The following is a 56739-nucleotide window of genomic DNA, read 5'->3' as shown; positions in this document are numbered from 1 at the left end:
ATCCACCGATAATTCCATTTTCTAATAAACGAGCATTCACTTCTTTAACTGATTTACCTACTTTTACAACAAATTCATTGAAGAATGGCCCTTCAAATGAAATTTCAAAACCATTTGCTGCAAATTGTTGTTTAGCATAATAGGCTTTTTGAATGTTCTGTGTTGAAATCTCTTTTACACCTTTTTTACCTAGTGCTGTCATCGCAACCGATGCTGCTAATGCATTAAGCGCTTGGTTCGAACAAATATTTGAAGTAGCTTTGTCACGACGAATATGTTGTTCACGTGCTTGAAGTGTTAAAACAAAACCACGTTTTCCTTGTTCGTCTACTGTTTGACCAACTAAACGGCCAGGTACTTTACGCATAAGTTTTGATGTTACTGCAAAGTATCCACAGTGTGGTCCACCAAATGCTGCTGGGATACCAAATGGCTGTGCATCCCCGACCACGATATCAGCTCCAAGCTTACCAGGAGGTGTTAAAGCCCCAAGTGCTAATGGGTTGCTTGATACAACGAACATGCTTTTACCTGTATGAGCAACAGCTTCAATTTCTTTTAATGGTTCAATTTGACCAAAGAAATTTGGATATTGAACAACAACACAAGCGACATCGTTATCCATTAGAGAGTTTAATGCTTCAACGTCAGTAACACCGTTCTTTGTTGGAACTTCAACAACCTCAATGTATTGACCCTTAGCATATGTTTCAAGAACTAGTCTTGATTCTGGGTGTACTCCCTGTGAAACCAATACTTTTTTATTTCTTGTACTACCAGAAGCTAGCATCGCTGCTTCTGCAAGTGAAGTACCTCCGTCATACATAGAAGAGTTTGCTACGTCCATTCCAGTAAGCTCGCAGATCATTGTTTGGAATTCAAAAATCGCTTGTAGCTCACCTTGAGAAATCTCTGGTTGGTATGGTGTATAAGCTGTATAAAATTCTGAACGAGAAAGAACATGATCAACAATGACTGGCATGTAGTGATCGTACACACCAGCTCCTAAGAAGGAAGCATTGTGGCGTAAATCAGCATTTTTTGCTGCAAGTACTGAAAGTTCTTTCATTAAACTAGACTCTGATTTTGCCTTCTTAATGTTGTATTCGCCTTTAAATCGAACACTTTCTGGAATATCATTAAAAAGCTCATCGACTGTAGATACGCCGATTGACTGAAGCATTTCGTTTTTATCTTGTTCCGTCATTGGTAAATAACGATGTTTCATTGATGTACCCCTTTCCCAATTATCCATTTATTTTTTTGGTCGCTTATAGAATGGTGTTGCAACTATAACTGCTTTAAGGCGTTTTTTACGAACTTGAACTTCAACTTCTTTTCCTAATTCGGCATGTTCTGATTTAATAAGAACTAAACCGATATTTTTTTGAAGAGTTGGCGATTGGGTTCCAGTTGTAACTTCACCCACTTGCTCGTCTCCATCAAAAACTTCATATCCATGACGAGGAATTCCTTTATCAATCATTTCAATTCCTACGATTTTACGAGGAGCACCTTCTGCCTTTTGCTGTTTTAACACTTCTTTCCCAATAAAGTCAGCCTCTTTATTCGGCTTAACCGCAAAACCGATACCTGCTTCGATTGGAGTGATATCCTTTGAAAGTTCTTGTCCATAAAGCGCAAGATTTGCTTCAAATCGCAATGTATCACGTGCACCTAGTCCGCATGGTAAAACACCTTCAGGTTCTCCAGCTTCTAAAATAGCATTCCATAGGGCAGCTGTGTCTTCTGCTTGGCAATAGACTTCAAAACCATCTTCGCCTGTGTAACCTGTTCTGGACACAAGTGTTTTCTTTCCAGCGATTTCGACATCGTCTTGGAATTTAAAAAACTTAATTTCACTTAAGTCTGTATTTGATATCTTTTGTAAAACTTCTTCAGCTAACGGCCCTTGAAGTGCTATTTGGCCGATTTCATTTGAGATGTTTACGACTTCTACATCACCAAAGACATGCTGTTTTAACCAGTCAAAATCTTTGTCAGTATTTGATGCATTTACAACGAGTAAGTAGTGGTCATCCGATTTTTTATAGATTAGTAGGTCATCAACCGTTCCACCGTTTTCATAGCACATTGCTGTATATTGTGTTGCGCCCTCTTTTAAAAGTGAAACATCATTTGTCATCATTTTTTGGAGAAAAGCTAAGCTGTCCTTTCCTTTCACATCAATTTCACCCATGTGTGAAACATCAAAAAGACCTGCTTTTGTACGAACCGCTTCATGTTCCTCTTTAATACTTGAAAATTGGACTGGAAGATCCCATCCACCAAAATCAATTGTTTTGGCGCCATGCTTTTGATATTCATCAAATAATGGTGTTCGTTTTAATTCAGACAACCGAATTCCTCCTCAACATTCATCGTTTTGAAAGCTACTTGGGTTTCGCACCACCATAACCGAAAGATTCTGAAAATGCAAAAAAGGACAGATAAACTCCACAGCAGTGTGAAGTCTCTGTCCTTGCACCTGAAAGTTTACCTAATTGATTTTCAAAAAGGTTTGCCCCTTTGGTGGCCATTCAGGTCATTATAAGCGGCGAATCTCTTCGTCAGTTCGTTTTTCCGGTCCTCACGTATTATTTAATACGCTCCGGTCCTCAAAACTTCACTTCCTCTACCTTCTTGCTTTTAATGCCCTGAAATTATCGGCTCTCTCCAGAGTTGCGTCAAACAAGAGTCTTTTTGCCTGAGAGATTCACAATCGGCTTGCTTGCTCCTTCGGCGCTACAAAAATGTAGTCTCTCCCCTTGTTCTCATTCGCGGTCTTCATATTTTTCATTTTTTTGGTAATACTAACGAAACGACTATGGAAATTTTATCATGTCCAAGCCCAAAAGCTCTTATTTTATCATTTAATTTAAATTGCTAATCCCTACTGAATAGCGTAGAGAAGCGTTTTCTAACTACCTTCATCCTACCATCATCTAGCGATTTGGGCAATAACTTATTTTCTTAACATTAATTTATTTTTTTAGAAAAACGTTCGGGTTTTAGAAAAAACCTTACTTTCTTCTATATAATATATCTACTAAGAAAGGACTGTAATTTTATGAATGTCGATTTTGAATTTGATCAGTCGTGGCAAGGTGACTTTCTGCAACGAATTGACGATGACGGTCCTTGGGCGAACTGGGAGTTATATAAACTTGCATATGAAGTAGAAAAACACCAGTCGATACCTGAATTCGAAGGACTTCAGGCTCCTAAGCATTTACCACAGTTAACACCACTACCACATCAGCTTGAAGTTGCAAAGCAAGTGGTAGAAAAAATGAACGGAAAAGCCATTTTAGCAGATGAGGTTGGGCTCGGGAAAACGATAGAGGCTGGCCTCATTTTGAAAGAATATATGATTCGTGGACTGGTGAAGAAGGTATTGATCCTTGTGCCGGCATCCCTTGTGTCACAATGGGCTTCGGAATTAAATCAGAAGTTTTATATTCCAGCGGTTCAGCAAAAAAAGAGCTATATGTGGGAGCAATATGATGTAATTGTTTCGTCAATTGATACGGCAAAAAGAAGTCCACATCGTGAAATCGTGTATGAACAGGATTATGATTTAATCATTATCGATGAGGCTCACAAGCTAAAAAACAACAAAACAAAAAACTATGAATTTGTTCAAAACCTGAAAAAGAAGTTTTGTTTACTATTAACGGCTACTCCGATTCAAAACCGGATCGATGAAATTTTTAATCTTGTGTCATTGCTGAAGCCTGGGCACCTAGGTAATCAGGAGAACTTTGAGGAATCATTCGGAAAGAGAAGTCGTTCAATCGATGACCATGAGCATTTGAAAGAATTAGTGAATAAGGTGATGATTCGTAATCGCCGTGATGATACAGGAATTGAATGGACAAAACGTAAGGTGGAAACAGTACCCATTGAATTTTCTGAGACCGAACAGGAACTTTATGATGCGATTTCTGCCTATCGGTCTAGCTTTTCAGGTTTTGCATCCAGTATGTTCTCGATCTTAACCTTACAAAGAGAGGCTTGTAGTAGTCGAGAAGCTGTCTACTTTACGTTAAAAAAAATGCTTGAGAAAAAGAATGAAGACGGAAGTAATGCGGTTCCTGAGGATATGGTGATGGGGCTTATGAAAAAGGTTGAACAGGTTACTCAAAATTCTAAGGCGGAAAAAGCGGTTGAATTAATCAAGCAAATCGATGATAAAGTCATCATTTTCACCGAATACCGTGCAACCCAAATGTATTTACAATGGTTCCTGCAGCAAAATGGAATTTCATCTGTTCCTTTTAGAGGTGGATTTAAACGCGGGAAAAAGGATTGGATGAGAGAATTGTTTAAAGGAAAGTTCCAGGTCTTGATTGCAACGGAAGCTGGTGGTGAAGGAATTAACCTACAATTCTGTAACCACATTATCAATTATGATCTCCCTTGGAATCCAATGAGACTTGAGCAACGGATTGGGCGTATTCATCGCCTCGGTCAGGAAAAGGATGTTCATATTTATAATTTTGCAACAAAGAATACGGTTGAAGAGCATATTTTAAAGCTATTATATGAAAAAATTAATCTGTTTGAACGTGTCATTGGACAATTGGATGATATCTTAACAAGATTGGATCTCGGAAACATTGAAGACCATATTCAGGACATCATGCTTCGTTCTCGCAGTGAGGGTGAAATGAAAATTAAGATGGAAAATTTAACTTCTATCATTAGCTTTGAAGAACAAAATGGTGGTGAGCAGCATGCAGCAACAGGAAATAGTTAACTTTCTAGAGAATTATTTTGTTTCAAACCATTGTGAAATTCTTGAAAGTCATCTCGGGTATATGACCGTACAATTAACGGTTGATTTAGATAAGCAACTAATGAACCGGCCTTTTTATTGGACATATGTTGAAAAAACTGGCGGTGAACCGAATCCAATGAAGCTGACGTTAATTACGGATCGGGAACAAACACCTGACAATGTGAAGGGCGACTTTATTCATTTTGGCGCCCCCCGTTTACATCAAATTTTTGAATCAACAAAAAAGCTTGCAAGCTATATACGCTTGTATCAACAATCACCACCCGGTGCACAAGGGAACACCCCTCTTTATCCGTGGATTGGGTTGAATGTAAAAATATCATATAAAAGTGACCGCAAGCGTGATGTGTTGATGTCACTCGGTTTACAGCTTATAAATGGAATCATTGTTGAAGATTTCCAAGAAAAAGTTGAAAAGTTGCCGCTTACTCCGAAAATACCTGATCACACCTATACAATGTCACCTCTTGTTAAGCCACAAAGTGGCATTAACCGTCTCCAGCAATATGTGCGGGGATATGTTGAAACACAGGATCACTCTTGGGCAGACGAAGCAAGACAACGATGGGACGAAGATTTAGCTTTGTTAGATTCCTTTTATGAGGGAATTGACGAAAAGCCAGAAAGCTATGGGATTGAAAAAGAAGCACTCAAAGATCAATACGAACCGAAAGTTCTTGTCGAAATTATCAATGGCGGTTTGTTTTATCTTTGTCAAAACACGATGTAAAATTGGCCTATCCTCACTTCCGAGGGTAGGTTATCTTTTTGTGAGGGTATTTTAAAAGAAATCGTTCGACAAATACCTTACATTTTTATGGTGATTTTACAAAAAATACATTAGAAAACTACTATGTATTAACCATTCGCTTCATCAAGTTTACATTTCATAGGTCTAAATCCCTATCCTTCGAGTTCATTCTACACAAATAGTAAGAAACAGCCAAAATTCGATTGGACGGACGAACTATTGTTTATCTTTTGTAAATATTTTGACATCGACAGATTTTTACAGAAAGTTTGAATTTCATGTTTTATACTTCTAAATGTAATACAAAGGTTCTATACATAAGGGACTATCGTTTTAGGTAGACGGCTTAGGTTCGAACAGACAAAGGCAAACCTATTGAAAAATAGGGACGCAAAGTCACAGGTCTAAGATTGGACGTAACAATTATGACGGCTGGACTGCCTGGAATACTACTTGTATTTTGGGAGGAAACGAAATGTTAAATGAAGTTCAAAACAAAGATGAACAATTGGATCAAGATTGGATCGACCTTATTTTAGAAGCAGTGGAGATGGGAATGAGCGTCCAGGATATTCAAGCTTTCCTCCAAAGTAAATCAGCATAACGGACCTTATCTATACAAATAATACCTTATTGAAGCTACGGATCGGATACATAAGGATGCGAGGGACTCGGTACAAACGGGTTCTTTTATTTTTCAGTTTTTTGTGTTCTTATTATAAAACATTTTCTTCGTTATATGCTATAATAGGTATATGAAGGAAGGTGAGAAAGAATGATTGGCCAACGTATTAAAACATTTCGTTTGCAAAAACAATTATCTCTATCTGAACTAGCAGATCGCGCTGGAGTTGCCAAATCATACTTGAGCTCTATCGAACGGAATCTCCAATCAAACCCTTCTATCCAATTTCTTGAAAAAATATCTACAGTATTAGGAGTAACAGTCAATGAATTACTCCATGAACAATCAGAACCTGAAAGTGTAGAACTTGATTCAGAATGGACTAGACTTGTACGCGAGGCAATGAAATCAGGAGTTTCCAAAGAGGAATTTCGATCATTCTTAGAATTTAATAAGTGGAAAATGGATAATAAATAAAAAATGCTTCGGCACATTGGTTGCCTAAGCATTTTTTATTTTTATATGTATGTATCGAAAGTGGAAATACTGTGGGATTCAGGTTGTTGGGGAGTTGAGTATTTTTTCTGTAATGATGAAGGATATGCTTCACCAGCATCGCGGGCACGAAATGTTGTGAGATTGTGGTTACAAACTGGGCAGTTCCATTCACCTTGCTTACTGCTGCTAAAGGACGGCCGATAACATCTTGGACAGGTTTTTGTATACATAGGGACTCCTCCATTTAGAAAACTTGTGAAATCCAATAGCCATGAAGGAAAAAAACATATGCGTATAAAGCAGTGGCTACATAGGATAAAGAGCGAATAAACTTATTCACAGGAATGCGAATGATAAAATAAAGTGAAATTAAACATAAAGAAAGCATTGCTTTTATAAGTAAAAATAAGACCGGATGGATTTCGTATACGGTGTACATTAACGGGTTGGCTTCCGATATATGGCCACCTAGGATTCCGAAATGAGTGATAAATGCATCTAAAAGATTTAGGGTTGCTAGAAAAATGAATAGGTGTTTCATAGTGAACCTCGCTTGATTGTTTTTATGAAATGAAACCGTTGTTCTTAATAGTGAACAAACAATATACAAAATAGACCTTGATTTTCATCTTTTTATCCAATCAAGGTCATTTTAAGGACGTTTTGTATCTAGTTTTTTTCTTTTCAAATAAGTAAATATGATAAAACCAGCTAAAAATAAAGCCGCACCAGTTACTAAAAGGTTAAACATTTCTGATCCTGTTGTTGGGAGTTTGTTGTCAACTGGGATAACTCCACCCATTGTTCCTTCAACGTAAATCTTTAATTGAAAATCAGAACTTAAATTTTGAAATTCATTTCCTAATTCAATAGGAATTTGTACAAACAACTTTAGTGCTTCAGATTGTTTACTCCCAAGAAATCTCGGTGCCAATTCCTCGAATTTTTGAAGCTTACCATGATAGAGCATTTCATTATCGTTTTCAATGATCAAATCCAATTGATTATAGAATACTCTATCTCCTGAAGTAAATTTATTTGATAATATATACTTAAAGTCTTGTTTTCCATTATTAGAAATTAATAGATTTCTTGAAATTGAGTCACCAGGTTTCATATTACTTAGATCAAAAAGTACTTTTCCTGGATTTGTAGATAAATCAATTGCCTGATGTTTAATACTATCCTCGGCCAAAACAATTATTGGATTTAACAATAATAAAAAAAGTATTAATAAAATTTTCCGCATATTAGTAACTCCTTAGATATATGTATCAATTGCGAAATTAAATAATTCAGAAAAGGTGGGAAACCCACCTTTTCATAAATATTTAGTTTTTTTTAATAATTAGTCGTTCACAGGATCTGTAATTGTAGGAGTACCAGTTGTTCTATCGTTTGGTTGTGTAGTTGGATTTTTTGTATCATCAGCAGAACCTTGAACACCGTTATTTACTGCACCATTAGCATCGTCAGCTTCTACCTCTACTCCTGCCCATTGAGTTGCTTCTAGATTAAATTGTACACTTACAGAATTACCCATGAATTTATTTTGTACAAATTCAGAATAGTCGCCACCCACTCTTTGATTATCTTTAACAAATGTGATTTTAATATAAACATCATCAGTATCTTGTGGATCTACAGGTAGACCTCTTGTAGCAAATGTAGTTCCACCAAGCGGGTCTACTAACGGAACCAAATTAATTCGCTTGGATTTATCAGTAGGCTCATAATTATCTACAATCTGACCTAAACCGAAATCTTGATTAACAAATTCTTTTAAAGTAAGAGGTCCATTTGAAGTCCATACTGAGACCATGTTCCCATTATCTCTTTGAACTTTAAATAATTCAATTTCGAATTGGTCAAGAAACGCGTCTCGACTTTTGTTTGTTCCAACACCAGATGTAAAACCACTAGCTGTAGCACTTAGTAACACTTCTTTAATTGCCAATGAACCCTTATTTCCTAATCTAAACTTTCTCTCTACGCTATCGCCTGGTTTCATATTCGTAAGGTCAAAGTTAATAGGATTACTATCAATATCTTGAATATCTAAATCTAAAGTTCCTGCCGCAAAATGGTTTTTAATTGTATCGACATCGTTGAATGCTGCCCAAGTTCCTCCTCCAACTAATGATAGACCTAGTGCTGCTGAAGCGACACCCAAACCAATTTTCTTTTTAATACTCATTTTTTCTTCCTCCTTGTTTTATCCCCTCGTTTTTGAGGTATGTAGTTTTTATATTGAATCCTTATTAAGGAATACAACCAATTTTAAGCAGTTTTTTCAGAATCTTGATTTCTACTAGGCTGATCTAGTTCTTTTAATGCTCTAAAGATTGTGATACCTGAGTAGAGTAATAGTAAAACGCCTGGGGTGATAAGCAAAGCAGCCATACCTTTGCTAGATTTTGCGAAGTCTACTAGATAACCCATGAGCGGAATTGTAAATCCTGTGTACTTTCCAATAACATTTTGAGAAAGAATAGGGTTCACATCCATATCTTCATTATTATCACCTTTCGTTTGATAAAGGGTTTGATCACCTTGTTGAATTACTTCAGTTATTCTGTGGGTAACAACATTTCCATCAGATTGAAGGAAGGTTATTACATCATCCTTCTTTAATGAACTAGGTTCATCGACTCGTTTAATTGCGATTATTGATCCAGTTTTAAATGTAGGCTCCATGGATCCTGATAAAACAGTTTTTAATTGATAACCAAGGATTTGTGGCTCTCCTCCAGATGCTTTGGAGGAGATAACTACAAATACCATCACTATCAGTAATAGGAACAAAATTACTGAGATTGAGTTACTGATTATTTTCATAATTTTTTTTGTTGACATTTCTACACCACCAATTTATTTAATTAATTACAACGGTCCAATTGTAACTCCCTCAGACTCATTACCAGATTTATCAACAGTTGTTATTCTTAAGGTAATTTGATCCTTGGTTTTTACATCTAAATTATTAATTTTCTCTCCTGCGAAATTATCTTTAATTGGCATATCTTGACCTATTATATAAATTCTTACGAAACTAAAATCCTCAGTTGGGTTTTTCCAAGATAAACTCAAGTTAGAGCTACTTCCACTTCTAGTACCATGTAGACTTGAAATTTCATTAGGCGGTTCATTATCGTCTACAATTGTAGTAACTTGGATAGTTGCACCTAACGATTCATTTTCAGCAACATCTAATGTAGTGATTTTGTAAGAATACATCTTATTTGACTCTAAATTCTTATCTTCATAGGTCGAACTATTAATAATACTTGTAAGTAACTTTCCATCACGATAGATGTTTACCTGTTTAAAATCAGAATCAGTCGTATGATTCCATGATAGAGTAATTGAGTTAGTAGTAGGTATTCCAGCGAGATTAGTTATCTTTGCAGGTGATACCTCGTCTTTTGGTGGTTCAGTTACATTCTTATTATCTTCTCCGGCGTTTTCACAATCTGTAACTTGTATTGTCCCGCTCCAAGGACCTGTACCGTTTCCATTTCCATTTGCATGACCAGTTTCATGATATGCCTTGAATTTATAATATCCATTATTTTTTGGTTGGTACTGTATTGTATATTCTTCTCCGTTATCTGGTATTGGAAAGACTCCTGATTCTACAACTTTTCCATTCTTTACATTACCGTCTGCTTCGCTCCAATAAACCTCATATTTCGTAAGTTCATGATTAACATCACTACCTGTGTTAGTAAAACTACCCCAAATTCCTTGAGCACAACTTCCACCCTGACTTACTTCCTTTAATGAGCTATTGCCCCAGTTTTCATCATCTGGAGGGTATTCTGGTTCATCCTCGATTTCCCAATTAACATGAAGGGAACCTTTTATAACCTCAACATCATTAAAATAAGCCCCTGTATCTGTAGTAAGGTATGAAACCATTGCAAAGGACAAATACCATATCGCAGCAATCTGAGCTAACAGAGCAAGTTTTCTTCCCCGCTTACCAAACTTCCTTAACCTTGTGCGTCTCAACGATCCACCCTCCTCATTCGTTCTTTTAAGTGAACGCATTACTTTATGTATTTTATTAAGAACGAAGTTGGAATATTTGTTTTTCATATTCATCAACTTCCTTTTAGATTCTGTATTTTCGTTCGCTCTTGTTCTCAGTAGCGAACTTGATAGTCTGAGTATAAGTCATAAGTACTAACTTTGAAAAATCTCAAAATAAGCCATTTTTTCTCAATAAAGAACGTTTATCGTTCGTTTTCTCGAAATATCTCCTTTTTCCTTACTATTTTGTAATTTTATAAAGAACAAAATGTTTCTTATAATGAACGTACAGAAAGATTCTTTTAACTAAGGAGAAAGAAGATGATAGGATCTAGGATTAAGGATTTGCGAAAACAAAGGAAGCTCTCCATTACAGAGCTGGCTAAGCGTGCAGGTGTTTCGAAATCGTATTTAAGCTATATTGAGAGAGATGTTCAGAAGAATCCTTCTCTACAATTCTTATCAAAGATTGCAACTACACTAGATACAAGTATTGAATATTTGTTAGGTGAAGACCTGGACAATCATGATGAACTTGACGGAGAATGGACGAAACTTTTACAACAAGCAATTGACGATGGGTTAAGTAAAGAGGACTTTCGAGAGTTTCAACAGTTCATCCAGTTTCGCAACTGGCAGAATGGGCAAGAAGAGTTGAATGATATTTCAACGAATCATAATGGGGGGAAGAAATGATACTTACTTCTGTTCAGGAAACACTAGACCAGGAATGGGTAAAGTTATTGGTAGAAGCAAAAAACCTTGGAGTTACAATTGAAGAAGTAGAGGCATTTTTCCATACTAGACAAACCATTAGTTGAAAAAAAAGCGACCCCCAGGTCGCTTTTCCTATTTAATCCTTCTTCTCCACCGCTGAAATCACTAAACCTCTTTCATTTTCTTGGGCTTTATAAGTGATGTTGTTTAGGGTTGCGGTTCCGTTGATTTTTTTATCCTTGTCGCGAAGAAGCCCTAATTTATATGTGACTTTTCCAATGTCCTCTTCTTTTACTGCCTCTTCTGTGTTTGTAACGGCAACAAGTAAGAAGAATGCAGCAATTGTATCCTCATATTTATCTAACGTAGTGCTGAGATTGTCTGACTCTATGTCTTTTTTCACGATTGATAAACGAACTACTTCATTTGTTGTTTCATTTACGATTCCTTCAAGAATCATTCCGTTGTTGACATCGTGTTTAAATTCTCCATTTCTTACATTCAATTGTTCAATTTTATCGGAATCCTTCATTTCTGTTTGAGCTTCGTTCCAATTTTTAACGAGAGCTTCGGTTGTAAAGCCTAAAGAACCCAGATTCATGATTTGTTCGTCAGCTTGTTGAATTTTGGTTGTTTTTGGATCTTCTTTTTTCTCTTGTTCTTTTGCCTTGTCGTCTCCTTTACAACTGACAAGTAATATTGTACTAAGTAGCAAAATCGCAAAAATAAAAATTCGTTTCCGCATGATTTTCCTCCTACCTGCTAACTTTTCACATAAAGTTAATATGCGCGTAGAAGTACCAAATCATGCAGAACGGTAACACAAAAAAGCGATCTGCTATAGATCGCTTTTTATTCGTAATCCTCAGTTTTGCTAATCATTACCCTTACAATATACACTTCATCGTTTTCTTTTACTGTGTCTTCAATAACATCTTCATCCAAGCCAACTCTTATACCGTTTGAGCCATCCTTAACTATTAACGCAAGTGCTTGTGGCTTTTCTGCTTCAATATTTATTTTATCAGCGATCTGAGTTTGAGCAGTGCCAATCGATGTATCAACTTCCAGAACTGGGGACTGCATCGTGGAAGAACCTGTGCCGTCTGTCATCGATAATGTCCACCGGGCATATGTAGTGTTGTCATCCAAGTTAAAATTCATTTTGGCGGCAGCCAATGTCATATCTTCGTTAGTTGCGGTCGCACCTCGTGCGATATCTTCTTGTTTTTCTCCATTTTTATAATGCTCAACCCAAACATGAATCATCTTTATATCTTCATTTTTTATTTTAAGGTCGTACATTAAAAGTGTATCAAACCCAAGTGAACTAATTATTTGTGTATTTCTCTCATTTTGTTTGACCGGAGTCAGCACACCATCTGCTTTCTTTGTAGTGTTGCTTTCATTACTACAGCCGATCAAAGCAAGTAAAATAAGAAATCTAATCGATATTTTAAACAGCCTGCCCATTAGCACTCCCCCTTTTTTCTCATAATACCATACCTTTCCATTAAGCTGCATAAATTTTCCTACCGCAGGGAAATCTAAAGTAAAAGTGAGGTGCTGTGTGTGTTGCGCAAGATTTTGATTGGATGTTGCTTCTGTTTATTATTAACCCCGACTGTTTTTATCAACAATGAATCTGGAGCTATATCTGCTGAGCAAAAAAAGCCAGTCCCAGAGTATGCAAAATGGGGAAAGCTTGCGATGGAGGAGACTAAGAAACGGTATCCTTCGGCTCAAATTGTTGATTATTTACATGTAGGAAGACATAAGAAGAATGGGATGTATGTTGAACGTTTCAAGCTTTGGCTGAAAGAGGATAATCGTGAATTCGGTGTTTTTGTAAATATCACGTTTGAACCAGAGACTGAACGAGTTAAGAATATTACCGTTGTGGAAACAGACCGATAGTGCTTTTACATATAATCCATCTATTATGTGAAAAATACCGAATAAAGGAGGTGTAAATACTATGTCTAACTTTATTATGAAATTAATTTTATTACCTTTAATAGTAGCCATTTGTTCTGGCATTTTTGATAGTGTTGATTTAGTTGCATGGTATCAGCCAATCGGTATTGGCGTACTGTTAGCTATTCTTGGTTATTTAATGGAGAAAGCGATGCTTAGAAGAGATAAAACGGTGATGACAGATATTGCCGATTTTGTAACTGCAGCCCTTGTAGTATATTTTCTTTCCTTGTTTTACGATGGTGCTAGGGTTACCCTTTGGGGCGCTATCTTAACAGCCCTTGTTATTACATTAGTTGAGATACCTATACACCGCTGGTTAGTTAGGTCAGGTAGAACCGAAAGATCTACAGCATGATGAATTGAAAAGCGCAAGGCGCCTGCCTATCGGCGACAAGCATAAGACGAGCGCTGGCAGAAGGTGATTTTTACCTTCCGAAGCGATTGGCTTATGACCTCGAGCCGATGGCGCCTGAAGCTAGATATCGAAAAAGAGGTGCGAAATAAGGCACCTCTTTTCCATTTATCCACCTATATAAGACATTTCAATTTTCTTACGTTTCTTCGCAGTTTCCTCTGTTCGTTCATCTGAATATCGATCACGTCTTACTTGCCAAATCGACTTCAGGGTTTCATCAATCTCACTTTCGGATGCACCTGAACGAATTAATGACCTTAAATCATGGCCAGCCGTTGCAAACAGGCATGTATACAGCTTTCCATCTGCGGAAATTCGCGCTCGGGTACAGCTTGAGCAGAAGGATTCTGTAACAGATGATATGAAACCAATTTCCACATCTGTACCTACATAACGATATCTCTTCGCTACTTCCCCAAAATAATCGGCATCGACAGGTTCCAATGGCATTTCACTATGGATTAAGTCATGGATTGCTTTTTTCGAAACGACTTGATCAAAATTCCAACCATTAGTCGTTCCAACATCCATAAATTCGATAAAACGAAGCGCGATTCCTTTGTCTTTAAAAAATCGTGCCATCGGTAAAATCTGTGAATCATTTTTTCCTTTTCGGACAACCATATTCATTTTCACATGAAGACCAGCTTCCTGAGCTGCTTCAATCCCCGCTAATACGGGCTTCACTCCTACGGAACGACCATTCATTCCTTTGAAAATATCGTTATCCATTGCATCAAGGCTAACGTTTACACGCTGTAGCCCCGCTTCTTTCAATTGCTTTGCATATTTCGGCAAGAATATGCCGTTTGTCGTGAGGGCAATATCTTCAATACCTTCTATATGAGTTAAACGCTCAACAAGCTCATGGACATTTTTTCGAACTAACGGTTCTCCACCTGTTAACCGAATCTTTTGCACACCAAGTTTGACAAAGCTTCTTGTCAAAGTTTCTATTTCAGAATAGGATAATAATTCTCCTTGTTTCAAGAATTGATAATCATCCCCAAAGATTTCTTTAGGCATACAATACGAACAACGGAAATTGCATTGATCTGTGACAGAAATGCGCAAATCACGTAGAGGTCGATTCAATTGATCAACAATTTTTTCATTTTTTGTAGTCATTTAACCTGTCACTCCTACCTTTAAATAAAGTTCAAAAAGGAGGATGAAAAGGACCAAGAAGTTCAAGGCGGCGCAGCTTTGAGTACCGGAGCGTATGCATTAAATACGTGAGGAACGGAAAAGCAAGCCAACGCAGAAATTCGACGTGTCATTTTCACCGGACTTTTTGAACATCCTATCTTTACAAGTACCTATTACTCTATCATACTACCAAATGCTTGTGAATAGAAACGATACTCCATGAAATCTGGGTTAACGAAAAAATTTTCAAAATGTGGACAAACGCCCACTACTTTTAGGCTATGGTTACATATCCATGTTAGTGAGGCAAGAATAAGGAGCAATTCTAGCCCAATCACGGTAAAAAGAAATATCACGTGCCCGTAGTGGGAAATCAAAAACAGGAGGTAATTAGATGGGACCATATAGAAGACCATATGGCTTTGGATTTGGCAGACCTGGACGGTTTTTTTGGGGAGCACCTTTAGTTGGCGGATTAGTTGGAGGACTTGTTGGAAGTGCCCTTTTCAATCCGTATTTCTATGGAGGTTATGGTGGTTATGGAGGATATCCATTTTATCGCCCACCATTCTACCCGTATGGCGGCGGTTTCTGGTATTAATCAAAAAGGAGAGCCGACAATATGACTCTGTCAGCTCTCTTCTTTTTGGTTCTTTTTGAACATGAGGGACACCGCAAGCGGCATAATTCCAAACCACCGATTGGTTAGTGGAGGTTGTTCTTCCTTACGCTGCTTTTTTGTAGCCTTACGTACCTCTTTTGGCTGGTCTAAAGTCTTGACAATCTGTTGGGTTACAAACTTTACATAATCGTTTGTAGACATAATAACACCTGCCTCTAATCAAATGCGCCTTGGCGTATTTGTGCCCAGATTATTCGAGCTTGCTCGAAATTTCCTTTGAAAATCTGTAGCATCTGCCGGAGGCCTTAACTGATATTATTATTTCCATCTTTTTGCAAATGTAACCACGACACTATGTCATCGACAACTTCGTCTAGATTTTTTTCAGTTGTGTCAACTTTATAATGTGCTTCATTGTAGAAAGGCATTCGCTCACTATAAAGTTTACTTGTATTTTCCTTTTTCTCTGAATCAAACAATGGTCGAGATGGGTCAAACTGAACACGCTCAAAGATTCGATCAATGTCACAGTATAAGAAAATAACGTGACCATTTTGCATCATCCACTGACGATTTTCCTCTTGAATGACAATTCCTCCACCGGTTGTGATCACGATATCATCTGTTGGTATTTCTTTTAGAAATGAGCGTTCATAGTCTCGAAAGGTTTGCTCACCCTCTTCTGAAAAAATATCAGCAATTCTTTTACCTATCTTTTTCTCAATAAATTGATCCGTATCAATAACCGGCAACTGTAAGACTTGTCCAAGTTTTTGTCCGATCGTTGTTTTTCCTGCTCCCATAAATCCTGTTAAATAAACGGCTTTCATTTCTCTACTCTCCTAAAAATGCGGCCTCGTATGCGTCCACTCGATTTTTCTAAATTATAACAAAAACATCCATGTTTGTCTTAACGTAATTCAATCCAAGAACCTATCGCTTTTTTCTCATAATCATATACAAAACGTGCACTATATTTGCGCTGTTCCTTTGTTGTACAAGAGATGGTAATTTGTGATGTTGTTGTCGTTAATGGGACAACAGTATACGAAATTGTACCGGTTGGAGAGTTGAGAGAACCAGTTATTCCTGAGCTTTCTTCATCTTCAACTAATCTAGCCTGTATCTCGCTAACCCCTAATTCCATTAGGTTCTCCAATATGAATATTTCCTCTGTCTCTTTTGAAAAACCATTTTCCGTCATATACGCATTTACTTGAAACGTGAACACAAGAAAAAATAAAAAAGAAATCGCAATTGTAACGGGGAGGATAAAACCTTGTTCATTTTTCATATATCATTAACCTCCATTGTTGTAAATGCCGAAATAATGGCTTGATACGTTTTCCCATCAACGGTTACCACTGAAATTAAAAAACCATTTGTTTTCGACTCAAATGTCACACCCGTTATTTGCTGAAGTAACACCTCATGACCTTTTCCGTTTACCCTTCTTCTTATTTTGTCATTGTATTTTTCGAAACTCACTAACTCACCTGCCGCATTTTTAAACAACACTGACTTATTTTTTGATACGGTAATTTCACTTGCTTCACGCACTTCCATTTTCATTTGTTGAATTAAAATTTGCCATTCAAGTTTATTGAACTGTTCATTATTGTCTCGGAACACGACACTAAGGAATGGTGTAATAAATGAAAGAATGACTAGCAGAATTGAGAAAGTTACTAACATCTCAACCAAAGTAAAGCCCTTATCATTACTCACCATGTAGATATCCACATCTTTCGTACGTTTTTGAAAGCTTGTCCTCCCATGTTATACAAAGCTCCCATTTTTGAAGCTCCTCATTAAATGTTTTTGAAAACAGATAGGTAACCCCGTTTTTTATGATCCTATCTAGATTTGATTCATCACCGTTGTAGTCCTTATTGAGCTCCTCTGATAATAATTGTCTCCCCATATTATAGATTTCGGTGTTTTTTCGTTCTGTCATGATAAGTAATAGCTGCGGAAGGAGTGTTGCACAAAGCATAAGCCAAATCGAGACTGCAAGGAGCATCTCTACTAATGTAAAGCCTCGCTTATTCCTTACTAACATAAAACCTACCCTTTCCCAACAAGAACGTTACAGTATATTTGGTATCCCTATACAAAAACCAGATCTCCCCCGACCGCTGAATATTCCCATTACTTGTAAAAACCAATCTCGACCCCAGTGTGGTAATAACGATACGAATCGCCGGGTCAATCTTTCGAACAAAAACCACATCATTTGATTTCGCACTGCTAAGCTCATAATATGACCCGCTGGCACTGAAATAAAGCCTTGTTGATTCATTATGACTGATTGCATATTGTTGGCTGTAAAAAATATCATTTTGCAGCTGTTCTAGAAAATGATCTATCTTTTTAGATTCATGTAGAGGTCTAAGCTGCAGTAGACTTATCGAGGAAATGACAATCACAATTGATAGGACAACCAAGGCTTCGATGAGGGTGAAGCCTTTATGGTTGAGTAGAGGCTGTATTTTCAACTTGTGCAACTTTTCCATTTCCATCAATTGTAATGGTGTCACCATTTGGACAAGCTGGGATGCCATCTTTAAGATATTTATCATCCGTTAAATCTTGTTCTGTTGGGGTCTTGTCATTTTCCAACTCATACGCCTGCACCTGCGCTTCAACCATTTTCACTAGTGCATCACACCCTTTATTTTTAATAACTGAATTATGCTTCGTCACATTGGGCACGGTTATCAAAAGCAAAATCGATACGACTAATAACACAATTAACATTTCCACAAGGGTAAACCCCTTTTGATTTTTCAATTTCATCTACATCTTCCTTTCTATATTCCATTTAAAAGTTGAAACATTGGTACCATGATGGCGGCGTACATCAACATGATGATAATTCCGATAGTCGCAAATAGGATTGGTTGTACGATTGCTAATAATCTTGTTACTTTTTCCTCGGCTTTTTCCATTACATATTGGCTATAATGCTGAAGTTCGCTGGCTAAATTTCCGTTAGATTGGCCATGTAAAATAACCATTGCTAAATCTGCCTCATAATATTCTCGCACTCTCAAAATGTCCTCGAAACGATTACCCGCTCGTAGAAGCTGTTTCATTTCCTTTGCTTCCTCTCGAAAAAAAGGCGAGTGAAGCTGCTGTTCAAACATGGTTAATGCTTGAAAAATCGATAATCCACCTTTTAATAAGTTACTAAGTTGCACGGAAAAGAAATGGGAATTAAACATAATCGTTACTTTTTTTAAAATGGGAATCTTTAAGAGAAGCTTCATTTTTTCCACTGGGGTAAGTTTTTGAAAATGAAGAAAATAGTATGTGAGGCCAATAATTATTAGTAAACCGATAATGAGGAATAAATATCGATTAAGTTCAGGGAGCCTTAATAAAAGTTTAGAAATCAACGTCTGTTCATAACTCATCGAGGTAAATAAGCTTTTAAATTGCGGTAAAAGGATTTTTTCAATCATGGTAAACATGAATCCAACAAACAATAATAAAGCGAGTGGGTAGCGAATTATTTTTTTTCCTTTTTCAGCATGGGTAATCTTTTTCTGTAACATTGTACTTCCTTCACGAAGTGCAAATGAAATATCGCCATGCTGCTCGGCAAAATACAAATAACCAAGTATATCCTTATGAAATCCCACCTTACTAAAGGCAGTATATAAGGATTCACCTTGTTTACAGCTTTCAATGATTACTTCAATGTCACTGCTGTGTTTCTTCGGCAACTGGAACAAAAGGAATTGTGAGGCTTGTTCAAAGGAATAGCCTTGATCAAGTAAATCACCGATCCTACTCAGGTATAATGATTGTTCCTTTAAGGTCCAATTTTTATTTCTTTTCCTTGGTATCATTGACAACCCATCTTTCTAACGCATCGGGATATAAGTATCCAAGGGCAATTCCTTTTTTGATGACGTCCCTTAACTTTTCATAGCGGTAGTCAGCTTTGTCACCTCTCGCTTCCTTCATTACTTCAGTCAGGGCATGTCCATTCAAAAGCTCGTACACCCCCACTCGTCTTACTTTTCGGTACTTTTTACATTGTGGGGAACATTTCCCTTCACAATATGGACATTTGAGATCAACAAGCCTTTGTGCTGCGATTGCTATTAACGTTTGCTCAATTTCCTGCAAGGATACATCAAATTCTAACAGCCGATAAATCGCACCTTTTGTATCTCTAGTATGCATTGTTGAGAGGACCAAATGACCTGTGAGAGCTGCTCGCACAGCAATTTTTGCCGTTTCTGAATCCCTTATTTCGCCCACCATGATAATATCGGGATCATGACGCAAAATAGCCTTCAAGCCATGTGCATATGTGATTCCGGCTTTTTCATTCACCTGAACCTGTAGTACTTCTTCACTTTGTTTTTCAATGGGATCTTCTAATGTAATGATATTTCGGTTGAAAAGCTTCTTCGTTGCGTGTAGTAAGGAATAGAGGGTGGTTGTTTTACCTGATCCTGTTGGTCCAGTAAAAATAATTAACCCGTGTGAATGCTTCAATAATGAAAGAAGTTTAGTTGTCATAGTCGGAAAAAGCGATAGATTGGCAAGAGAATAGGTTGGTGTTTCAGGTAGGATACGTATGACTAGACTTTCGTTGTAAGGTGTGGGCAGTGTAGACAATCGAAGGTTAATGGTTATGCCTTTTAGATTTAAGGTAATTGCACCGTTCTGTGGTCGTCTCCTTTCTCCAATATCCATTCCAGCAAGGAATTTATAATGGGAAATTAACCGTTCGCAAACATCCTTTGGAATGGTTTGCTTATTGAACAAATCGCTATCAAGTCGGTATTGAACCACGGCATCATTGATTTTCGGAACAAAATGGATGTCTGATACATTCATTGACCAAGCATCCTCGATCAATTGGTCACCTAGTTGTTCGATTTCACTCAAATAATTCACTCCTTTTTGAACTTTTATTATATTTTTTTCTCTTGCAGGTAACATATTTCAACAAATATCTACAAACTCCTTCTTTTTTGAAAAAAATATTTGTGAACTTTATTTGAACATGAAAAATTGTGAACTTCTCACAAAAATAAAAATACAACCCCTGCCATTAGGGTTGTATTTTGGTGGAAATTTGAATCTATTATTAGGAGGAATCAATACATTGTATGTTCGTTTTTTGCTAAGTATACCAATTATGCTTAAAAATAATGTTTGTTTATTTATGAACTTTTATCTACAAGTGATATAAATCACTTATTGATGGTAATTAACTGTAATATAATTGGGGTATCAATAGGGTCGCAAGGAGTGAAGACGGTGGAACAAACACTGAAGATAACGAACGTTTTAGCAGATCCAACCCGTTATTATATTTACCAATACATTATTAAACAAAATGAAGATGTCACCGTTCAAGAAATCGCAGAAGAATTTGAAATACATCCGAATGTAGCAAGACTTCATTTAACCAAGCTTGAAGATGTCAATATGCTTGTTTCAGAAGCGAAGAAAACTGGAAAAGGTGGCAGACCGAGTCGTCTTTATCGACTATCAAATGATCACATTCAAATTAATTTTCCGTTTCGCGATTATCAACTACTTTCAAAAATTGCAATTGAAACGATGGCAACACTTGGTGATGTGGGAAAACAAGCACTTGAACTAACAGGTAGAAGATTCGGGGAGGAACTAGTGAATCATCAAATCCCAGTTTCAATCCATGAGCTTACCTTTGATCAAAAGCTTGATATTTTAAAAAAGGCATCCACAGTTGCGGGTTTTTATCCAGATTTAGACCATAATAAGGATAAGACAAAAATCTTCTTAAAGATTAATAATTGTCCATTTAGAGAAATTGCTCAAGAAAACTTTGAAGCGGTTTGTGGAATGCATCATGCATTTCTAAGAGGAATGTTTAATTTACTCTTTGACGATGTGGTGCTGGAGGAGTCAGAAAATATCATTCTTGGTTGTAATTCTTGCAGTTATCACGCAATTGTCGCAAAGTAATGTTTACATTTGTGTAATCGTTACATTATAATAATAAAAGTGATGTTAAATCATGTCTAAGGGGGGGAAATATACATATGGAACGTATGTACCGAGTTTTAGGTTTTTGGACAGGTATATTTGCAGTAATGTTCTACGTTGGTGGTATGGATGTTCTAGCACTAATTTTCTTTGCACAAACCGGATTTTTCGTCCTTTTAAGCTATTTAAAATTGTCTGAAAGAATGTACATTTACGTGTTTGGCGCATATTTAACTGTTTTCTTCTGTGCCTTCTCTTACTACACCACATTTATGATGCCACTTGGTGGAGGTCACTAAAAAAAAGCGATGGAAACATCGCTTTTTTATTTGCCTTGGAAGATATTTTCCCAAGATACTTTTACATTTTTTTGCTGTATGAGAACATGAAATGCTGCACTCATTCCACTATCCATGATAAGAGAACGAATCGCTCGATTTTGTTTACTTTTTTCTGAAAAGGGATTGGGATCAAAATTCTCCTGTAAAAACGTTAAAATTCCCGCTTCCAATAAAAATTCATCCTGTCTACATTTCTTCACTAGTTCAAGTCCAAGTTTGGAACTATATGTAACAAGCGCGTCAAAATGAATATGAGTTGTTAAATCCATTTCTCCTGGGTGCTCGAGTGGGTTATGTATTAATTGATGATTGTAGTACCCCCTCAGACTCCCCCTCTTTCTTGCAGGTTCTTCCCATTCAGCATTCGTATACCCATAATCAACTGTGAAGACAACAGCATCCCCAAGAAGGCTGGATAGGTCTTCTAGGTAGGAAAGCATTTGAAGTGGAATTTCAATTCTTTGTCCATTAGTCAGTACTATCTTATTCGTATTTATATATTTCTTAATTCCTTCATCGGTAAGTGGTGTAAGAATTTCGGTTAATTGCTCTTCCTCTGTTAGTGTGATGTTCACTTCATATAGATTATGATCCTTTTTCTCAATCACTCTTACCGGAAAAGCATCAAACAATTCATTAGAAAACACAATTCCATGAAAAATCGGGAAATCTCTTTTAGCTTCATCAAGACTCTGATATTGGATCACTTTTTTGCCTACAGGTAGAATGTCCTGCTGCAAACGTTGATGGTAAGGACTTGTTTCAATAATGATGTAGGTTATCTTTTGAAACGTATCAATATAGGAATCTTGTAATTCGTCAAGAACAGCCTTTGCAAACCTACCATTTCCACCACCGATTTCACAGATATATGGTGGAATCTTTTCGAGAGCAATAAGCTTATGAAAAAGGGTTGCAAACAGTTTGCCAAAGACATTGGAGATATTACTGCTTGTGATGAAATCTCCTTCTTTTCCAACCTTTACTTGGTCCTTCATGTAATAGCCTTTATTTTCATGATATAGGACTGTATTCATAAACTGTTCATATGTTATCTGTTTGTTTGAAGATGATTGAATGGCATCTTTTAATATGTCTAGCATATGCTCACCTTTTACTATTTTTCACCATTGACACAGTGTTTATATTATTATATTGTAAATTTAGTAGCTTACAATATCCCTCCCATTATACGGATATATAAGTATTGACATTAGGAAGGAATTCTTAATGTTAAAAACATCCCCAAAGAATTGGTCTGACTCTACCGGAGTTAGACCTTTTCTGTGTTTAGTGTTTAAAACCCATTTAAAAACGGATTTGAGTCCATTTCAGCTTCGATCGTTGTTTCGGGTCCATGCCCAGATAAGACAATTGTTTCTTCTGGTAATGTGAGAAGCTTTTTATGAATACTGCTAAGTAATTGTTCATGGCTTCCGCCTGGTAAGTCTGTTCTCCCGATACTACCTTGGAATAAGGCATCTCCTGAAAAAACAACTCCAAGTTCTTTGCAATAATACGAAACACTTCCCGGTGAATGTCCTGGCGTATAATGAAGGTCTAAATGAAAATCACTTACAACAAGACTTCCTTCCTTTGGAAGGATGGTTGGTTCTGCTTTTGATAAGATTTCTTGCCCAGGAATAAAATAAGCTGACCCATTTAAAGCAGGGTCTTTCAGCCAATTCTTCTCTTTCTCATGAATATACACAGGAACATCCCAATTAGCGATTACATCGTCAATGGCACCTATATGATCGAAATGAGCATGTGTTAAAAGAACTGCAACTGGTGTAAGTCCCTGTTGCCTTAATATCGTATTTAATCTTTGACCATCTCCACCCGGATCAAAGATGACGCACTCCTTGTTTGAATTGGTCAAAATGTACGCGTTTGTTTGTAAGGGTCCTAACGGAATCCTTTGCCACTTCATAACTTTCCCTCCGATACTTTTTAATCTACCCTTTATTCTACACTATCAATTGAAAACGAAAAAGCACTTAAACAAATGCACTTGAGGTTTTGCCTAAATGGTAATTTGTCTTGAAAGTGTCACTTTTTCCTCCTCGACAAATACGTATAAAACGATTAGAATATAGATTGAATCTATCTATTTCTTTTACATAAAGGGTTTTCAGCCTTTTGGAGCAACATTTTTCATGAGTTATTTGATGGGATGTTGTAAATTTTCATGCTATGGGGAAAAATAGTAATGAATATTTAAAAGGAAAGGCGCGCTTTTACATGTAACATTGATTATAGCAAGGGGGTAAGTCACATGGGTCTAATGATTATCTTTTCACTAATTGTAATTTTAGCTGCATTTGGTATTATTCGTTCTTTACGCGATAAGAACCTTTTAGCCTTATTATTCTCTACAGGTATCTTTTTAGTATTAGGCTGGTTCACAATCATGACAATCTGGAAACATGGTTTCCCAACTGCTCACTAAGATAAAAAAGATTTAAAAGCCATCAGAAACGATGGCTTTTTCATTTGTCCTTAAAATAGTACAAGGTCTGTTATTTTTTTGGTCCTCATATCAATGATCTTCTCAAATTGAAATCCATATAAACATAAGAAACCATTTGGAGAGAAGTTAAGGGGTTGATCATCCACCTTTTCAAGGATGACCTCTTCTTTCCTTGTACTAATATCGTAGGAAACTAATTCGAATTTTTCTCCATACGTATCAAATGCCCCATTTGAATATGGCTGAAATGAGTAGAATTTCTTTTGTTCGACGACATAATCGGCCGAAGGAATATACCATTTCGAGTAGTCACTTAAGAGTGGCATTTCAAATTCATATAGTTTTTTATTCTTTTCGGGATTGTAAAGGCCAACCTTCGCAAACGCCTCCTCGCCTTGAATTAATTCATACGTAACAAGTAGGTCTTTAAAGGTAGAAAACGAAATAATATCCTCAAATAAGAGTCCTTCTGTTTTTGTATCTAAATGATACGAATAAAGTGGTGCAAAGTAATCTAACTCGTTTTGGTCCCATTTTAAATATGATATCGTATTCGGACTAACCCATTGAATAAAAGGCTGAAAGACCTCAAATTTCGTTTTTTCCTCGGCCTGAATGTTCACCAAATGAGTTTGAAACGACCAATCTTCTAAAAAAGACGTTACGAATACCTCACTTGGATGATAAGGATTCCAGCTGTAAAACAAATCAAAGGAATTGATTTCCCATTCAAATTGCACGGTTCCCTCTTTATCTACTGCCGTTAACTTCGCCATATTTTGAGAATCTGATGTATGTATTAAAAACATGGAATGGTCCTCATTTGCCTTCATTGTCAGCACAGGGGCAGAGGTTTGAATGAACAGTTCCTTTTCACCTGTAAACAAATGATACTTATATATTTTTGAAATTCCATTATCATCAGTAACATAGAGGATGCTTTCATCATCATACCATTCGCCCACACTATTGAATTCTTCCCCACGGAGTTCAAGTGGCTGCACCTCTTGATTTTCTCCAAAGAATTCTGTAGGTACAGGACCTTTTGTGACATTCTTATTCCTACTATTTGGCGCATCACTTGTATCAAAAGGTTGATGAGAATTACAGCCAGCCAGTAGAAAAAGAAACATAAAAAAGAATATTAAATTTCTCACCAACTCCAAAACACCTCTTTAGCTTCTAAATAGAGTTCCACGTTCTATTGTTTCCCTTAACAGATAATACGATTATGCACGCTAAAAAGTTTCAGCGCAAGGAAAAAAGCCGGCCTTTTCACCGACTTTTTTAGAGAGCGTTTTCACATATACAAGGAGGCTAAAAATGCTCCGAGAGTCTCCTGATAAATTTCATCAAATTGAGAAAGCGGTAGCGGATTAACGCCTTCTCCTAATTCGAATGTAAACCCTGGTCTCCTCCATTCTTGGATAAACCAATCCTTATACCCTGCATGGCTATCTATTGTTTGAACGGCTCTATATCCACTAACCCTCGAAAATTCGTTCACTATGGTTCCTGCCTCTGATGGTTCTAATCCCTCATATCCCCAATAAATAACCTCTCCTTGAGTATGAAAGGCTAGAACACGATTAAAGTTTGAGGCTCTTGTTAGTTTTTCAATCGCGATTGCTTCAGGCTCAGTTAATGGAGCATCTCCTGGGTAATCTCGGGGTGCAGGTGATTTCGGTTCCTTTCGTTCTTTTTCAATCTCCCAATTTGCCGGAAATTGATTGTTTAAATCGACACCGCGAATATTGGCTTTCCAGTCTTTAAATTCAAGATTTCCATTGTTAACCTTCACAACTTCCTGTCTATATGGTTCCTGTTCAGGAGGACCATTCAGCACCAAATTCACACCATCCGGATTCACCATAGGGACTATCGATAAGAATGCTTCCAAATAGAATGGCTCTACATAAAACCCCCTTATTGGTGACATATTGGTTAACGCAAGCAAATACTCATTTATAAAGGTCATAATGACATTTGTTGTAATCCATTCATTTGCATGAAAGGACCCATTCCAATGAACCTTTTTTGCTCCTCTTCCAATTCGAAGCTCAAGCAGATCTTTTCCTAATACACTTTTACCAATAGACCGGGTTTGAAGAAATGGATAAATGGTCTTTAATTGTTCTATATCATTCATCATGTCAGCAAAATCGTATTCCCGATTTCCATTTACGATCGGTTGAACCACTCGTTCTGGAATCAGAATCATTTGGCCAACATCTAAATTTTCCGCAATTATTCCTGGATTCACTAAAAATAAGGCATCTGCCATAAGTGTACGAGATTTCGCCAACTTCCATAACGTATCACCTTCAACAATTCTATGCTGTTTTAAAAGAAAACCTGGAATATTTACTTCTGCCCCAACCTGCAAGTTATTTATATTCAAATGTAAATTTGAGTCAATTAATAAATGAGTAGGGATAGCAAACAATCGACTGTAATACCAGAACGTGTCTCCTGGACGGACAGTTACCTTCACTCCTAATACCTCCTTGTTAGCCTCTCCTACCATTTTATGAGCAAGGGGATGTACTTCATGCCATTGGAAAAGCCTTGACCTAATTGGCCAAGGCTCTTAACTACTTATTCTTTAAACTCTTCAGGGACAGGTTCATGATAAGATGTTCCATTATAGAAACGGAGAAGGTCTCCATAGACAATCTCATCTGAGTAATCTAATTCTAGCCCTGCTTTTTCCATGTAAGGCTCACAATAGCTAATTTCTGCCTCTTCCCCTGTTGCATTATCATAACAAGCATTTTTCGTATATACATACTTATCTGTGATAAAGCTACCATCACGTAAGACAGTCAATGGAATTTTTTCCTTAGAAAATAAATCACTACCGAAATGAACGTCATTACGTATATCCATTCCAAGCAGATTTAAGATGGTTGGTTTTAAATCAATTTGTCCAGATACAGTTGAAATAACTTGTGGATTCTTATCTGTCACTCCAGGTATGTGAATGATTAATGGTACCTTTTGCAATTGAATGGAATCAAATGGAGTGATTTCTTCTTTCCCTAGGAAATGTGCCATCGCTTTATTATGGTTTTCAGAAATTCCATAGTGATCTCCATAAAGGACAAATATTGTATTTTCATACATTCCTTCTTCTTTAAGTCGTTCAATAAAGATTTTTATAGACTCATCCATATAGCGAACGGTTGGAAAATAACGGTTCAATGTTCTTGAGTTTGAATTAAATTCATTTACCATTTTATCCTCTTCACCAAGTTCAAAAGGGAAGTGGTTTGTTAATGTAATAAATTTCGAGTAGTACGGCTGTGGCTGTGACTTTAATAGGTCAATGGATTGTTCAAAGAAATCGATATCCTTTAAGCCCCATCCAATTGAATTTTCCTCTGTAACCTCATAGCTTTCTACATCAAAAAATTCATCGTAGCCAAGGGAATCATACATGATATCGCGATTCCAGAAAGTCTTATTATTCGCATGAAAGACGGATGAAAAATATCCATAGTCCTTAATAAATTCAGGAGTTGCTGTAAATTCATTATTAGCATGGGTAAAAAATACGGCTCCACGCCCAAGTGGATATAATGAATTTTCTAATAAAAACTCTGAATCGGAAGTCTTTCCTTGACCTGTTTGATGATAAAAATTGTCAAAGTAATAACTATCTTTTATAAAATCATTCAAGAATGGCGTGATTTCTTCCCCATCAATGGTTTCATTAATGACAAAGTTTTGTAGTGATTCCATTGAAATCACAACGACATTCTTTCCTTGTGCAATCCCAAATTTCTCGCTTGGTTCCTTTTGATTCGCTTTTAAGTAGTTCTCGATTTCAATAAATGAACTACTGTCGGCTAAAGCTCGTTGGGCGGAAGATTTTGATTGAAGGACAATATCATAAATTTGATAGTTGTATGTCCCGATATTCTTAACTAACATTTCACGGTCAAAGGTTCTTGTCAATAACTGTGGTCGCTGTGCTTCTGCTAAACCAAGATTAAAAAAGAATATAGCTGCAACAAGGATGAAATAGGATCTTCTCTCCTTCTTCGTGATTACTTCAGCGGCAGAAAAGCTTGGTTTAAATTTATTTATTAAAATTAGAATAACCACATCAATGAACAGAAGTGAATCAGTTGCCTTTAAATTTCCTGTAATACTCGTTCCTAAATCCCCCATGTTACTTGTTTGGAAAAGAACAGGTAGAGTCAAAAAGTCGTTGAAAAATCTGTAAAAGACAACATTGGCAAATAACACAAATGAAGATAGTAAACTAGCAAAAATAATAAACTTAGTTCGATGCTTTTCCTTAATAAAAAACGAAATACCAAAGAACAGCAATAAGAAACTCAATGGGTTTATCAGTAAAATAAACTCTTGCATCAAGTTTTCTATTTTTATATCAAAGCTAGTTTTATATACGATATATGTTTTTATCCAAAGCATACATGCAGCTAAAAAGATGAACTTTGATTTGGATAACGTTGATGACGTAATCATCAATATACCTCCTTGTTTTCAAGACCGCGGAGCACCAAAAATCGATGTATTTTATTTCCATTTTTAGGTATTTTAGAAAAATCTAAAGATAATCTTAATACTTTTTTTACCAAAAATCAATCATCCAAACAACTTAATTTTATAGAATCATATAGATGTACATTATGTATATACATATAAGACGTTTAGTTGACTAGAAAGTTTCATAGTAATTAAAAGTAACAATCTTTTAAATATTCTAACAAAAATGTAAAAAAAGAGATTTCATTGTGAAATCTCTTTTTCCTATTTATTGGTTATTTTTAGCCAAATAAGCAGCACCTATTACACCCGCATCGTTTCCTAATGTGGCAATGGTGATTTCAGCAGCCTCTGCTACCCTTGGAAACGCAAAACGATTAAACTGTTTTCTTAATGGAAGCAATAAAAGCTCACCTGCTTTTGAGACACCGCCACCAATAACGATTTTTTCTGGGTTTAGTCCATTTGCAACATGACTTAAAGCTAAGCCTAGATGCGTTGTTACATTGTCAATGATTTCTTGGGCTAGAAGGTCCCCTTTACCTGCTGCTTCAAAGACATCCTTTGAAGTGACTTCTCCCGTTTGTTCAAATTGTTCTCGAAGGACACTTGATTCGTTTCCACCCTGAATGGCCTCTTTTGCCAAACGTGCAATACCAGTAGCGGATGCAATCGTTTCGATACAGCCCGTCTTTCCACAGCCACATAAAGCACCACCATCAACCAAGGAGGTGATATGGCCAATTTCTCCACCTGCCCCATTGGCTCCTCGAACAACGTTACCATTAGAGATAATTCCTCCGCCGACACCCGTTCCTAGCGTTACACAAAGTAAGTCCTTTGCGCCTTCACCTGCACCCTTCCACATTTCACCGATAGCAGCGACATTTGCATCATTATCGACAACTGTAGGCAACCCAATATTTGCTTCAAGCTCTGCTTTAAGGGGATACATCTCTCTCCAGCCTAGATTGGTTGCTTTATAGATAACGCCCTCTTCAAAATGTATTGGACCAGGTGCACCCATCCCTACACCAGCAAATTGTTCTTTTGAAAGCTTAAGTTCGTTCATTTTAGCTTCAATTGCTTCTGCAATATCTGGGATAATTTTTGCTCCAGATTTATCGGTTGGAATCTCCCATTTTGTAACAATCTCACCTTCCTGTGTGATAAAGGCAAGTTTGACTGTTGTTCCACCTAAATCAATACCAATTAATAAATTTTCCATTTGTATTCCATTCCTTTGTTTATTTGTTTTTCGCTCTTTTTTCGGTTTCCCAGACAATTTCTTGGCGGAGTAGAAAAATAGCTAATTGATAATCCTTTGTTTCAATGAGCTGTGAATTGTAAAGCTCTTGTATTTCAGTCTCCATTAATTCAAGGTCGGCAACTCTGTCACCAACATAAATGATTGTGCCGAATTTTTTTAAAAATTGTTGGATATCATAAATTGTTTTCACTTTCTCACCTTCTGCATTCCACAATATGATACTAGCTTATTTAAAAAAATAGAAACACGCAAGTCTTTCTCATGAAAGTCCATAAAAATGTAAAAGGAGTGCTCAATTTTACAGTGAACACTCCTAAAACATTATTATTTATCCGGATCTTTTGGATGTAATATCTTCGGTCTATTTCTCTTTAACGGAATAGGAGCACGGAATAAAACGTCCTTAAATCCTTTCAACGAAAATGGAATAAACGGCCATAAATAAGGAACATTAAATGATTTCATTCGTGCTAAATAAAGAATCCATAGTGTAATTCCTCCGACAAATCCAATTACTCCAAATATACTGGTCGTCAATAAGAAAAATAGTCTAGCTAAGCGGTTTGCAAGGCTCATCTCATAGCTTGGTGTTGAGAAGGTACCAATTGCTGCAATTGCAAGGTACAAAATAACCTCATTTGTAAATAACCCAACTTCAACTGCAACCTGTCCAATTAACATGGCAGCGACAAGCCCTAGTGCTGTAGCAAGGGCGGTCGGGGTATGAATGGCTGCCATTCGCAACAAATCGATTCCAATCTCGATTAGAAAGAACTGTAATATCAATGGTAATCTGCCATCATCATTTGGGCCGATAAATTTAAGATTATCCGGCAATAGTTCAGGATGAACAGCAAATAAATACCAAATTGGTAACAAAAATAATGAAGCCCACACGCCAATATATCGAACCAAACGCAAGTACAAACCGGTTACTGGGCTGTTTCGATATTCCTCAGCATGTTGCATATGATGCCAAAAAGATGTAGGCGTTATGAGAACACTCGGTGAACCATCAACCATGACGATAATATGGCCCTCGAATAGATGGGCAGCTGCTGTATCTGGCCTTTCCGTATATCTTACGACCGGGTATGGATTATAATGTCGTCCTGAAATATATTCCTCAATTGTCTTTTCACCCATCGGCAAACCATCAGTATCAATCTTTGAAATGGCATCTTTAACTTCTTTAATATGTTCTGGATCAGCAATATCTTCAATATAACTGATCACGATATCTGTCTTTGAACGTCTCCCTACCTGCATATACTCCATTCGGAGGGATTTGTCCCGGACTCTTCTTCTCGTTAATGCAGTATTAAAGACAATCGTCTCGACATAGCCATCCCTTGATCCTCTGACTACTCGTTCTGTATCAGGCTCTTCTGGGCCCCTTACTGGATAGGTTCTAGCATCTATTAAAATAACCTTTTCAATGCCCTCGATTACTAGAGCAGTTGGACCTGCAAGGACCATGTCGACAACCTTATCTAGGTCATCTGTGCTTTCCACTTCTACATACGGAATATACGTCTTTAGTAGTTTTTCTAACCCATCTATTTTAAAAGTATTCTCGTCTTGCTTCGCAAGAAATTTTTGCAATAAATGTAAAATATCATCTTTTATAAGGCCATCAATTAAAAACATTGACATGTCTTTGCCAGCGTATTCGACATCGATTTGAATCACGTCAAAGCTTTTGTCGACACCAAGAGCTTCTTTTAAATAATTCCGATTTTCTTCTAAATTCAATGAGACCGGATGTTTTGGCTCTTCTTTTTCATTTCCCATGAGTATCACTCCAATCACATACAAAGACCTCTAGTTTGCTTCGTTATAGGCTACTAATCCATCTTTGACGTAAAATTGGAAAATAATACTTATTCAGGGTAAATAAAGAAAAGTGCCTCAAATGAGACACTTTTACATTGGATTTTCCATGTTTTTTATTTCATTGATAAGTTCTTGATAGTTTTCATTTTCTGGATCAAGTTCAACAGCCCGTTCTGCTGCATCTCTTGCATTTTCAAATTCTTGCAACTGAACATAAATAAGGGCTAGATTATAATGTGCTTCTGAGATATCTGGTGCCTTTTGAGTGACGATTAGTAAATGATCGCGAGCATCTTCAAGTTTTCCAAGCTTGATTTCAGTATAGGAAAGATAAAAATAAACTTCTGGTGAGTCAGTCCCGTCTTCCTCTGCACTTTTTAGCATCTCATACGCCTTGTTAATCTCATTCGTTTGTATATATTCTTGAGCAGTTTGGACGACAAAACGTGGGTTATCGGAGTGCGGCTGAATCACATATCCTGCATAAACAAGCGCACCTACAGTGACCAATGTTACGACCAGGCCACCTACTCGTTTCGCAAATTCTTTACGTTTTGGTAAATGAACAATACTCGCTGCTAAAAAGCCACCAACTAAACCTCCAATATGCCCTGAGTTATCAATACCAGGAATCATAAATCCAAGGACAAGGTTTATGATAATAATTCCAATTACATTGGGGCCCATCGTTCTAAAAAACAAAGAGGGATATGCAGCACCAAAAAATAATAATGCTCCAAAACATCCAAAAATAGCCCCAGAAGCCCCAGCAGAAATATTTGCGTTAAAAACAAAGCTTGCAAGACTTCCTACAAATCCGGCGAACACATATATCCATAAGAACCTTAGTTTCCCGTATAGTCGCTCTACCTCTGCTCCCAAATAATACAACGCAAAGGTATTCATTAGGAGATGAAGAAATCCGATATGTAAAATCATTGGCGTGAAAAAACGCCACCATTCACCATTTAAGATTCGGAAGTTTTCCTTTGCCCCGTATTTAAGCAAGGTTTCCGTGTTTGTACTTCCACCATTAAATTCTAAAATGGCAAACATCACTAATTGAATCGCAATTAAAATATATGTAAAAAAAGGCTTTCCATTTTGGAAAATTTGCTTTTCACTCGATATTCGCTTATTCGCAACCGAAATGACCTCCTGCTTGATGTTTTCAACTGTTTCAAGATCAATATAAATTGAGTCATCAATTGTAAAATCGGTATGAACAAGTGTTGAAACTTCTTTTAGTCCTGTTTCTTTATGTTCAGAATTCATTAAAACAGTTCGTAAGGTAGTTAAGCCTTTTGCACCCGCAAGGAGTGGTTGTTCTAACCGAAATCTCCAGTCATCAACAGGTGGGTATGTCGTTATGTAAATATTAAGAGCTTCTAATTTACGGGCAAATAGACGTTTTCTAAGCTGTTCCAATCGTCGGGCGGTAAGTTCCATATCCCGCTGCATCCAATTGCTCCAATCTAAATCATGTCGAAGGATGCGAATAATTCTTGGCTTGTTCTTTTGCATCGTTTCTAACCAAATTTCATTATTCGATTTCGATAATTGGAGAATTCGATAGCCACCTTCTGCCTGAAGCCCCTTTATCATTTTCCAAAAAAGATAATCCTGTGTAAACACCAAATCCCCCCTCTTTCAATGGGTATTATATTTATTATAAACGTTTTTCTTTTTCCGTTACCAAATTTCTGTTTCAAAATTGAAAAAACCTGTTGAAAATCAACAGGTTCTTTCATTTATCGGAAGGCTGTTTGTATCATTTTGTTACGAATAAATGGGATTTTCATCGAGGTACTGATAGCAACACGACGAACGGCAGGATTGCCGAAAACGCGATTAAATATGCGATATCGGTACCTGTAGACTGCATATATCCCACCAAAAAGTAGAGCTATTCGGGTCAATAAGCTTAACATATTCATCCCTCCTAGTTATACTTTTTGATTATCTCTTTCATTTTATCCTAGTAAAAGAAAAAAGAAATATGTCCCAAGTCCTGATGCCAGAAGGATTGATAAAAAGTTCACAACATCATTATCGCAAATCCGCAAGCCTTTTAAATAGGTCGTTTGTTTTTCGCAATGGAACTTTTTTTCAGTTTCTATTCCACAGACAGGACATTTATAAACAACTTGAATACTCGCTCCTAAAATCGTATCAATTAGATTGCCGCAAAAGCCGATCGCGGTTAGTCCAAGAAACAGAAAAAGTGAAAGCTCTGGCCACACTAGAAATGAAATAAAACTAATAAGCAAAGAACCCAAAAAGCCCGCAAACGTTCCTAAGACAGAAACTGCTCCGGATGTCCCCGTATCAACCCGCTTCAATTTCGTTAGTAAAATTGGCTTTTTTTTACTTAGTGTTCCAATTTCCGAAGCCCAAGTATCAGCATTGGCAGCTGCGATTGATCCAACAAAGAAGACAAGCCAAAAGATTGAGTCAGTGAAAGCAAACATTAAGCTTGTAAAGGCAGCGACACCACCGTTCGCAAAAACTTGAACAATATCCCGCTGTTCTCCTTTTGCACTCTTATTATTGAGATTGCTTTTATTTCTAGCTTTGATTTTACTCCATAAACTTGAGCTCGCAAAAAAGACGCCTAACAAAAGCAGGCCCCGATAACCAAATCCAATCGACACGGCGCTACCAACAAGAATTGTCCCGACAGCTCCACTTATAGTTAATGATTTAAGTTTATATCCTAATACTGCTACAACTATGGAAGCAATGATTTGGATAAGAAGATTAACCATTTGTTTCGATGACCCTTTTATTTGTTACGATTTTCTGGACTGGGATATCAAAAGGCTCGACAGGGATTTCGTCTACAACCTGTACAGGGAATGCTAAAGAAACTGTTTCTCCCTGATATTGAGCTAAATACCGATCATAATAACCCCCACCATGACCTAAGCGGTATCCCTTTGTTTCAAAACTAAGGCCAGGCACGAATAATAGATCGATTTCATTATGTATAACGGCGGATGTTTGTTCTTCAACTGGTTCTTGGAGGCCATAATAGACTACTTCTAATTGAGAAAAGGATGTGATTTCACGGAATGTCATGGTTTTTGTTTTTGGATGGCATTTTGGTACAGCCACTCGTTTATTTAATTCCCACGCTTTTTCAATTAAATATTTTGAATTGACTTCATACTCCCCTGAAATAGTGATTCCAATCATATTTGCATTCTTCCATTCAGGTAAAGTGAGAACTTGCTCAGTAATTTCCTTAGACCACTGGTCTAAAGTTTCTTTATCAATTGAACGTAACTTTTCCTTCATCTCTTTTCTCATTTCCTGTTTCGTCTTCAACTTATTCGCCCCTCTCCATTTATTACTTTATATAATATAAAAAAACAGCAGGAAATTGCTTCCTACTGTTACTTTGTTTCGCGGTGTAGAGTAACCTTTTTTAGTCTTGGGCTATATTTCTTAAGTTCAAGACGGTCAGGGTTATTTCGCTTATTTTTAGTTGTAATATAATTACGATCACCAGATTCAGTACAAGCTAAAGTGATTTTAACACGCATCTTCATTTCCCTCCAAACATATAAAGCTTTAATCAGACTTACCTATCATACCACTTAACTTCCCAAAATTCCAGTCCTATTTTTGGGAGAAAGTAAATTAAATTACTATAGCAAAATACAATTCAAAAGACGAACTAGTATTGTCCACCTTAACAAGTTACGATAAGATAGATTATGGAATGGAGTGACAGTATGGAATATGCAATTATTACCTTATTAGCCATCGCAATCCTTCTTCTTGTCGTTTCTTTCTATGGAAAGGACAGAGTTAAAATGGTGCAAGAAGAAATTGATCAACTTTCCCTCTCAATGGTTCAAGAAACATACCTTTTAAAGAAAAAAATAAAAGTACTTGAAGAAGAGCTTCTAACCAATGACATCGATTATGAAACGGGGCCATCTCATACAAGTGTCATGTCTTTGTCAGATTCCACCATTTTATCCCTATATGATAAAGGCTTAAGCTATGAAGAAATTGGAACAAAAACAAATTTACCAGTTGAAGAAGTTCGGCTCATTCTGGAACAAGCAAAGAAAATGGGGCTCATCTAATGGATAAATATATGTTACGGGGAATAGCAATCGGTATTATTTTTTCTACGATTGTATATGGTCTTATTTACTATTTAACGACAAAATAAAACTCAAGCCGAGTCTGGCTTGAGTTTTTTTTAGGCATTTAAATCGACTTTTTTAGCTTTTACCATATAGATGATGTGTTCAGCCATATTTGTTGTGTGGTCTGCTACTCTTTCGATATGGCGGCTGATAAAGGCTAATTGTGTAATTTGGTTAATTGAATTAGGATTGCTCGGCATTAACTCCAGTAGTTCTTTAATGATTTTTCCATATAACTCATCAACCTCATCATCTGCTTTAGCTGTTTGAATGGCTAAATTGATGTCTTTTTCGATATACGCTTTGATTACGTTGTTTAACATGTCTAAAGCTTTTTCAGCCATTTTTGGGATATCCACTATTGGCTTGATGAGCGGACCATCTCCAATGTGGATAGTCGATTTTGCGATATTAACGGCTAGATCCCCGATTCTTTCAATATCACTTGAGATTTTCAAGCCGGCGATGATGGCACGTAAATCAGATGCTACTGGTTGTTGTTGTGCGATTAATTGAATGATAATACTATCGATTTGTTCTTCAAGGTCATTAATTTTCTGGTCATCTTGAATGATTTGTTCAGCCAATTTAATATCTTGGTGTGCAAGTGATTGTACTGATTTTTCAACTGCCGTTTTCGATAGATTGACCATTTCAACCAATAATTCTTTAAGATGATCCAAATCCTTATCAAATGTCGTACGTATAGCCATGACATACACCCCTCTTGTTCTTTATTATCCAAATCTGCCAGTGATGTAATCTTCTGTGCGCTTGTCGGATGGATTTGAAAACATTTTATCTGTTTTTTCATATTCAACCACTTCTCCACTTAGGAAAAAGGCTGTTCGGTCTGAAATACGTGCAGCTTGTTGCATATTATGAGTAACGATAATAATACTGAAGTTTTGCTTAAGTTCTTGAACAAGTTCTTCAATTTTTAATGTTGAAATTGGGTCAAGAGCAGAAGTCGGCTCATCCATTAGAATTACGTCTGGTTCAATTGCCAGGCATCTTGCAAGACAGATTCTTTGTTGCTGACCGCCTGAAAGTCCATAAGCATTTTCATGAAGGCGGTCTTTTACCTCATCCCAAATAGCTGCTCCACGTAAACTTTTTTCAACAATTTCATCTAAGATTTTTTTGTTTCGAATCCCATGAATACGAGGTCCATAAGCAATATTGTCATAGATTGATTTTGGAAAAGGATTCGGCTTTTGGAAAACCATCCCTACTCGAGTTCTGAGTTCTTCTTCTTTATATGATTTATCGAAAATATTCTTTCCTCTGTATAAAATTTCTCCAGAGATGCGAACAATCGGAACGAGTTCAACCATACGGTTTAAGGTTTTAATATAAGTTGATTTCCCACATCCTGACGGCCCAATTATTGCTGTTACTTCGTTTTCATAGATTGGAAAATTAATATTCTTAAGGGCATGATCTTCCCCATACCATAAGTTTAAATCCTTTGTATCATAAACAATTTTTTTATCTATCTGTTCTGGATTTATCTTTTTATTAGTCATTACTTGTAATGTCATAATCTGAGTTTCTCCCCTTCAAATTAGAATCAAATGCGCAAGGCCAAATTGCGCCTGATATTAATACTCGTTGCTTTCTTGAAAAAAATTAAAATCTTCTTTGGAACTTGTTTCGTATCAAGATGGCTACCCCGTTCATTAAGAATAGTACGGTTAATAAAATGACAATAGTTGCTGCTCCTAGGTTTGCGTATTCAGCTACTAGGGCAGAATCGAGTGTCCAATAATAGATTTGCATTGGCAACACAGTAAATTTATCAAAAATACTATCTGGAAATGGAATTAGTAAGGCTGGAATTCCTATTACTACAAGTGGAGCTGTTTCTCCAACTGCTCTAGAAAGTGCCAAAATAACCCCTGTAAGAATACCAGGTAATGAAGCAGGTAAAACAACATTTTTTATTGTTTGCCATTTTGTAGCTCCCATTCCGTAAGATGCTTCTCTCAAATAACCCGGAACTGCACGGATTGCTTCTTGACTAGCCACTACTACGATTGGAAGTACGAGTAATGCCATTGTAAGTCCACCGGCTAACACGATATTGCCTAATCCAAAGCCACGAACAAAAATGGTAAGACCTAATATACCAAATACAATTGACGGAACACCCGCAAGATTTGAGATATTTGTTTGAATAAACCGTTGTAGACGTCCTTTTTTTGCATATTCTTCGAGATAAATAGCTGTACCAACACCCAGGAAAAGTGTAACTGGTGCAACCACAAGCATTAACCACAGCGTTCCAAGGAGGGCACCCATAATTCCCGCGTTCTCAGCAACAGTCGAAAGCTTGCTAGTTAGAAATTGGAGATCGATCCAACCCAGACTTTGAGATATGACTCGGTAAAAAAGAATGACGAGAACGACTAAACCAAACAAAGTTGATAAAAAGAAAATTGATTTTGCTATATTATTTGTAAAAAGTCGAGAATTAAGTTTCTTTTGCACCTGTGCGGCATTTACATATTTCATTTTAATATTCCTCCTTAAACTTGCGAGAAATATATTGTGCAAGTAAGTTCATTACTAATGTGAACACGAATAGTGTAATAGCTACAGCGTATAAACTATAATATAAAGTTGAGCCCGCAGGTGCATCTCCACTGTTTACTTCAACAATATAAGAGGTCATTGTTTGCATTGATTGGGTAACATCAAAAGTAAAGTTCTTGGAACTTCCACTAGCAAGCGTAACAATCATGGTTTCGCCAATAGCTCTAGATATACCAAGAACAAATGATGCAATAATTCCAGACATTGCTGCAGGAATAACAACCTTCCACGTTACTTCAAGTTTTGTTGAGCCTAGACCAAGCGCACCTTCTCTAATAGAATTTGGTACAGAGCTCATTGCATCCTCTGATAGCGATGCGACCATAGGAATGATCATGATTCCCATCACGATGCCTGGACTGAGGATATTGGTCGGTTCAAGACCAGGAATAATAGATTGTAATAGAGGTGTTACGAACGTTAAAGCAAAGAAACCATATACAATGGTCGGAATCCCCGCAAGAATTTCAAGAATCGGTTTTAATATTTTTCTAACTCGTTCAGATGCATATTCACTTAAATAGATGGCTGACATCATTCCGACAGGTATTGCGACAAGCATTGCTATAGCCGATGAAATAATCGTTCCTGTTAGTAGAGGTAATACCCCAAATTCGGCATTATCGCCAAGGGGTTTTAATACGGTACCTGTAAAGAAATCAAGAAATGGTACACGTTTAAAAAACTCAAATGTTTCAAAAAGAAGTGTAAGTACAATACCTACTGTTGTTAATATCGAGATAATCGCAATTAAGAGCAAGCCTTTTGGAATGACTTTCTCTACAATAGTGTTTATGCTTTTTGTACTTTTGTTTTTGGCAATCATCTCACGCACATTCACTTTAGAACCTTCCTTCATGATAAACTCCCTTCGATCCATTTCATCATTAATAAAGACCAAATTTTTTTCTATCTATAATTAGGTAGAAGATGAGAAGCAAAGATTGCTCTCACCTTCATTTTTAATTCTTATTTTAAACCTTCTAATTCTGTTACGACTGCATTTAATTCTTCTTCTGGAAGTGGAGCAAATCCAGTTTCTGAAGCTACATCAGCAGCGTTTTTCATTGTATAAATTGCATAGTCTAATACTTGTGCCTTTTCTTTCGCCATGTTGACATTTAGATAAGTAAATACTGGTCTTGTGAATGGAGCATAGTCGCCTTCTTCACTGATTGTGTCTAGGTTAGGTTCAACAGGACCGTTACCAAAGTCAACTTTTACAATTTTAACTTTATCTTTGTTATTTACTGCATAACCGTATCCGAAGAATGCAATTGCATTTTTATCTTTTGACACTAAGTCTACTAGTGTAGAGTATTCTTGTTGAAGATTTGCTTCAGCTACTAAGTCCTGCTCGTCTAAAATGTTTTCCCAGAAGAATTCATACGTACCGTGGTTTTCGTTTGGACCGTAAGTTTTGATTGGCTCATTTGGAAAATCAGAACGAACATCTGACCAATTTTTCTTACCAGCACTTGCTAAGAAGATATCAATTACTTCTTGTTGAGTTAACTCTTCAGCCCAATCGTTTTCTGGGTTAACAACAAATGTTAAACCATCAAGAGCAACCTTTAATTCTTTTACATCAATTCCTAAATCTTCAGCAGTTGCTGCTTCTTCGTCCTTAATTTGACGAGATGCATCGTTGAAATCTGTTCCGTTCTCTTCAACTAAAAACTTTTTAAAACCAGCACTTGTTCCAGCGCGACTTACTTCAACTGATACATTTTCTTGTTCATTTGTCATATAATTTTCTGCCATCTTTGACATGAAAGGATAAACTGTTCCAGATCCATCAATTACAACGCTGCCCTCTAATTCAGCACTTGCATTTTCGTTTTTGTTTTCTGTTTCACTATCTCCAGTACTGCTTTCATTACCACATGCAGCTAATACTAGCATTGTGATTGTGATCATTGCTAAACCTAAGAACTTCAAGCGTTTCATTCCTTAATTCCCCCTAAGAGTGAGTTTGTTTTGCTTTGTCTTACAAACTAAGAATAATCGCATTCTATTAATCTCGTATGAATTGAATGTAAAGGTTTTGTAAATTCGAGTAAAATGATGAAATTCCCTATTTTTTGTCGAAGATTTCAATTAGGAATCATAGCATAGAAAAAAGCCTAACGAATTCGTTAGGCTTTCTTCATTCTTATTCATTTCACTGAGCATCAGCATCAGTTTCATCTTCAGATGTTTCTGCTTCAGTTTCTGAATCCGATATTTGTTGAGGCTGTGTAGCTCGTTTTTCTTTCAGTTCAAAATATTTATCTAAAACGGCTTCTCCAACTTTAAGGTTCATATTATGTGATGTATTTCCATAATATGCGTATGGTAATACGACAGCAAATGCTACCTCAGGATTATTAAATGGAGCATATCCAACAAGTGTACTATTTACTGCTTCTACACCTTTGATGAATGATTGTGCAGAACCGGTTTTACCAGCAGCGTCATAAGGTTTACCCGAAAATGCGCTACGTGCTGTTCCACTTGATCCTTGAAAAACTAATTTAAAACCTTGTTGAACCCTCTCAATATATTTCATATCTATATCAAGTTTGTTCATAACAGTTGGTTCAAAAGGTTCTTGAATTGGACCTAATTCATTTTCTTCCAAGGTTGGTTGATGAATTTGTCTTACAATCTTTGGTTGCATCCTATAACCGTCGTTCGCAATCGTAGACACATACTGCGCTAATTGTAAGGTTGTATACGTGTCATATTGTCCAATTCCTAAGTCCATTAATAGACCAGGAGTAAGATCTGGTCCGGGATACCCAGTCGCTTCACCTGGTAAGTCAATTCCCGTTTTCACTCCCAAACCAAACTGACTAAAATAATTCCTTACAGTACGAAATGCATCGGAATCAATAGAAATGGGTTGGCCATACACATAATGTCCACCCGCTAATTCAAGAAATAACTTAAACATATATACGTTAGATGACAATTCTAGTGCTTTTAAATCATTAGTAGGTCCTAAATTCCTCCATGATTTTTTAAGTGATCCTTCTCGACCAATTTTCATTGGTGAATCATAGTACATAGAACCGATATCAATGACACCTGTATCATACCCAGTTAACATGGTAGCACCCTTAACAGCAGATCCCATCTCATAAGCTGCATTCATTGTACCTAGGGCATAGTCTTGAAATCCCATTTTGCCATCTTTGCCTCTTGTGTAGACCTTTCCAGCCATACTTAGAATTTCACCAGTTTTTGGATTCATCATGACTACAAATGCGCGGTCGAGATATTGAGTACCCTTCATTTGTTTATGAGCCAACATTTGCTCTTCGATAATTTGTTCAACAGCTTGTTGAAGCTCCATATCGATTGTTAAAACAAGATCACTACCTCGTTGTCCCTCAGAAATCATGATTGTTTCTTGTACGGCATTACCCTTAATTATATTTTCTACTTTTGCCTTTTGACCATGTAATACCGATTCATATTGCGCTTCTAAATAACTTAAACCAACACGATCATTCCGGTTATACCCACGAGCTAAGTAGTAATCAAGTTTATCACCTGGTAGTCCTTCATCTGTATCAGAAATACGGCCAAGGATTGATTTTAAAGTGTTATCAAATTTATAATCACGAATCCAGTCAGTTGTCGTGTTGACACCTGGCAAATGTTCGAGATTTTCACTGACTACAGCATATTCTTCTGGTGTTACATTTTCATTCTTTACTATCTGTGGGACAAGTGCATAGCCCTTCGTCATTTCACGGAAGATTGCTGCAACCTCTAGCTCTGCTTCTGTAATCTGTTTAAGATCTTCTTCCGTAATTCGTTCGATTTGTAGTTTATAGATGTCTTTACTGGATAATTCTAGTTCCCCATCTTCCACTTTTTTCATTTCTTGCTTGACCAATGCTTTTGCTTCATCTGGGTTTTTAAGCATCCAAAAATCTTTCAAATCTCGTTCTGTTACTTTGTCCGACTTCATTTCAATAAGCGTTGCAAGGGTTTCTGCAACTTCTAATACTTCTTCTTGCTTAGTCCCTCTTGCACGTGTATATGTGATCGCATTTAACGCCTTATTATCAACGATGACATTTCCATTTTTGTCATAGATCTTACCTCGTGGAACAGGAAGATTTACAACCTCATTTTCGGTTTTTTCTACTTCCTTTTGAAATTTCTCACCATGTACAATCTGGACAACCCCTAGTCGGAGGATTAAGGCTGAAAATAGTAAGAAGACAGCAAAAAATAACATATTTAAACGAAATGGAACATGTGATTTTTTCTTTTTGATCATAAACATCAACTACCTTTAATTATTTGCGTATTCCTAATTTTATCTTTAAGCTACATTCTTATGAATAAAAAAGACACCTAACCAGGCTAGGTGCCTTTATCTTCTATTGTAAAAGAAACTCAAGTTTTTTTCCATGATTAAATATTGCCTTAAGCAGTTGATCCACCTTCTCCTTCTATTAACTTGCGATTTGCCCCCGATTTTGATTGGACTGGACCAGATGCATCTGGTGTTTTGATACGCCGGATCGGGATGTAAAGTAGTATATGTCCTGCACCGACAATTGCTAGAAGGATTGGAATGCTTTGTTTTTCGTCGAAGAAAGTAACAGCAAGTAGGAACAAAATAATCGAGAGTATTCTACCGCAGTTTAAAAAGATTTCCCTCACTACCACATATTCAATTCTCATCTCTTTTGCGTTCCATCCCTTACCAATGACATCATAGGTTAAAGAGTTATAAGGAACGAGTAAGATGGGATAAGCAATTCCAATAATAACACCATATATGATCAGCCTTGCATAGGTTACATCAAAAAGAATCGCAAATATTGCAAGATATATCATTAAACCGCCAAGAAGAATTGCCTTTTTGCGCATTTTCTTTTTGATTAACCTCGTTGCCAGGAAATAAAACAAAAACGACACGGCCGAATTGATTAATCCAAATTTCCCTAAAGCCAACTCACTGCCTGTCGCAACGAAAACAAACACTGATATGACAAATACAAATGTACCTTCACGGATTCCTTGGAAAAAGTGAGCATGAAGAATATTTTTCCAGTTTGAATTATTTTTCCGTTCAGCTAGAATTCGCCTAAATACAAAATCTCCTTCGGCACTTCGCCTTTTCAAGAAAAAGCTCAGCACAACAGCACCAGTAAACAAACCTAAAGAGATTCCAAAAATAACCGTGTAACCAGTAAAACTTTTCATTGAAGATATAATGATTCCCGCTGCAATGGGACCAATCATTCCTGCGAATGAGCCTAGTAACCCTAAAAATCCGTTGAAAAAATCACGCGTTTCAGGCTCTGTAATTTCAAAGGTTAAAACATTAAAGGCTAACCAGTAAAAGCCATAACCTATTCCAAGTAGACCCCCTAGTAAAAGCAAATACTGTGAGGCATTTTCTCCAATCCAGAGAACGGTGATATAAAAAATGGCTAAGAATGAAACTCCAAGCCTTAGCACGATCACTCTATCTATTTTCTTAGCCCATCTTCCTGCTAGGATAAAGGTTAATGGTTGCAAAACAACAACCGCTAAATTATATAACCCTAAATCCTTAAAATCTCCTGATTGCTTCCATAAGTATACATTCACAAAGGTGTTCGATAAGGCAATACTTAATGCATACAATCCACCAATTACTAGTAACAAAATTAAATCCCTGTGTATGGGTACATCACCTAATACCTTTTTAAAACCAAACATTTGCTGACTCCCCTTTTTTATCTACATCATTATTGTGTGATAAAAAAAAGGAGATATACAAAGAAATGCGAAAGCGCCTTGCTCAGCCCCGCCAAGCATAAGAAAATCCGACTAGAAGGATGCCTTTTGTCCTTCTTGACGGATTGGCTTATGACCTCGAGGGGCTAGGCGCTGAAGCTGGACAATTAGAAAAGCAGAAGGTTCCTGAGCTTTATATAAAATAAAAAGCCAGTGGACGAATCCACTGGCTCTAATCTGCATTACTTTGCAGAGTTGTAACGGTTTGCTACTTCTTCCCAATTAACTACATTAAAGAATGCAGAAATATAATCAGGACGACGGTTTTGATAGTTTAGGTAGTAAGCATGCTCCCAAACATCAAGACCAAGAATTGGAGTTTTACCTTCCATTAATGGAGAATCTTGGTTTGGAGTGCTTGTAACTTCAAGCTCACCATTGTTAACAACTAACCAAGCCCAACCAGAACCAAAACGAGTTGTAGCTGCTTTAGCAAACTGATCTTTGAATGCTTCAAAGCCTCCAAATTTGCTATTGATTGCTTCTGCTAATTCGCCAGTTGGCTCTCCGCCACCGTTTGGAGAAAGAATAGTCCAGAATAAGCTGTGGTTTGCATGTCCACCACCATTGTTTCTTACTGCTGTACGAATATCTTCTGGAACAGCGTCAAGATTAGAAACTAATTCTTCTACTGATTTACCTTCTAGATCAGCTTTTCCTGCGATTGCATTGTTTACGTTTGTAATGTAAGTATTATGGTGCTTAGTGTGGTGAATATTCATTGTTTCTTTGTCAATGTGTGGTTCTAAAGCATCATAAGCATAAGGTAATTGTGGTAATTCGTATGCCATTGTTTTTTTCCTCCTTAAATATGTATGTCAAATTGAACCTTGAAAACGATTTCGTCTTCAGCAGTCCTCACTTGTAAGATTACCAAAATAAGTATAACCTTTCAAATGAAAAGCACTATTAATTCATAAAACTTATAACGTAATCAACTAGTATCAGATTTAAAGTTCCCATTAGATGAAAGGATTATTCATCAAAACACAACAATTAAAAAATAGAAAATCATAATAGCTTGAATGATCCCTTTTGCCAGAACTCCACTGAGAAACCCAATAAGTGACCCTACACCACTTTTAAATGCATCTTTTACATCTTTTTTATGGACGAGTAATTCTGCTAAAAATGCACCAAGGAATGGACCAATAATAATACCAAAAATCGGAATTACAAAAGGGCCAACGAGAAGTCCAATCGTACTTCCCCACACAGCTGCCTTACTTCCACCATACTTCTTTACCCCAACTAAATTAGTCGCATAATCAGCACCTAATAATAGTAGAAGAAATAACCCCTCAATTACCCAAAACCAAATCGAAAACGAATCAAATCCTTGGAAGATTCCATAAATTAAGAAGCCACCTGCAATGAAAAGCACACTCGGAATAATCGGATAGACAAGCCCGATAAATGCAATTACAAACAATAAAATAATAATTGTCCACATTAGAAATCCCATAGATTTTAGCCTCCTTTATATGATCAAATGCGCCTTGGCGTATTTGCGCCCAGATTTTTTCGAGCTTGATCGAAAAACTACCATTTAAAATCTGTGGCATCCGCCGGAGGCTTTCAATTTTTATCAGTGGCTTTGGGCCTCTGATAAAAATTGAAATACAAGGCAATGAAATATGCCTTGTATCTAATGTAAGATATTAAAGTTGTCTTTCACCTAGAACTGCTTCCGCAATATTAACAGCGTGGTCACCGATACGCTCAAGATTACTGATAATGTCAACGAATACGATTCCTGCTTGTCCTGAACATTTACCTTCATTTAAACGTAAAATATGCTTCTTACGTAATGAACGCTCCATTGTATCAATCTTTTCTTCTTGTTTTACAACATCAATCGCCAATGTACGATCATTCTTTTGAAGACTTTGAACGGCTTCATTTACTGTATATACTGTTAATTTAAACATTTCATTTAGATCTTCCATTGCATCTTCAGTTAACTTCACTTTATTTGAAATCTGATAGTCAACTAATTCCACCACATTCTCAAAATGGTCACCGATTCTTTCGATATCACGAACCGTGTTAACAAGAACGGAATGTAAGGCTGACTCCTGTGCTGAAAGTGATCTAGATGATATTTTGATTAGGTAGTCTGTAATCTTTTTATCTAAATTATTAATTGCATCCTCAATTTGCATGGCGGTATCCGCATATCTTTGGGATTTCTCATTTAAATAGGTATTTGATTCTTCCAGACCCTTAACCGCAAATTCGCCCATTCGAACAACCTCTTCTCTAGCTTGCCCCAATGCAATCGCTGGAGATTGTTCAACAAAGACAGGATCAAGATGTTTGGCCTTATATTCAATTAACGAATCCTCACCTGGAATTAGCTTCGTTACAATAAAGGCTAAAACAGCAATAAATGGAAATTGAATAATGGTATTTGTCACGTTAAAGGTACCGTGTGCAAATGCAATTGTCATTTCAGGATTTAAATTTAATGTTGTTTGTAAATACCCAATTAAATTAGTGAAAGGTACAAGTAAAATTAAAAAGATAATTGTTCCAATAATATTAAAGATTACGTGTGTTAATGCTGCTCGTTTTGCAGCAACAGATGCCCCGATGGAAGCCAAAACAGCCGTAATTGTCGTTCCGATATTATCGCCAAACAGAACAGGTATAGCTGCTTTAAGATCTAAAAGGCCTTCTCCAAATAATCCCTGCAATATTCCTATCGTTGCACTTGAGCTTTGTACAATTACCGTAAACACGGTACCAATGACTACTCCCAGAATAGGACTAGAACTCATATTAACCGTTAAATCATGAAAGGTTTCAAGAGATCTAAGAGGTTTCATTCCATCCCCCATTAATTCTAAACCTAAGAATAGTGCACCAAAACCAAATACGATTTGTCCAAAATTATGTATTCTTTTATTTTTGAAGAAAAACAATAATATTGCACCTAACGCGATTATTGGGAGTGCGTAATCAGAAATTTTAATACCTATGATAAATGCAGTAATCGTTGTCCCGATATTCGCTCCCATTATTACGCCAATTGCTTGTCTTAATGTCATAAAACCAGCACTTACTAGTCCTACAACAATAACGGTTGTTCCTGAACTACTTTGGATTAAACATGTTACAAAAATACCAGCGAGAACACCCATGAATGGATTGGTAGTAAACCTATCTAAGATATCTCTGAGTTTATCACCAGCAGATTTTTGTAATCCATCCCCCATGTACTTGATACCAAATAAGAAAATACCAAGCCCGCCTATAAACTGAAATATCATACTTTGTACGTCTAGTTCCACAATGCCAACTCCTAAAAAAATGATCGAATTTTGTAGTAAAGCCATAAAAATAGTACCGTAGTCCATTTTTAATGTAAAGGTTTATTAAGCAAATTTACAATACTGTAACATAAGACTATTTTCCCTTCTCTTGTAACTCTATTTTTCACTTGATATGCAAAATTATGTATTTCTAGTTTCCCTATTAAATTTTCCTTCCTATTCTATTATTTTATGGAATATAGTGGTCAGCGAAGCATATTCTGTATTAAATAGACCTAGCGGAGGTTTTAAGATGAAGCGTTTATTTGCATTCCTAGCCATTGTGTTTATTGTATATATTATTTACTACGACATAAGAATTGGGACTCTACCAACGGCACAAGATGAAAAGATAGAGGCAACTGAAGTCATTGCCCAGACATCAAACGATCCATATATGGAAGTCAAGGTAAAAGCAGGTGACACGTTACTTTCCATCGTTGAGAGAGTAAATGAAGAAAAGCAAATCTCCTCCATCGAATCTGTGATTAAGGATTTCGAAGAACTTAATCCAGATAGTAAAGCAGAGCTTCTACAAATTGGGAAAACCTACAAATTTCCATTATATACGAATGAATAAGGGTATTTTCTTGTCAATTTTTTATTTCAACTGTAAAATAGGCAAGTAAATGATTCTTTAGACTAGATATTTTTCAAATAAAGGATTACTCTTATATAAGTTATTCAAATGCTTTTAAAAGGAGCGATATTTGTGAGTGAAATCATCCATCGTACAAAAACACGTCCTGTAAAGGTAGGTAATTTAACGATCGGTGGTAACAATGAAGTAGTTATTCAAAGTATGACCACAACAAAAACACATGATGTAGAAGCAACAGTTGCAGAAATCAAAAGACTTGAAGAAGCAGGCTGTCAAATCGTTCGTGTAGCATGTCCTGATGAGCGTGCAGCCAATGCAATCTCTGAAATCAAGAAGAGAATTTCAATTCCTCTTGTAGTTGATATACATTTTGATTATAAATTAGCCTTAAAAGCGATTGAAGGTGGAGCCGATAAAATTCGAATTAATCCAGGGAATATCGGTCGCAAAGAAAAGGTTGAAGCAGTTGTAAAAGCTGCAAAAGAAAAAGGAATCCCTATTCGAATCGGTGTAAACGCTGGTTCATTAGAGAAGCGTATCCTTGATAAATATGGCTATCCAACAGCAGATGGTATGGTTGAAAGTGCTTTACACCATATTAAAATCTTAGAAGACCTTGATTTCCATGATATTATCGTATCAATGAAGGCATCAAGTGTACCGTTAGCAATTGAGGCATATGAAAAAGCAGCAATGGCTTTTGATTACCCACTTCACTTAGGGATTACTGAATCCGGAACACTATTCTCTGGAACAGTCAAAAGTGCTGCAGGTCTAGGTGCTATTTTAAGTAAAGGAATCGGAAATACATTACGTATTTCATTAAGTGCAGACCCTGTTGAGGAAATTAAGGTTGCTCGCGAATTGTTAAAATCATTTGGTTTAGCGGCTAATGCAGCAACATTAATTTCATGTCCAACTTGTGGACGTATTGAGATTGATCTAATCAAAATAGCAAATGAGGTTGAGGAGTATATCTCAACGATCAAAGCACCAATCAAGGTTTCTGTATTAGGATGCGCAGTTAACGGTCCTGGTGAAGCACGTGAGGCTGATATCGGCATTGCAGGAGCAAGAGGAGAAGGTCTACTCTTCCGCCACGGTAAAACTGTACGTAAAGTACCTGAAGAAACCATGGTAGAAGAATTGAAAAAAGAAATTGATAAGCTTGCTGAAGAATATTACGCAAAACAAGCAGCAGAGCAAAAATAAAAAACAAGCCCGACAAAATGTCGGGCTTGTTTTTTATTCACATATTTACGTTGTTAAAAAAATGGGAGGATAAAGATGCCAACGATAATCGAAACAGCACCAATTCCGATTGCCCATGCTCCTAAACCAGTTGCTCCACGTCGACGTGCGATAAAGCCAATGATAATACCTGCTGCTCCTAATAATACAGGCATTACGAATAAGGAAATGATTGATAAAGCTAAAGCAAGCCAGCCTAAACCGGCACCACCCGCTACCTTATCATCCGTATTGTTTCCTTCATAGTTCGCTTCACGTTTTGTGGTTCCATAATTGATTGGAGCGGCAACTTCTGCTGCCGTTTCCTCATTGTAGCTTGAGTCAGCATTTGCACCTAAGTTTGGATCAACGTATTCAAAATCATCGTCTCGAATCTTTCTTACGTTTGTATCTTCTTTCGCCATGCTTATCCCTCGCTTTCCTTATGGGTAAGGAGCATTTTTAGTATGAGTTAAAGAAGCGAGAAATATAATTGTTAATCATTGACTTTACTACCAGTAGATTAGACTAAAAAGCCTTAGATTTTACATTCTGGACATGAACCATAAATTTCAAATTTGTGACCTGTTATATCATATCCCGCTAAATTTTCGTTCATTTTATCCATAGGACATGATTCGATTTCCTTTGTTTTGCCACATTCTAAACAAATAAAATGATGATGATGGTGACTTCCACCACAAGTAAACCGAAAATGCTTCTCACCTGAAAGTTCCGTCAATTCCAATATGCCAAGCTCCACAAATAATGAAAGATTTCTATAAATTGTATCAAAACTTAGTCCAGGATAGTTTTCCTTTAATTCATCCAAAACATCCTTAGCTGTTAAATACTTATCAGATACGGAAAAGAGCTCAAGCATTTCCTGTCTTTTCCCTGTATGTTTAAACCCTTTATCCTTCATTAACTGCATCGCTTCAGAAACATTCATGCTGTTCTTCCTTTCCACCTTTTTTTCCAACTGATTGCGCCTAAAAGAATAATGATTGCAAGTACAACGATGGTTCCCCCTGGAGCTAAATCCAGATAGTATGAAAGCACCAATCCAAAAATGACGGCTAACTCTCCAAATACAACCGAGAGGATAATCGTTTGTTTAAAGCCCTTTGCAATTCGAATGGCTGCTGCAACAGGCAATGTCATTAAAGATGAGACTAATAAAATTCCAACAATCCTCATTGATGCCGCAATGACTAATGCAACGGTAACAATAAAGATAAAATGAATTGTTTTTGCATTAATCCCTGACACAGCTGCATGCTCTTCATCAAATGATAACAAAAATAACTCTTTGTATAGGAAAGTAACAATAAAAATCACCAGCACAGAAATTGCCAGGATGGTCCATAAATCTGACCGGCTAATCGCACTTACACTACCGAACAAATAATTGAATAAATCTGTGTTAAAGCCGTCTGCGAGTGAAATAAAAATAACGCCTAGGCCAATTCCACTGGATAAAATAATGGGAATTGCAAGTTCCTGATAATGCTTATAAACTGTTCTTAAACGTTCAATAAATAGAGAACCAACGACTGAGAATGTCATTCCCATGTAGATGGGGTTGATAGGCCCCGCTAGCCCAAGCTTCTTTTCAAGTAAAAGGCTCGCAGCAATCCCTGCTAACGTCACATGACTTAAGGCATCCGCAATAAGTGACAGTCGTCTTACTACTATAAAAACACCGAGTAACGGTGCAATAAATCCAATTAGCAATCCACTTAGGAATGCATTTTGTAAAAATTCATATTGAAAAATATCTGAAAGCATCGTTTCACCTTCCATGGCTATGTTCATGGGTAATTACTTGAAGTGAATGTCCATAAAATTGGGATAAGTCCTGATCTTGAACATGTTCAAATTCATCAGCACTTCCATGGAAATGAAGGTGCTTATTTAAACATGCAACATGTGACACTTTTTCCGATACTGTCCCTACATCATGGGTAACTAATATTAATGTAATTCCCTTGTTTTTATTTATGTCCTCAAGCATATTGTAAAAAGTTTGAACAGTTTGGGCATCCACCCCAACAGTCGGTTCATCAAGGATAAGAAGGTCTGGTTCACTGACAAGCGACCTTGCGATAAAAACGCGCTGTTGTTGTCCTCCAGAAAGCTCCCCAATGTTTCGATATAAAAACTTTTCCATTCCAACTGCTTGAAGGGCATCTATGACTTTTTTCTTGTGTTCATGTTTAAAAAAATGAAACAATCCAAGCTTTGCGGTTAGGCCGCTTGAGACAACCTCAAATACTGTAGCCGGAAATCCTGAGTTAAAGCTATTTGCTTTTTGAGAAACAAAACCTATTTTTGGCCAATCTTTAAATTTTGAAATGGGTGTGCCAAATAATTCAATTGACCCTTCTTGAAGTTTAACTAGTCCAAGGATGCTTTTTAACAGGGTGGTTTTACCCGATCCATTAGGACCTACAATAGCTAAGAAAGATCCTTGAGGGACAACCAGATTAATGTTTTCTAATACGGTTTGTGCCTCATATCGAAAAGAAAGATCCTTTATCTTTAATACCGAATTTAGATGTGTCAAGTTATCACCTTATCTATCGTTAATTTTCGCTCTTATTAAGAATCATTACGATTTATACTTTATGAAGTATACAGGATGAATTTTATAAAGTAAAGAAATTGATGTTCAAAAAAGATTTATGCACACACCTTTTCGTTATGAAATAGACTAACGAGAGGAAGGTGAAGATGATAACAATGAACATTTATCAACAAATCATTAATCAAAAATTAAAAACGTTAACACCTGATGACTTAATGAAATACGGGAAACAATATGATATATATGTATCCAAGGAACAAGCAACAAATGTATTAAAATTAATTCGAAAAAACAAGAATATTAATATCTTTAATCCAGAAGAAAAAAATCAATTATTAAGAGAAATTGCCCGTGTTACAAGTCCTGAGGTTGCAAGAAAACTCAACCAACTGTTTATCAAATTTACAAGTTAAAAAAAAGCTGTCCATGGACAGCTTTTTTATTTACTGATTGATTATTTTCTCGAGTAAACCCTCATCAAATGATTTTGATCGGATCATTTCAATTTCGTACTTATATGGAGCCTTTTTACTGTTTTTGTCCTCCCCAACATAAGGTGTTTCAAGGATTTTAGGAACATTTTCTAGGGATGGATGATGAACAATATAATTAATTGCATTAAATCCAATTTTACCAAAACCAATATTTTCGTGACGGTCTTTTCTTGCCCCTTTATCGTTTTTGCTATCATTGATATGAAGGACTTTGATTCGATCTAGACCCACTAATTTATCGAATTGTTCTAAGACTCCATCAAAATCATTCACAATATCATAGCCTGCATCATGAGTATGACAAGTGTCAAAACAGACAGATAGCTTTTCATTATGTGTTACTCCATCAATAATTTGGGCAATTTCTTCAAATGACCTTCCACATTCAGATCCTTTACCGGCCATTGTTTCTAATGCGATCTGTACTTTGTGTTCCTTTGTCAGAACCTCATTTAAGCCCGCAATTATCTGCTTTATTCCCGCTTCAGCACCAGCTCCAACATGTGCACCAGGATGAAGGACAATTTGATTGGCACCAAGTGCCTCTGTTCTTTCAATTTCAGAACGTAAAAAGTTTACACCTAGTTCATACGTTGATGGGTTTGAAGTATTACCGATATTGATGATATATGGAGCATGAACAACAATTTCATCAATTCCATTTTCCTTCATATGAGCTTGTCCTGCTTCTATATTTAAATCCTCTATTTTTTTTCGTCTTGTATTTTGGGGTGCTCCTGTATAAATCATAAAAGTATTTGCACCGTATGATACGGCTTCTTCACTAGCTGCTAGAAGCATTTTTTTTCCACTCATTGATACATGTGAGCCAAGTTTTAGCATGCTATACCTCTCCTATCTCCCTACAAATTCATAAAAGTATATTACCATAGATCATGCTTATTTTCTCTTTAAGCGTTTTTGACGCTTTTTAATTTTTTCCATTTCTTGATTCATCTTTTTCTTATAGCCTGGTTTCACCTTCTTAGGCTTTTTCACCTGACTTTGTGCAAGTTTATCAATTTCATCAACTTGCTTTTTTCTAGCCTTTCGTTTGTTTCTTTCGCCAATATTGACCCATTCTTCATTTTCAAGGTCCTTATTTACAAAAGTAACTCCCATTTTTTCAAGTCTTATAATTGCATCTTCATCCGCTGGCTCATAAATCGTAGCTGCAATTCCTGAATAGCCCGCCCTTGCCGTTCTACCTACCCTGTGAATGTAAAAATCAAGATCACTAGGTAGTTCATAATTAATTACATGGCTCACACCTTCAATGTCAATACCTCTTGCAGCTAAATCCGTTGCCACTACGTATTGGAACTCTAATGAATTAATTTGCTTCATGACCTTTTTACGTTCTCTTGGTGGGAGGTCTCCGTGGAGTCGCCCTACCTTCATACCTTTTGCAATTAAGCCATCTGCTACTTCGTCAGCCATTTTTTTCGTATTGGTAAAAATAATCGCTAAATATGGATTATAAACCTCTAACATGGATTGCAAAAGCTTTAACTTATTTCGATGTCGTAATGGAACAAGTATATGTTCTACCTTAGCGGCAGTAGCTTGCTCAGGTGCAACATGAGTGTATCTAGGGTTTTCCATATATTTTTTTAGAAATGGCTTTAATTTATCAGGAATGGTTGCTGAAAACACTAAAATTTGTAGGTCTTCGGCCATCCTCGCTGCAATTTGGTCGACGTCTTCGATGAAGCCCATATCAAGCATTAGATCAGCTTCATCTACCACAATTTGACTCGCTGTGTAAACTTGAAGAGCTTGTTCCTTAATTAAATCGTGAATCCTTCCAGGAGTTCCTACAACAATATGTGGTTGTGTTTTTAGTTTTTCGATGGCACGTGCTTTATCCGTCCCACCTACAAATAATTTTGCTGTAATTGGATTCTCATCACTAAATTTAATGATTTTTCCTATTTCATGATGTATTTGCGTTGCAAGCTCACGGGTAGGTGCAGTAATAACAGCCTGTACCTCCTGTTTTGCAGAATCAATATTATTAATAATTGGCAGTATGTACGCATGGGTTTTACCTGTACCTGTTTGTGATTGCCCAATCGCACTTTCGCCCCGCTGAATGCTCGGTATTAACCGTTCTTGAATTTCGGTCGGCTTTGTAAATTTAATCTCTTTTAATGCTTCAAGTATAAAAGGCTGAAATTGAAAACGTTCAAAATCTTTTACTGTCATTACGATCCCTCATTTATATAAATATGAATTTGTTTTGCAAGGTTTGGGTTTATTATATGTTTTCTCATAACCTAACAATTTATTATATAGGAAAGCTTGTCAAAATACCAATTGAGCCCATTTGAAGTAATAGGTAAAACATTTAATTCACCCACCGCATATCCTAAAAATAAGGTATTATCACCCGATTCATTCTTCTACTTAACTTAGGTAATCTGAAAGGAGGAGAAGTAAATGTTTTATCCACGACAACCAATGAATCAAATGAGAGCAATGAGACAAATGAGGTCACCATCCATGTTTCCACAGCAATATGGGTTTCGACCACCAGGAATGTACGGTGGTATGCAAGGCATGCAAGGACAAGGAAGATCCGGATTAGGTGGCCTTTTGAAAAAATTAATCCCTGGAATGGGAAAGTCAAATCCCATGCAAGGAATGGGAGGTATGCCTGGTTTCTTTAATCCTTCACAAGGAATGAACGCAGGCACCCTTCAAAATTTAGCAAATCCCTCTAACCTTAGTGCGATGATGGGAAATGTACAAAAAACGTTAAAAATGGCTGAATCTGTTGTTCCAATGGTTCAACAATATGGGCCATTAATGAAAAATATCCCTGCAATGGTTAGGATGTATAGTGCGATTAAAAATGCAGGGAATGAACAGGAAGAAGAGAATGAGACTATTTCACTATCAGATGTGACTTCAGACAGTGAAGAGTTTGAAAATGAAGAAGAAAAACCAAAAGCAAGTGGTACCGGTCAATCAGTTCCAAAGCTTTACATTTAAAAGACTTTGTATTATCCTTCATACTCAGATATAATAAATACGAGATTACGAGAGTACCAATAGGTATGAGCTATCCGATTTATTGACTGAGGAGGAGAAGAGCATGGAAGTAATCAAAATTGCTCCCCGTGGATATTGCTACGGTGTAGTAGATGCGATGGTAATTGCGAAAAATGCCGCTTTAGATAAATCATTACCAAGACCTATATATATACTAGGAATGATTGTTCACAATAAGCACGTAACTGATGCCTTTGAAGAAGAAGGAATTATTACGCTTGATGGAGCAAACCGTTTAGATATTTTAAATCAGGTTAAAGAAGGTACCGTTATTTTCACAGCGCATGGCGTTTCACCAGAGGTGAAAAGATTAGCAAAAGAACGAGGTCTTGTCACACTTGATGCAACTTGCCCTGATGTAACTAGAACACATGATTTGATTAAGGAAAAAACAGCTGAAGACTACCATATTATTTATATTGGTAAAAAGGGCCACCCAGAGCCAGAAGGTGCATTAGGTGTAGCCCCTAGTTTCGTTCATCTTGTTGAAACGGTTGAAGATGTTGAAAAACTAGAGCTAAATCATGAAAACCTTGTTGTGACTAACCAAACAACAATGAGTCAGTGGGACGTTCTTCATGTAATGGAAAAGGTTAAGGAAAAGTTTCCACATGCTGAAGTCCACAATGAAATTTGTTTAGCTACACAGGTTCGACAAGAAGCTGTTGCCCAACAAGCAACTGTGGCTGACTTAACAATCGTAGTTGGAGATCCGAAGAGTAATAACTCAAACCGTCTCGCACAAGTTTCCGAAGAAATTGCAGGCACAAAAGCATATCGTGTTGCAGACGTAAGTGATATTCAACTTGAATGGCTTAAAGGTGTTGAGAAAGTAGCCGTAACAGCTGGTGCTTCCACC

General features: G+C 36.7%; 66 protein-coding genes and 2 riboswitches (2 of these 68 only partly in view). Of the genes, 18 read left to right on the top strand and 48 right to left on the bottom strand.

Going from position 1 to position 56739, the window contains the following annotated elements:
• Both gcvPA and gcvT read right to left on the bottom strand, forming a co-directional pair.
• On the bottom strand, positions 1-1228 hold the 5' portion of the coding sequence (gene gcvPA / locus ACFSFW_RS21980) for an aminomethyl-transferring glycine dehydrogenase subunit GcvPA (protein ID WP_388041394.1). 119 nt of this gene lie to the left of the window's left edge; 1228 of the gene's 1347 nt are visible here — the first part of the coding sequence; the start codon lies at positions 1226-1228; the stop codon falls past the left edge of the window.
• A 27-nt stretch (positions 1229-1255) separates the two neighbouring features.
• Positions 1256-2359 (bottom strand): glycine cleavage system aminomethyltransferase GcvT, encoded by a 1104-nt coding sequence (gene gcvT, locus ACFSFW_RS21975; RefSeq protein ID WP_388041391.1) that lies wholly within the window; start codon positions 2357-2359, stop codon positions 1256-1258.
• A gap of 326 nt (positions 2360-2685) precedes the next feature.
• Positions 2686-2778, bottom strand: a riboswitch (glycine riboswitch).
• 292 nt (positions 2779-3070) lie between these two features.
• Between gcvT and ACFSFW_RS21970 the strand changes: the two genes are divergently transcribed.
• From ACFSFW_RS21970 to ACFSFW_RS21955, 4 genes are all read left to right on the top strand, one after another.
• Entirely contained in the window at positions 3071-4762 is a 1692-nt protein-coding gene (locus ACFSFW_RS21970) for a DEAD/DEAH box helicase (protein ID WP_388041389.1), read from the top strand.
• On the top strand, positions 4740-5534 hold the full coding sequence (locus ACFSFW_RS21965; protein WP_388041386.1) for a YqhG family protein: 795 nt from the start codon (positions 4740-4742) through the stop codon (positions 5532-5534). The genes ACFSFW_RS21970 and ACFSFW_RS21965 overlap by 23 nt, the downstream gene beginning before the upstream one ends.
• Before the next feature lie 376 nt (positions 5535-5910).
• Positions 5911-6000: riboswitch (cyclic di-GMP riboswitch) on the top strand.
• A 30-nt stretch (positions 6001-6030) separates the two neighbouring features.
• A complete protein-coding gene (locus tag ACFSFW_RS21960; RefSeq protein WP_388041383.1) occupies positions 6031-6159 on the top strand; it encodes an anti-repressor SinI family protein in 129 nt (42 codons plus the stop codon).
• A gap of 171 nt (positions 6160-6330) precedes the next feature.
• On the top strand, positions 6331-6657 hold the full coding sequence (locus tag ACFSFW_RS21955; protein ID WP_099361889.1) for a helix-turn-helix domain-containing protein: 327 nt from the start codon (positions 6331-6333) through the stop codon (positions 6655-6657).
• Positions 6658-6922: 265 nt separating this feature from the next.
• Here ACFSFW_RS21955 and ACFSFW_RS21950 read toward each other — a convergent pair whose 3' ends face one another.
• From ACFSFW_RS21950 to tapA, 5 genes are all read right to left on the bottom strand, one after another.
• On the bottom strand, positions 6923-7219 hold the full coding sequence (locus tag ACFSFW_RS21950) for a DUF5658 family protein (RefSeq protein WP_388041380.1): 297 nt from the start codon (positions 7217-7219) through the stop codon (positions 6923-6925).
• A gap of 111 nt (positions 7220-7330) precedes the next feature.
• A complete protein-coding gene (locus ACFSFW_RS21945; protein WP_388041377.1) occupies positions 7331-7927 on the bottom strand; it encodes a TasA family protein in 597 nt (198 codons plus the stop codon).
• Positions 7928-8026: 99 nt separating this feature from the next.
• Complete coding sequence (locus tag ACFSFW_RS21940) at positions 8027-8875, bottom strand: TasA family protein (protein ID WP_388041374.1); 849 nt, start codon at positions 8873-8875, stop codon at positions 8027-8029.
• Between the two features lie 83 nt (positions 8876-8958).
• Positions 8959-9534: a signal peptidase I SipW gene (gene sipW / locus ACFSFW_RS21935; RefSeq protein WP_388041372.1), complete on the bottom strand. Its 576-nt coding sequence runs from the start codon at positions 9532-9534 to the stop codon at positions 8959-8961.
• A gap of 27 nt (positions 9535-9561) precedes the next feature.
• Positions 9562-10692, bottom strand: a complete 1131-nt coding sequence (gene tapA / locus ACFSFW_RS21930; protein WP_388041370.1) for an amyloid fiber anchoring/assembly protein TapA — start codon at positions 10690-10692, stop codon at positions 9562-9564.
• A 342-nt stretch (positions 10693-11034) separates the two neighbouring features.
• On the opposite strand from tapA, the gene ACFSFW_RS21925 reads away from it, so the two are divergent.
• On the top strand, positions 11035-11409 hold the full coding sequence (locus ACFSFW_RS21925) for a helix-turn-helix domain-containing protein (RefSeq protein WP_388041368.1): 375 nt from the start codon (positions 11035-11037) through the stop codon (positions 11407-11409).
• A complete protein-coding gene (locus ACFSFW_RS21920) occupies positions 11406-11534 on the top strand; it encodes an anti-repressor SinI family protein (RefSeq protein ID WP_099361895.1) in 129 nt (42 codons plus the stop codon). Before ACFSFW_RS21925 ends, ACFSFW_RS21920 begins: the two co-directional genes overlap by 4 nt.
• A 32-nt stretch (positions 11535-11566) precedes the next feature.
• Here the strand turns inward: ACFSFW_RS21920 and ACFSFW_RS21915 are convergent, their stop codons facing one another.
• Together ACFSFW_RS21915 and ACFSFW_RS21910 are read right to left on the bottom strand one after the other, a co-directional pair.
• Positions 11567-12175 carry a hypothetical protein gene (locus ACFSFW_RS21915; RefSeq protein ID WP_388041365.1) on the bottom strand — a complete coding sequence of 203 codons (609 nt, stop codon included), beginning with the start codon at positions 12173-12175 and terminating at the stop codon, positions 11567-11569.
• Between the two features lie 107 nt (positions 12176-12282).
• Positions 12283-12903: a YgaN family protein gene (locus tag ACFSFW_RS21910; protein ID WP_388041362.1), complete on the bottom strand. Its 621-nt coding sequence runs from the start codon at positions 12901-12903 to the stop codon at positions 12283-12285.
• 102 nt (positions 12904-13005) lie between these two features.
• Between ACFSFW_RS21910 and ACFSFW_RS21905 the strand changes: the two genes are divergently transcribed.
• Both ACFSFW_RS21905 and ACFSFW_RS21900 read left to right on the top strand, forming a co-directional pair.
• On the top strand, positions 13006-13347 hold the full coding sequence (locus tag ACFSFW_RS21905) for a YqzG/YhdC family protein (RefSeq protein ID WP_388041417.1): 342 nt from the start codon (positions 13006-13008) through the stop codon (positions 13345-13347).
• Between the two features lie 61 nt (positions 13348-13408).
• Complete coding sequence (locus tag ACFSFW_RS21900) at positions 13409-13765, top strand: DUF2512 family protein (RefSeq protein WP_388041360.1); 357 nt, start codon at positions 13409-13411, stop codon at positions 13763-13765.
• A gap of 165 nt (positions 13766-13930) precedes the next feature.
• On the opposite strand, the gene moaA is transcribed toward ACFSFW_RS21900, so the two are convergent.
• Entirely contained in the window at positions 13931-14953 is a 1023-nt protein-coding gene (moaA, locus tag ACFSFW_RS21895; protein ID WP_388041358.1) for a GTP 3',8-cyclase MoaA, read from the bottom strand.
• A gap of 415 nt (positions 14954-15368) precedes the next feature.
• On the opposite strand from moaA, the gene ymaG reads away from it, so the two are divergent.
• On the top strand, positions 15369-15575 hold the full coding sequence (gene ymaG / locus ACFSFW_RS21890) for an inner spore coat protein YmaG (protein ID WP_304218561.1): 207 nt from the start codon (positions 15369-15371) through the stop codon (positions 15573-15575).
• 30 nt (positions 15576-15605) lie between these two features.
• Here the strand turns inward: ymaG and ACFSFW_RS21885 are convergent, their stop codons facing one another.
• The 9 genes from ACFSFW_RS21885 to comGA form a co-directional block, all read right to left on the bottom strand.
• Positions 15606-15797, bottom strand: coding sequence for a YqzE family protein (locus tag ACFSFW_RS21885; RefSeq protein ID WP_388041355.1), 192 nt, complete (start codon positions 15795-15797; stop codon positions 15606-15608).
• Positions 15798-15901: 104 nt separating this feature from the next.
• On the bottom strand, positions 15902-16426 hold the full coding sequence (locus tag ACFSFW_RS21880) for a shikimate kinase (protein WP_388041354.1): 525 nt from the start codon (positions 16424-16426) through the stop codon (positions 15902-15904).
• Positions 16427-16506: 80 nt separating this feature from the next.
• Entirely contained in the window at positions 16507-16890 is a 384-nt protein-coding gene (gene comGG, locus ACFSFW_RS21875) for a competence type IV pilus minor pilin ComGG (RefSeq protein WP_388041352.1), read from the bottom strand.
• Positions 16887-17327, bottom strand: a complete 441-nt coding sequence (gene comGF, locus ACFSFW_RS21870) for a competence type IV pilus minor pilin ComGF (protein WP_388041350.1) — start codon at positions 17325-17327, stop codon at positions 16887-16889. Before comGF ends, comGG begins: the two co-directional genes overlap by 4 nt.
• On the bottom strand, positions 17317-17658 hold the full coding sequence (locus tag ACFSFW_RS21865) for a prepilin-type N-terminal cleavage/methylation domain-containing protein (RefSeq protein WP_388041347.1): 342 nt from the start codon (positions 17656-17658) through the stop codon (positions 17317-17319). Before ACFSFW_RS21865 ends, comGF begins: the two co-directional genes overlap by 11 nt.
• Positions 17642-18112, bottom strand: a complete 471-nt coding sequence (gene comGD, locus ACFSFW_RS21860; RefSeq protein ID WP_388041414.1) for a competence type IV pilus minor pilin ComGD — start codon at positions 18110-18112, stop codon at positions 17642-17644. The genes ACFSFW_RS21865 and comGD overlap by 17 nt, the downstream gene beginning before the upstream one ends.
• Entirely contained in the window at positions 18066-18395 is a 330-nt protein-coding gene (gene comGC, locus ACFSFW_RS21855; RefSeq protein WP_304218576.1) for a competence type IV pilus major pilin ComGC, read from the bottom strand. Before comGC ends, comGD begins: the two co-directional genes overlap by 47 nt.
• Positions 18396-18409: 14 nt before the next feature.
• Positions 18410-19453 carry a competence type IV pilus assembly protein ComGB gene (gene comGB / locus ACFSFW_RS21850; protein ID WP_388041343.1) on the bottom strand — a complete coding sequence of 348 codons (1044 nt, stop codon included), beginning with the start codon at positions 19451-19453 and terminating at the stop codon, positions 18410-18412.
• Positions 19431-20507, bottom strand: a complete 1077-nt coding sequence (gene comGA / locus ACFSFW_RS21845) for a competence type IV pilus ATPase ComGA (protein WP_388041340.1) — start codon at positions 20505-20507, stop codon at positions 19431-19433. Before comGA ends, comGB begins: the two co-directional genes overlap by 23 nt.
• Positions 20508-20882: 375 nt before the next feature.
• Here comGA and ACFSFW_RS21840 point away from each other — a divergent pair, with 375 nt between their 5' ends.
• Together ACFSFW_RS21840 and ACFSFW_RS21835 are read left to right on the top strand one after the other, a co-directional pair.
• The gene (locus ACFSFW_RS21840; protein ID WP_099352278.1) at positions 20883-21575 is read left to right on the top strand and encodes a helix-turn-helix transcriptional regulator; all 693 of its coding nucleotides are present in this window, start codon (positions 20883-20885) and stop codon (positions 21573-21575) included.
• A gap of 77 nt (positions 21576-21652) precedes the next feature.
• On the top strand, positions 21653-21895 hold the full coding sequence (locus ACFSFW_RS21835; protein WP_099352277.1) for a DUF2626 domain-containing protein: 243 nt from the start codon (positions 21653-21655) through the stop codon (positions 21893-21895).
• A gap of 26 nt (positions 21896-21921) precedes the next feature.
• Here ACFSFW_RS21835 and ACFSFW_RS21830 read toward each other — a convergent pair whose 3' ends face one another.
• Together ACFSFW_RS21830 and ACFSFW_RS21825 are read right to left on the bottom strand one after the other, a co-directional pair.
• A complete protein-coding gene (locus ACFSFW_RS21830) occupies positions 21922-23040 on the bottom strand; it encodes a class I SAM-dependent methyltransferase (RefSeq protein ID WP_388041336.1) in 1119 nt (372 codons plus the stop codon).
• Between the two features lie 194 nt (positions 23041-23234).
• Positions 23235-23870 carry an MBL fold metallo-hydrolase gene (locus ACFSFW_RS21825; RefSeq protein WP_388041334.1) on the bottom strand — a complete coding sequence of 212 codons (636 nt, stop codon included), beginning with the start codon at positions 23868-23870 and terminating at the stop codon, positions 23235-23237.
• Between the two features lie 345 nt (positions 23871-24215).
• On the opposite strand from ACFSFW_RS21825, the gene ACFSFW_RS21820 reads away from it, so the two are divergent.
• Positions 24216-24389, top strand: coding sequence for a DUF2759 domain-containing protein (locus tag ACFSFW_RS21820; protein WP_010678113.1), 174 nt, complete (start codon positions 24216-24218; stop codon positions 24387-24389).
• Positions 24390-24439: 50 nt separating this feature from the next.
• On the opposite strand, the gene ACFSFW_RS21815 is transcribed toward ACFSFW_RS21820, so the two are convergent.
• The 11 genes from ACFSFW_RS21815 to rpmG all read right to left on the bottom strand — a co-directional run bounded on the left by ACFSFW_RS21815 (position 24440) and on the right by rpmG (position 35582).
• A complete protein-coding gene (locus ACFSFW_RS21815; protein ID WP_388041331.1) occupies positions 24440-25567 on the bottom strand; it encodes a YqgU-like beta propeller domain-containing protein in 1128 nt (375 codons plus the stop codon).
• Between the two features lie 143 nt (positions 25568-25710).
• Positions 25711-26904, bottom strand: a complete 1194-nt coding sequence (locus tag ACFSFW_RS21810) for a M14 family metallopeptidase (protein WP_304218599.1) — start codon at positions 26902-26904, stop codon at positions 25711-25713.
• A 104-nt stretch (positions 26905-27008) separates the two neighbouring features.
• On the bottom strand, positions 27009-28904 hold the full coding sequence (locus tag ACFSFW_RS21805) for an LTA synthase family protein (protein ID WP_388041411.1): 1896 nt from the start codon (positions 28902-28904) through the stop codon (positions 27009-27011).
• Between the two features lie 292 nt (positions 28905-29196).
• A complete protein-coding gene (locus tag ACFSFW_RS21800) occupies positions 29197-30156 on the bottom strand; it encodes an ROK family glucokinase (RefSeq protein ID WP_388041328.1) in 960 nt (319 codons plus the stop codon).
• Between the two features lie 19 nt (positions 30157-30175).
• Entirely contained in the window at positions 30176-30388 is a 213-nt protein-coding gene (locus ACFSFW_RS21795) for a YqgQ family protein (protein ID WP_099352270.1), read from the bottom strand.
• Positions 30389-30522: 134 nt separating this feature from the next.
• The gene (locus ACFSFW_RS21790) at positions 30523-31992 is read right to left on the bottom strand and encodes a spore germination protein (protein WP_388041325.1); all 1470 of its coding nucleotides are present in this window, start codon (positions 31990-31992) and stop codon (positions 30523-30525) included.
• Between the two features lie 132 nt (positions 31993-32124).
• Positions 32125-33669: a rhomboid family intramembrane serine protease gene (locus ACFSFW_RS21785; RefSeq protein ID WP_388041324.1), complete on the bottom strand. Its 1545-nt coding sequence runs from the start codon at positions 33667-33669 to the stop codon at positions 32125-32127.
• A 116-nt stretch (positions 33670-33785) separates the two neighbouring features.
• Entirely contained in the window at positions 33786-33965 is a 180-nt protein-coding gene (gene yqgO / locus ACFSFW_RS21780; protein WP_099352267.1) for a protein YqgO, read from the bottom strand.
• Between the two features lie 42 nt (positions 33966-34007).
• Positions 34008-34802, bottom strand: a complete 795-nt coding sequence (locus ACFSFW_RS21775; protein WP_388041321.1) for a DUF92 domain-containing protein — start codon at positions 34800-34802, stop codon at positions 34008-34010.
• On the bottom strand, positions 34795-35364 hold the full coding sequence (locus ACFSFW_RS21770) for a 5-formyltetrahydrofolate cyclo-ligase (protein WP_388041318.1): 570 nt from the start codon (positions 35362-35364) through the stop codon (positions 34795-34797). The genes ACFSFW_RS21775 and ACFSFW_RS21770 overlap by 8 nt, the downstream gene beginning before the upstream one ends.
• A 68-nt stretch (positions 35365-35432) precedes the next feature.
• Complete coding sequence (gene rpmG, locus ACFSFW_RS21765; protein WP_099352264.1) at positions 35433-35582, bottom strand: 50S ribosomal protein L33; 150 nt, start codon at positions 35580-35582, stop codon at positions 35433-35435.
• Between the two features lie 192 nt (positions 35583-35774).
• Here rpmG and ACFSFW_RS21760 point away from each other — a divergent pair, with 192 nt between their 5' ends.
• On the top strand, positions 35775-36134 hold the full coding sequence (locus ACFSFW_RS21760; RefSeq protein ID WP_388041315.1) for a hypothetical protein: 360 nt from the start codon (positions 35775-35777) through the stop codon (positions 36132-36134).
• A 119-nt stretch (positions 36135-36253) separates the two neighbouring features.
• Here the strand turns inward: ACFSFW_RS21760 and phoU are convergent, their stop codons facing one another.
• The 10 genes from phoU to ACFSFW_RS21710 all read right to left on the bottom strand — a co-directional run bounded on the left by phoU (position 36254) and on the right by ACFSFW_RS21710 (position 47887).
• The gene (gene phoU / locus ACFSFW_RS21755) at positions 36254-36913 is read right to left on the bottom strand and encodes a phosphate signaling complex protein PhoU (protein ID WP_388041313.1); all 660 of its coding nucleotides are present in this window, start codon (positions 36911-36913) and stop codon (positions 36254-36256) included.
• A gap of 24 nt (positions 36914-36937) precedes the next feature.
• On the bottom strand, positions 36938-37744 hold the full coding sequence (gene pstB, locus ACFSFW_RS21750) for a phosphate ABC transporter ATP-binding protein PstB (RefSeq protein ID WP_388041310.1): 807 nt from the start codon (positions 37742-37744) through the stop codon (positions 36938-36940).
• Between the two features lie 88 nt (positions 37745-37832).
• On the bottom strand, positions 37833-38717 hold the full coding sequence (pstA, locus tag ACFSFW_RS21745) for a phosphate ABC transporter permease PstA (RefSeq protein WP_388041307.1): 885 nt from the start codon (positions 38715-38717) through the stop codon (positions 37833-37835).
• A 1-nt stretch (position 38718) separates the two neighbouring features.
• Entirely contained in the window at positions 38719-39657 is a 939-nt protein-coding gene (gene pstC / locus ACFSFW_RS21740) for a phosphate ABC transporter permease subunit PstC (protein ID WP_099361925.1), read from the bottom strand.
• Between the two features lie 110 nt (positions 39658-39767).
• Positions 39768-40748, bottom strand: coding sequence for a PstS family phosphate ABC transporter substrate-binding protein (locus ACFSFW_RS21735; RefSeq protein WP_388041305.1), 981 nt, complete (start codon positions 40746-40748; stop codon positions 39768-39770).
• A gap of 214 nt (positions 40749-40962) precedes the next feature.
• Positions 40963-43077 carry a peptidoglycan D,D-transpeptidase FtsI family protein gene (locus ACFSFW_RS21730; protein WP_388041302.1) on the bottom strand — a complete coding sequence of 705 codons (2115 nt, stop codon included), beginning with the start codon at positions 43075-43077 and terminating at the stop codon, positions 40963-40965.
• A 149-nt stretch (positions 43078-43226) separates the two neighbouring features.
• On the bottom strand, positions 43227-44513 hold the full coding sequence (locus ACFSFW_RS21725) for an MFS transporter (RefSeq protein WP_388041299.1): 1287 nt from the start codon (positions 44511-44513) through the stop codon (positions 43227-43229).
• Positions 44514-44773: 260 nt separating this feature from the next.
• The gene (sodA, locus tag ACFSFW_RS21720) at positions 44774-45382 is read right to left on the bottom strand and encodes a superoxide dismutase SodA (RefSeq protein ID WP_099361929.1); all 609 of its coding nucleotides are present in this window, start codon (positions 45380-45382) and stop codon (positions 44774-44776) included.
• Between the two features lie 191 nt (positions 45383-45573).
• Positions 45574-46056 (bottom strand): DUF456 domain-containing protein, encoded by a 483-nt coding sequence (locus tag ACFSFW_RS21715; RefSeq protein ID WP_388041296.1) that lies wholly within the window; start codon positions 46054-46056, stop codon positions 45574-45576.
• Positions 46057-46252: 196 nt separating this feature from the next.
• Positions 46253-47887 carry a Na/Pi cotransporter family protein gene (locus tag ACFSFW_RS21710; RefSeq protein WP_388041294.1) on the bottom strand — a complete coding sequence of 545 codons (1635 nt, stop codon included), beginning with the start codon at positions 47885-47887 and terminating at the stop codon, positions 46253-46255.
• Positions 47888-48161: 274 nt separating this feature from the next.
• Here ACFSFW_RS21710 and yqfZ point away from each other — a divergent pair, with 274 nt between their 5' ends.
• Positions 48162-48488: a protein YqfZ gene (gene yqfZ, locus ACFSFW_RS21705; protein ID WP_388041293.1), complete on the top strand. Its 327-nt coding sequence runs from the start codon at positions 48162-48164 to the stop codon at positions 48486-48488.
• Positions 48489-48614: 126 nt separating this feature from the next.
• The gene (gene ispG, locus ACFSFW_RS21700; protein WP_099362271.1) at positions 48615-49721 is read left to right on the top strand and encodes a flavodoxin-dependent (E)-4-hydroxy-3-methylbut-2-enyl-diphosphate synthase; all 1107 of its coding nucleotides are present in this window, start codon (positions 48615-48617) and stop codon (positions 49719-49721) included.
• 53 nt (positions 49722-49774) lie between these two features.
• On the opposite strand, the gene ACFSFW_RS21695 is transcribed toward ispG, so the two are convergent.
• The 4 genes from ACFSFW_RS21695 to ACFSFW_RS21680 form a co-directional block, all read right to left on the bottom strand.
• Complete coding sequence (locus ACFSFW_RS21695; RefSeq protein ID WP_304218656.1) at positions 49775-50164, bottom strand: DUF4190 domain-containing protein; 390 nt, start codon at positions 50162-50164, stop codon at positions 49775-49777.
• Positions 50165-50277: 113 nt separating this feature from the next.
• On the bottom strand, positions 50278-50691 hold the full coding sequence (gene zur / locus ACFSFW_RS21690; protein WP_304218659.1) for a zinc uptake transcriptional repressor Zur: 414 nt from the start codon (positions 50689-50691) through the stop codon (positions 50278-50280).
• Positions 50688-51530 carry a metal ABC transporter permease gene (locus tag ACFSFW_RS21685; protein ID WP_304218849.1) on the bottom strand — a complete coding sequence of 281 codons (843 nt, stop codon included), beginning with the start codon at positions 51528-51530 and terminating at the stop codon, positions 50688-50690. Before ACFSFW_RS21685 ends, zur begins: the two co-directional genes overlap by 4 nt.
• 4 nt (positions 51531-51534) lie before the next feature.
• On the bottom strand, positions 51535-52308 hold the full coding sequence (locus ACFSFW_RS21680; RefSeq protein WP_304218662.1) for a metal ABC transporter ATP-binding protein: 774 nt from the start codon (positions 52306-52308) through the stop codon (positions 51535-51537).
• Positions 52309-52475: 167 nt separating this feature from the next.
• On the opposite strand from ACFSFW_RS21680, the gene ACFSFW_RS21675 reads away from it, so the two are divergent.
• Entirely contained in the window at positions 52476-52742 is a 267-nt protein-coding gene (locus ACFSFW_RS21675) for a DUF2624 domain-containing protein (RefSeq protein WP_246006428.1), read from the top strand.
• A 30-nt stretch (positions 52743-52772) separates the two neighbouring features.
• Here the strand turns inward: ACFSFW_RS21675 and ACFSFW_RS21670 are convergent, their stop codons facing one another.
• Complete coding sequence (locus ACFSFW_RS21670; RefSeq protein WP_304218667.1) at positions 52773-53666, bottom strand: deoxyribonuclease IV; 894 nt, start codon at positions 53664-53666, stop codon at positions 52773-52775.
• A 57-nt stretch (positions 53667-53723) separates the two neighbouring features.
• Positions 53724-55031 carry a DEAD/DEAH box helicase gene (locus tag ACFSFW_RS21665; RefSeq protein ID WP_388041288.1) on the bottom strand — a complete coding sequence of 436 codons (1308 nt, stop codon included), beginning with the start codon at positions 55029-55031 and terminating at the stop codon, positions 53724-53726.
• Positions 55032-55265: 234 nt separating this feature from the next.
• Between ACFSFW_RS21665 and vrrA the strand changes: the two genes are divergently transcribed.
• A complete protein-coding gene (vrrA, locus tag ACFSFW_RS21660; protein WP_388041285.1) occupies positions 55266-55820 on the top strand; it encodes a VrrA/YqfQ family protein in 555 nt (184 codons plus the stop codon).
• Between the two features lie 103 nt (positions 55821-55923).
• On the top strand, positions 55924-56739 hold the 5' portion of the coding sequence (locus tag ACFSFW_RS21655) for a 4-hydroxy-3-methylbut-2-enyl diphosphate reductase (protein WP_388041282.1). The gene runs 132 nt beyond the window's last position; the window shows 816 of its 948 coding nt (coding positions 1-816); it begins with the start codon at positions 55924-55926; its stop codon lies off the right edge, out of view.

Source organism: Ferdinandcohnia salidurans, from assembly GCF_042680725.1.
Lineage (GTDB): Bacteria > Bacillota > Bacilli > Bacillales > Bacillaceae_L > Ferdinandcohnia > Ferdinandcohnia salidurans.
This window is presented reverse-complemented; position numbering and strand designations above follow the sequence as displayed.

Coding starts and splice junctions, on each gene's coding strand:
- ACFSFW_RS21970 (WP_388041389.1), top strand. CDS start 3,071: ATGAATGTCGATTTTGAATTTGATCAGTCGTGGCAAGGTGACTTTCTG.
- ACFSFW_RS21695 (WP_304218656.1), bottom strand. CDS start 50,164: ATGGCGAAAGAAGATACAAACGTAAGAAAGATTCGAGACGATGATTTT.
- pstA (WP_388041307.1), bottom strand. CDS start 38,717: ATGAAATATGTAAATGCCGCACAGGTGCAAAAGAAACTTAATTCTCGA.
- sodA (WP_099361929.1), bottom strand. CDS start 45,382: ATGGCATACGAATTACCACAATTACCTTATGCTTATGATGCTTTAGAA.
- ACFSFW_RS21960 (WP_388041383.1), top strand. CDS start 6,031: ATGTTAAATGAAGTTCAAAACAAAGATGAACAATTGGATCAAGATTGG.
- ACFSFW_RS21685 (WP_304218849.1), bottom strand. CDS start 51,530: ATGCTTTCAGATATTTTTCAATATGAATTTTTACAAAATGCATTCCTA.
- vrrA (WP_388041285.1), top strand. CDS start 55,266: ATGTTTTATCCACGACAACCAATGAATCAAATGAGAGCAATGAGACAA.
- ACFSFW_RS21800 (WP_388041328.1), bottom strand. CDS start 30,156: ATGGAAAATTTATTAATTGGTATTGATTTAGGTGGAACAACAGTCAAA.
- yqfZ (WP_388041293.1), top strand. CDS start 48,162: ATGAAGCGTTTATTTGCATTCCTAGCCATTGTGTTTATTGTATATATT.
- sipW (WP_388041372.1), bottom strand. CDS start 9,534: ATGTCAACAAAAAAAATTATGAAAATAATCAGTAACTCAATCTCAGTA.
- phoU (WP_388041313.1), bottom strand. CDS start 36,913: ATGGCTATACGTACGACATTTGATAAGGATTTGGATCATCTTAAAGAA.
- comGC (WP_304218576.1), bottom strand. CDS start 18,395: ATGAAATTGAAAAATCAAAAGGGGTTTACCCTTGTGGAAATGTTAATT.
- ACFSFW_RS21715 (WP_388041296.1), bottom strand. CDS start 46,056: ATGGGATTTCTAATGTGGACAATTATTATTTTATTGTTTGTAATTGCA.
- ACFSFW_RS21820 (WP_010678113.1), top strand. CDS start 24,216: ATGGGTCTAATGATTATCTTTTCACTAATTGTAATTTTAGCTGCATTT.
- ACFSFW_RS21965 (WP_388041386.1), top strand. CDS start 4,740: ATGCAGCAACAGGAAATAGTTAACTTTCTAGAGAATTATTTTGTTTCA.
- ACFSFW_RS21955 (WP_099361889.1), top strand. CDS start 6,331: ATGATTGGCCAACGTATTAAAACATTTCGTTTGCAAAAACAATTATCT.
- ACFSFW_RS21775 (WP_388041321.1), bottom strand. CDS start 34,802: ATGGTTAATCTTCTTATCCAAATCATTGCTTCCATAGTTGTAGCAGTA.
- moaA (WP_388041358.1), bottom strand. CDS start 14,953: ATGACTACAAAAAATGAAAAAATTGTTGATCAATTGAATCGACCTCTA.
- comGB (WP_388041343.1), bottom strand. CDS start 19,453: ATGATACCAAGGAAAAGAAATAAAAATTGGACCTTAAAGGAACAATCA.
- ACFSFW_RS21880 (WP_388041354.1), bottom strand. CDS start 16,426: ATGAAAGCCGTTTATTTAACAGGATTTATGGGAGCAGGAAAAACAACG.
- yqgO (WP_099352267.1), bottom strand. CDS start 33,965: ATGTTAAGCTTATTGACCCGAATAGCTCTACTTTTTGGTGGGATATAT.
- ACFSFW_RS21910 (WP_388041362.1), bottom strand. CDS start 12,903: ATGGGCAGGCTGTTTAAAATATCGATTAGATTTCTTATTTTACTTGCT.
- ACFSFW_RS21865 (WP_388041347.1), bottom strand. CDS start 17,658: ATGTTAGTAAGGAATAAGCGAGGCTTTACATTAGTAGAGATGCTCCTT.
- ACFSFW_RS21900 (WP_388041360.1), top strand. CDS start 13,409: ATGTCTAACTTTATTATGAAATTAATTTTATTACCTTTAATAGTAGCC.
- pstC (WP_099361925.1), bottom strand. CDS start 39,657: ATGAAGGAAGGTTCTAAAGTGAATGTGCGTGAGATGATTGCCAAAAAC.
- ymaG (WP_304218561.1), top strand. CDS start 15,369: ATGGGACCATATAGAAGACCATATGGCTTTGGATTTGGCAGACCTGGA.
- ACFSFW_RS21945 (WP_388041377.1), bottom strand. CDS start 7,927: ATGCGGAAAATTTTATTAATACTTTTTTTATTATTGTTAAATCCAATA.
- zur (WP_304218659.1), bottom strand. CDS start 50,691: ATGAATGTTTCTGAAGCGATGCAGTTAATGAAGGATAAAGGGTTTAAA.
- ACFSFW_RS21885 (WP_388041355.1), bottom strand. CDS start 15,797: ATGTCTACAAACGATTATGTAAAGTTTGTAACCCAACAGATTGTCAAG.
- ACFSFW_RS21760 (WP_388041315.1), top strand. CDS start 35,775: ATGGAATATGCAATTATTACCTTATTAGCCATCGCAATCCTTCTTCTT.
- ACFSFW_RS21725 (WP_388041299.1), bottom strand. CDS start 44,513: ATGTTTGGTTTTAAAAAGGTATTAGGTGATGTACCCATACACAGGGAT.
- ACFSFW_RS21790 (WP_388041325.1), bottom strand. CDS start 31,992: ATGGGAAATGAAAAAGAAGAGCCAAAACATCCGGTCTCATTGAATTTA.
- ACFSFW_RS21825 (WP_388041334.1), bottom strand. CDS start 23,870: ATGAAGTGGCAAAGGATTCCGTTAGGACCCTTACAAACAAACGCGTAC.
- ACFSFW_RS21735 (WP_388041305.1), bottom strand. CDS start 40,748: ATGAAACGCTTGAAGTTCTTAGGTTTAGCAATGATCACAATCACAATG.
- ACFSFW_RS21730 (WP_388041302.1), bottom strand. CDS start 43,077: ATGATCAAAAAGAAAAAATCACATGTTCCATTTCGTTTAAATATGTTA.
- ACFSFW_RS21925 (WP_388041368.1), top strand. CDS start 11,035: ATGATAGGATCTAGGATTAAGGATTTGCGAAAACAAAGGAAGCTCTCC.
- ACFSFW_RS21915 (WP_388041365.1), bottom strand. CDS start 12,175: ATGCGGAAACGAATTTTTATTTTTGCGATTTTGCTACTTAGTACAATA.
- comGD (WP_388041414.1), bottom strand. CDS start 18,112: ATGGAAAAGTTGCACAAGTTGAAAATACAGCCTCTACTCAACCATAAA.
- ACFSFW_RS21675 (WP_246006428.1), top strand. CDS start 52,476: ATGATAACAATGAACATTTATCAACAAATCATTAATCAAAAATTAAAA.
- pstB (WP_388041310.1), bottom strand. CDS start 37,744: ATGACATTACAAGTAATGACTAATAAAAAGATAAATCCAGAACAGATA.
- comGG (WP_388041352.1), bottom strand. CDS start 16,890: ATGAAAAATGAACAAGGTTTTATCCTCCCCGTTACAATTGCGATTTCT.
- ACFSFW_RS21665 (WP_388041288.1), bottom strand. CDS start 55,031: ATGACAGTAAAAGATTTTGAACGTTTTCAATTTCAGCCTTTTATACTT.
- ACFSFW_RS21835 (WP_099352277.1), top strand. CDS start 21,653: ATGGAACGTATGTACCGAGTTTTAGGTTTTTGGACAGGTATATTTGCA.
- rpmG (WP_099352264.1), bottom strand. CDS start 35,582: ATGCGTGTTAAAATCACTTTAGCTTGTACTGAATCTGGTGATCGTAAT.
- ACFSFW_RS21670 (WP_304218667.1), bottom strand. CDS start 53,666: ATGCTAAAACTTGGCTCACATGTATCAATGAGTGGAAAAAAAATGCTT.
- comGF (WP_388041350.1), bottom strand. CDS start 17,327: ATGGTGAGTAATGATAAGGGCTTTACTTTGGTTGAGATGTTAGTAACT.
- ACFSFW_RS21920 (WP_099361895.1), top strand. CDS start 11,406: ATGATACTTACTTCTGTTCAGGAAACACTAGACCAGGAATGGGTAAAG.
- ACFSFW_RS21940 (WP_388041374.1), bottom strand. CDS start 8,875: ATGAGTATTAAAAAGAAAATTGGTTTGGGTGTCGCTTCAGCAGCACTA.
- ACFSFW_RS21950 (WP_388041380.1), bottom strand. CDS start 7,219: ATGAAACACCTATTCATTTTTCTAGCAACCCTAAATCTTTTAGATGCA.
- ACFSFW_RS21830 (WP_388041336.1), bottom strand. CDS start 23,040: ATGCTAGACATATTAAAAGATGCCATTCAATCATCTTCAAACAAACAG.